Genomic DNA, 57,671 nt, shown 5'->3' on the forward strand with positions numbered 1-57,671 from the left:
AAACCATGACCTGCGCGCAGGCAAGGCCGATACCACTTGCGGCTCCGGTGATGAGCACGCGTTTGTTCTCAAGTCGCATGTTTTCTCCCGTCGGGTGTTCTCTCACAGCGATTATTCGCGATGTCCATGGAGGTCGGATAAAGCGGGGAGGAGGGCAGATGGGAACGCGGACGGAAAAGTCTGTGTTGACGGCCGCCGGGTTGCCATGGCAATCGCGCGAGCGCGTCGCCGCAAGACCAGCCGCGCGATCACGCTAAAGTGCCGAGTGCGGGTGTAGCTCAATGGTAGAGCAGCAGCTTCCCAAGCTGACGACGAGGGTTCGATTCCCTTCACCCGCTCCAGCAGGACTCCCCGGAAATGCCAGAGCGTTCTTTCGGGCGCCCGTCGAGGGCTTCAATAACATCATCGAAGCATAGCGGCCGTGCGATCTCCGATGTACGTATTGTTGAGGGGACCGGCCAGCCGGTGCGTATGATCAGGGAGGCAGGAAAGAAGGTGCGATGGAAGAACGAGTTCGTATCCTGAACACTGCCGAGCTGCCCGCGCAACTCGACACGATCGACCAGCCGATCCTGGATCGGCTTGCGGCGCGCCGGCAAGAGGCGGCTCTCACGCGGCGGCTGGTACTGGTGGCGGCGTTCGCCTCGCTCGGCGGCGGGATTCTGGCGAGCACGGCCATGCCGGAACCCGCCATCGCAGCCAGTTCGTTCAGCCCGCTGGTGCCGGACGGCCCGCTGGCATGTTGTGCATCGGCGGATTCGCGCGGATGACGTCCCTTCAACGCGTACTGGTCATCGGACTCGTTGCCTTCGTGTCGGCGGTGGCCGGCGTGTTCATCGGCCAGCTGATCGTCGACGAGCCGCGGGCGAGCGAAACCGAGCTTCACGCGCAGTTGCACGAACGGCTCGATCTGACGGCCGAGCAACAGGCGCGGCTCGAGCAAGTCGAAGCCGACTTTGCGGCGCGTCACCAGGCCCTCGAACAGGAAATGCGTGCGGCCAACGTGCTGCTTGCGAAGGCAATACAGGCCGAGCATGGCTATGGCCCCGAAGTCACCCTGGCGATCGACCATTCGCACCAGGTCATGGGCTCGCTGCAGAAGGAAACGCTGCAGCACCTCTTCGCCATGCGCGAGGTGCTCGGCCCCGAGCAGGCGGAAGTGTTCGACAGCATCGTGGTCAAGGCGCTGACCGCCGATGCGCGGTGAACCGCACCCTCGACCAGCTTAGCGATGGGGAACTTGCTGCGCGGGCGAAATCCCACGATCAGCTCGCCTATCGGGAGTTTCTCCGCCGCTACAAGGCGCCCGTCTTCCGGCTGATCCGCAGCACCGTCGGCAGCGAGACGGAAGCGCTCGATCTGACGCAGGAAACCTTCGTCGCGGCATTCCAGGCGATCGGTCGTTACGATGGGGTGCGACCGTTCCGCGTGTGGATTGCGCGGATCGCGCTCAACAAATGCCGCGACTGGGCGCGCCGCCGCAAGGTTCGCGCCTTCTTCGCCTCGGCCTTGCCGCTCGAAAGTGCGAACCACGTCGCAAGCGACACGCCTGCACCGGACCGGAGCGTGATCGAGGCGGACGAACTGTCGCGCGTCCGGACGGCGATCGCGGCGTTGCCCGTAAAGCTGCGCGAAGCGATCGTGTTGTGCGGCGTGGAGGAAATGTCGCAGCAGGAAGCCGCAAACGTGCTCGGCGTTACGGTGAAGACGGTCGAGACACGGCTATACCGCGCCCGCCAGCGGTTACGCGCAGTACTGGGTGGGAGCGAGTGAGACCCATCTCGGCTCACGTCAGGGCGGATGCGGCCGCTTTGAATCAAGCCTAACGCGAGCCGGAAATCGTCCCGAGGCCTCCGTCTGTTCGGGCGCGTGAGCGCCTCCCGATTAGCGCGCTCCGCATGGCAAGGCCCCAGATGCCTGCGGCCGGGCTTCGACGAGATACTTCCCAGTTCTTCGGACATAATATTTGGTGCGACGCCGGTCCGGCAAGCGCTGCCAGCCGGCCGCGCCGGGATGCGAGAAAAAATATTTCATCTCGGATGAGGGGGCTGCTCATTCGGTGCGTATCTCCAATGCCGATAGTATCAGCATTCAATCCATCTAAAACAATGTAATTAAACGAAATTTTCTGTTGACCTGTATATACAACTCGTGTTGTTTTGCGGGCCGACCGAGGAATCAGGAGGGGCTTGCGTGACCATGAGGACTTATTTGCTCGCAGGTGCGGCCGTGACGGCAGCCATTGCGCCCCCGGCGCTCGCCCAGGCCCAGCCGGAAAGCGAGTCCACCGCCGAAGACGCGGCCGCCGCCGAAATCGTAGTGACCGGGTCGCGTATCCGCAGGCAGGATCTGGCTGGCGTCGGTCCTGCCACGGTGGTTTCCGCGGAGCAGATCGAGAACACCGGCATCGTCAATATCGAAACCGTGCTCCAGCGTCTGCCGGCCAACGCAGGCTTCGCAGGCAACCAAACGGCGGCCTACTGGGCGGATAACGGCTGGGGTACGGCGCAAGTCAATCTGCGCGGACTGGGCATCAAGCGTACGCTGGTGCTGCTCAACGGGCGGCGACTGGTGGCGGGCGGTACCGGCGCCAATTCCTCGCCCGATCTCAACATGATCCCTGTCGCCGCTCTTCAGAGAACCGATGTCCTCAAGGACGGTGCGTCGGCCATCTATGGCGCCGATGCCATGGCCGGTGTCGTAAACCTGGTCACGCGCACCGACTACGAAGGCCTCGGGCTCAGCGCGCGCATGGGCATCAACGAGGAAGGCGACGGCTCGGATTTCACGGCCGACCTCATCTGGGGCATTCGCGGCGATCGCGGTGGCTTCATGGCGGCGGTGACCTACCAGAAGACCGATCCGGTCAACATGGCGAGCCGTGCGCCGTGCTCGCTGGCCGAAACTGTGCCCGGGCAACTCAGCTGCATCAACAGCTCCTCCACCATCGGCGGCCGGGCCGTTCTGCCTGACGGGAGCCAGATCAATTTCAACCAGGATCCGGGCGGCGACGGCGACTTCTTCGAGCCGTATGATCCGGCAAAACACAATATCAACTTCAACCGCTTCCTCAATGCGGTCAGCCCGGTCGAGCGTGTCAGCACCGCTTTCTTTGCCGATTATGATGTGACCGACGACGTCCAGGCATTCGGCGAGTTTCTCTACACGCTCCGCAAGTCGAACCAGATCGCCACCCCGGGCACGTTGCGCAATCTCGAGATTGCGGCAGGTCATCCGACCAATCCGACGGGGCAGGACATTGTCCTCGTCCGGCGCAATGTCGCCGAAGCCGGCCCGCGCCAGTTCTTTCAGGAAACCGACACCTGGCAGGGGACGCTAGGCCTGCGGGGCACGCTGGCGAACGACTGGGCATGGGAAATCGCCGGAAGCTTCGGGCGCAACACCGCGATCGACGGTGCTACCAATATCGCCAATCTCGAGCGGGTCGCGGCATCGCTCGACACCGCCGAATGCAGCGCGGCGCCGGGCGCGGCGATCCCGTGCGGTGATTACCTGGGGTATGGCGACCTGACGCCCGAGACGCTCGACTATATCCTGTTCACCATGCGCGACCACGGCGGTAACCAACTCGCCACCGCGACTGCCGACCTCACCGGAGACCTGTTCGATCTGCCAGCGGGGCCGGTCGCGTTCGCTGCGGGTGCGGTCTACCGCAAGGAGAAGGGCTGGCGGGATCCCGACCCGCTGACGGTCCTCGGCGTCGCGAACACCAACCAGCAGGACCCGATCTCGGGATCGAGCACGGCCAAGGAGGGCTATCTCGAACTGTCGGTGCCGCTGCTTGCCGGCCAACCTTTCTTTCAGTCGCTGACGGTCGATGGTGCGGCCCGCTATTCCGACTACGATCTGTTCGGCAGCGACTGGAACTACAAAGTCGCGCTCGACTGGGTGATAAGCGACAGCTTCCGCCTGCGGGGTACGTACGGCACGGGCTTCCGCGTGCCTAACGTGCCCGAGTTGTTCGGCGGCGTTTCCGAAGGCAACCTGACGACCACCGATCCATGTTCGAATTATTCGAGCAGCGGCAATGCGACACTCATCGCCAATTGCCAGGCATCGGGGGTGCCGGCCGGCTACGTCCAGCTCGGCTCCACCATCCTGACCACCGTTGGCGGGAACGAAGACCTGCAGCCGGAGAGCTCCACCAGCTGGACGATCGGTACGGTCGTCTCTCCGCGCGGGCTGGTCGACGGCCTTTCACTGACGGCGGACTGGTTCGATATCCGGATCAAGGATGCGATCCGAGCCATTCCGGGTTCGACCAAGCTCGCCGTCTGTTATGCCAGCAGCGGCCTGTCGCACCCGTTCTGCGATGACTTTACCCGCAGCACCCTGACGGGCGAGGTTACCTATCTGTCGGCGCAGCCGATCAATACCGGGCGCGAGGACATGAGCGGCCTCGACCTGGGCCTGGTCTACGCCCGGACCATCAGCGACATCGCCGTGTCGCTCGACGTCAACGTGACCTGGCTCAACGAGTATACCATCTATCCATTCCCGGGCGGCGCGCCGATCGTGTTCGATGGTCACATCGGCGGGGGCAACGGGGGCTTCCCCAAGTGGCGGGGCTATGGTGTGCTGACGCTGGAGAAGGATGGTGTCGCCGCTACATGGTCAAGTCAGTGGATCGGCAAGGCGACCGACTTCAATGCCGCGCCGGGCGATATCGGCTATCGCACGCCGAACGTATTCTATCATAATCTGCAGCTGGCATTCGAGGTCAACGAGAAGATGCGGTTCCAGCTGGGTGTCGACAATCTGTTCGATCGCAAGGCGCCCTTCATCCAGAGCTACACCGATGCGAACACGGATACGATGACTTACGACCTTCTGGGACGGCGGTTCTATGCCGGTGTCCGGACGACGTTCTGAGGGGACGCATGAAAGTCCGCTGGCCCCTCGTCGTACGGCGAACCCACAAGTGGCTCGCGCTGCTGGTCGGCGTCCAGGTCGTGATCTGGACGATGACCGGCTTTTACATGGTGGCTGTCCATATCAGTATCATCCACGGCGACCATCTGGTCCGCGCGCCGAAGGTCGCAGCGTTCGACCTGGATGATGTCGTGCCCGTTTCCCGCGTCCTCGCGGCCGCGCCCGGCACCTCGGAGGTGCGTCTGCAACGATTGTTCGGCGAGCCGGTGTGGCGCGCGCAGACAGCGGAAGGGCCGCGCCTGTTCGACGCTCGCACAGGCCGCCCGTTACCGCCCCTCGATGAGACGCAAATTCGCGCGCAGGCGCAGCGCATCTTCACCGGCGAGGCGCCCATCGTTTCGGCCCGTCTGCTCACCGAAATCCCCCCCGAGATAAAGGCCTACGAGCCGCCGCTGTGGCAAGTCGAGTTTGACGGCTGGAATCGCCCCACGCTCTATCTCTCGCCGACGACCGGAGAGTTGATGTCGCGCCGGCATCAGCTGTGGCGGATCTTCGATTTCGCATGGATGCTTCACATCATGGATTACGACGAGCGTACCGACGTCAATAATCCGCTGCTCCGCGTCGCGACCTGGACTGCGCTCGCCATGATCGCGACGGGTGCCTGGCTCCTGATCTGGGCATTCCCCCGGCGTCGCAGGAAGAAGAAAGCATGAAGCGCATCCGATTTTCGCCGCTGCTGTTCCGGCGCATTCACAAATGGATGGGCCTGATCCTGGGCATCCAGTTCGTCATCTGGGCGCTGAGCGGGTCGGTCATGGCTCTGCTGGATATGGAGAAGGTTGGTGGGCACTCGCCGAGTGCGGCCGATACTCCGGCGCTCGACGCAACCGGCTATGCCGCTGTCGCATCGCTCGCGAGTGGTGCCGACGTTACCGGCGTCACGTTGCGCAGCCTGGGTTCGCAGCCGATCTACGAACTGCATACCCCCGCGGGCGTGCGCTTGTTCGACGCGGCGACCGGTGCGCCCCTTGCCATCGACGCGGCTGCCGCGCGGCGCATCGCCGCACAAGCCAACGATGCGCCAGTCACCCGGGCACGGCTGCTGCCCGGGCCCAACCTCGAATCGCGCGACTTCGCCGGTCCCGTGTGGCGGATCGATTTCGCAGACGAGGAGAACAACAGCGCCTACGTTTCGGCGGAAACGGGGCGGTTCCTCATCATGCGCGGGGATACCTGGCGTACGTGGGACTTCTTCTGGATGCTCCACAACATGGACTATCTCAACCGGACGAGCTTCAACCACCCGCTCATCGTCTTCGTGGCGTTCGGGACGTTGTGGATTTCGGGAACCGGGTTCTACCTGCTGTTCAAGAGCTTCAGCCGGGCAGATTTCCGATGGCTGAGGCGCCGGCGCCGAGGCGCGAGGTCCTGATCCGGGGGTCTCTACGATCTCAGCAATGATCGTCGATCGCGAACGCGGCTGACAGCTCGAACCTGTTGCCGGGATGTGTCAGCCAGGCATGCGAAACGAGCCGGCCGCGGCTCCAGGTCCGCCGCGTCATTCGCAGCGCCGGCTCGCCTTCCGCGAGGGCGAGCAGCGCGCGCGTGCGCTCGTCCGGCATCATCGCCGAAACTCGGTGCTCGACACGTTCGAGCGGGGCGATCCGTGTCAGGTATTCGTTGGGCGTCGTTTGGGTGAAATCGCACTGGCCATAGTCGGGTGCGATCGAAGCGAGAACAAAGCGTTCCTCGAGCTGGATCGGCATGTCATCCTCGTAATGCACGATCACCGAATGGAAAAGCCGCGTGCCGAGTGCGACCTGGAGCAACGCGGCCGTTTCGGCGTCGGCGCGCTCCTCGTCGTTACCGACGACACGCGCGCGCCAGACATGGCCGCGTTCGCGCACCTCGTCGGCGATATTGCGGATTTCGATGAGCTGCCCGATCGGCGCGGGCTCGGCGATAAACGATCCCTTGCCGGCGTGGCGGACGATGATTCCTGCCGCCTGAAGCTCGCGGAGTGCGCGGTTGGCGGTCATTCGCGAGACGTTGAACTGCGCGACGAGCTCGGATTCCGATGGAATCCGATCGCCCGCCTTCAGATCACCCTTCTTCACCGCATCGCTGATGCTGCGCTTTATGACCTTATAGTGCGGGATCGCTTGCTTCGGCGCGTCGTCGTCGGGTGCATCGTGACGCTGCAATTTCATGAATCGTTTGATCTTTCCGCGCCGCCTGCACCCCACAGCGATCAGTTGACTATACAACCTCGAGGCAAACGTCGGCAATGGTCTTGCGGAAAATTCCTGCCGGCGCGGCAGTCCGGCATTCGCTGCGCCGATGCGGTACGAGTTGCCGATACCGCCGCCGCTCTTGATCGCCCCAAAAGCGGCTTGCGGCAAATCACGTTTGAGGGGGAAACGCCGCCCCCGCGTATGATTGGAAGGATATGAGTTCTTTCCACTTTTTTCCGGAGAATTACGAATGAGGATGATGCTTGCCGCGATCGCGATGACGGTCGCTTCTCCCGCACTTGCGCAGAACGCGGCTCCGGCCGATGCACACGCGCAGCATGGCACGGCCGCTCACGCACAGCACACCGGGCACGCGGGCCACCACATGGGCGGTTGCTGCGAAAAGGACGCAAAGGGCAAGATGGCCTGCTGCGAGAAGATGAAGGCCAACGGTAAGGAAATGACCTGCTGCGAAAAGCCGGCCGCTCAGGCACCGGCCGCCGATCCGCACGCTGGCCACGACATGAGCAAGCACTGAGTGTGTTCGGACCGGGAGGCGGACGGCCCTTCTCCCGGTTCGTTCGCCACACACGTTGAGGCTCCATAGGAGCCAGGGATCACGACCTATGAACCAGATCATCGACCGGAGATCGCTGCTGCGCGCAGGGGCAGTGGGGGGCGCCGGGTTGGCCTGCTCGAGCCTGTTTCCGGCCTGGGCGCAGACCGGCTCGCCAGGGCTTATACCGCAGATGCCGACCCTCTCCGGCGAGGACATCCGCCTGACGATTGGCCACAGCCCCTTCGCCGTGGGAGGGCGCACCGGTCACGCGATCACCGTGAACGGCGTGCTGCCGGCTCCGCTCATCCGGCTGCGCGAAGGGCAGAACGTCCGCATCCATGTCGAGAACACGCTCGATGAGGATACGTCGATCCACTGGCATGGCCTCATTCTGCCGTTTCACATGGACGGGGTGCCGGGCATCAGCTTCCCCGGGATCCTTCCCAAGACGACGTTCACTTACGAGTTTCCGATCGTCCAGAACGGCACCTACTGGTACCACAGCCATTCGGGATTGCAGGAGCAGAGCGGTCACTACGGGCCGCTCGTGATCGATCCCGCGGATGCCGATCCGGTCGCTTACGATCGCGAGCATGTGATCGTCCTGTCCGACTGGACGTTCCTGCATCCGCACGCCCTGTTCGGTAAGCTCAAGCAGCAGGGCGGCTATTTCAATCGCCAGCGGCAGACGTTCGGCGGGCTGATCGGCGGCGAGGAGGATCTCGCGCGCACGATGCCGCTCGAGGAACGAGTGATGTGGGGCGAGATGCGGATGGACCCCGCCGACATCGCGGACGTCACCGGCACCACCTACACCTTCCTCGTCAACGGTCATGGCCCTCGGGAGAACTGGACCGGCCTGTTCCGCCCCGGCGAACGGGTGCGGCTGCGGTTCATCAACGCATCGGCGATGACGATCTTCAACGTCCGCATTCCCGGACTGCCGATGACCGTGGTCGCGGCGGACGGTCAGAATGCCCGGCCGGTGGAGACCGACGAGTTCCAGATTTCGGTCGCCGAGACTTACGACGTGGTCGTTACGCCGACGGAGGACCGGGCGTTCACGCTGGTCGCGGAATCGATCGACCGCTCGGGCATGGGACGTGCGACGCTGGCGCCGCGCATGGGCATGCAGGCCCCGGTTCCGCCGCTCCGCCGCAAGCCGGTACTGGGCATGAAGGACATGGGCATGGGCGGAATGGACCATGGGGCGATGCCCGGCATGGACCACGGTTCGACCTCGATGAGCCACGGCATGCGCGACAAGTCGCTCGTACCGGACGATGTCGAGGTCGGCGTCGGCGTCGACATGATCGCGCCGATGCCGGTCGATCGTACGGGCGACCGGCCGCTGGGCCTCGAAGACGAGCCCCACCGCGTGCTCACCTATCACGATCTCGCACCGCTGACGCCTTTCCACGACAAGCGTCAGCCGACCCGCAGCGTCGACATCCATCTGACCGGCAACATGGAACGCTTCATGTGGTCGTTCGACGGCAAGAAGCTCAACGAAGGCGCCGAGCCGATCCGCTTCGCGCGCGACGAACGCGTCCGGGTCAACCTCATCAACAACAGCATGATGAGCCACCCGATCCACATTCACGGCCACTTTTTCGAGCTGGTGACCGGGATGCCGCACGGTCACCCGATCAAGCATACGGTGAACGTCATGCCGGGCGGCAAGGCGAGCTTCGATCTCACCGCAGACGCGCCCGGGGACTGGGCGTTCCACTGCCACCTCCTCTACCACATGCACGCGGGCATGATGAACGTGGTCAAGGTCCGGCCGATGGACGACGAAGGAGAGGCGGCGTGACCCGTTCGCGTCTTCTCGTGGCCGCTTCCCTGTTCGCGTTGACGAACCCTGCGGCAGCCCAGGAGGCGGGGCACGGGGCCCGGCATGCTCCGCCGCCGGCGCCCGCCGCCGCACCGGACAGCAGTTGCACCCCCGAGCATGCCGCCATGGGCCATTGCACGCTGCAAAGCACGCCGAGCGCCGATCCGCATGCCGGCCATGCCGAACCGGAAAACCAAGCTACGAGCAACGACCCGGGCTGCACGCCGGAGCACGCGGCGATGGGTCATTGCACGATGCCCCCGGCCGCCCCGACGCCTGACCCGCATGCCGGGCACGGAACACCCGGGCAACCGGCCGATCCCCACGCGGGTCATGCGATGCCGGGGATGGAGGCAACGGATGCGCCGCCTGTCGCGCCGCCGCCGCCTGAGGCGTTCTCCGGCCCGGAACACGCCGCCGCGACGATCTTCGATCCCGAGCTGTTCGAGCGAAAACGTCAGGCAAGACTGATCGCGGAGCATGGCGACTATGTCACCGGGATGTTTCTTGCCGACCAGCTCGAATACCGCGCCCGCGACGGGAGCGACGGATACGCGTGGGATGTCCAGGCCTGGTACGGCGGCGACTACGACAAGCTCTGGCTCAAGAGCGAAGGCGAAGGCGCGTTCGGCGAGAGCCCGGAGCAGGTCGAGGTGCAGGCGCTCTACAGCCGCGCGATCGATCCCTGGTTCAATCTCCAGGCGGGCATCCGTCACGACTTCCGGCCCGATCCGGAGCGAACCCACCTGGTGCTCGGCATCCAGGGTCTCGCCCCCTACTGGTTCGAAGTCGGCGGCTCGGTGTTCCTCTCGGACAAAGGCGAACTGGCCGCGCGTTTCGAGGCCGAGTACGACCAGCGCATCACGCAGAAGCTCGTCCTGCAACCGTCGGTGGAACTCGAGGTTTCCGCGCAGGACGTGCCGGAGCTCGGCGTCGGTTCCGGTCTTTCGGCGGCGGAGGCAGGTCTGCGCCTGCGCTACGAATTCGTGCCCGAGTTCGCACCCTACGTCGGCGTTCAATACGAACGGGCATTCGGCGACACCGCGGATTTCCGGCGCGCGGACGGAGAAGACGCGGGCGGCTGGAGCGTGCTTTTGGGTATCCGAAGCTGGTTCTAGCCGATCGGCACGTCAGTCGACGGGCGGATCCCGCCACCCGCCGCCGAGCGCCTTGAACAATGCCACCGCGGCCTGCGCACGCTCGCGCCGGGCATCGGTGGCAGCCCGTGCCTGGTTGAGCATCGCGCGGCGGCTTTGCGCCAGCATGAGGCGGTCCGTCTCGCCCGATGCCGCGCGCAGCCTTGCAAGCACCAGTGCGCTCTCCTGACGTTCCAGTGCGGCGGCCTGGGCGTTTGCCGCCGCCTGCGCAGTGGCGAAGCGATTGAGCGCCGTTTCGCTATCGGCGAGGGCGGTCAGTACCGCCTTCTCGTAAACCGCCGCGGCAGCTTCCGCCCGGGCATCGGTCGCGCGGATCCGGGCGCGGATCGTGCCGCCCGCGAAGATCGGCCAGGACACGCTGGGGCCCACCTGCAGCCGGGTCGCCCCGCCGGTAAAGAGGTCATCCACGCTCCGCGCCTGCTGACCGATGCTGCCGAGCAGGGAGAAGCGGGGGAACAGGTCTGCGGTCGCGATGCCGATGTCGGCGGTGGCGGCCGCGAGGCGGCGTTCGGCCGCGCGGACATCCGGCCGCCGGGTCAGCAGGTCCGAGCGAATGCCGGCGGCGATGACATCCGGACCTGGGGGCAGGGGGGCAGGCTGGGAAAGCAGCGGCGCCATGTCCTCCGGCCGGGCGCCGACGAGCACCGCGATGCGGTAGGCGGCTGCCGTCGCCTGCGCACGGGCGTTCCCGACCGCTGCCTGGCTCGCCTGCGCCGCCGCGGCCGCGCGGTCGAGCGCGTCGCGCGGGTCTTCGCCCGCCCCGACCCGCAGACGGGTCAGCCGTTCGGCCTCGGCGTCGGTCTCCGCGAGAGTCTGCAGCGTCGCAGCATCCGCCTGGGCGGCGCGCAGATCCAGATAGTTGCGCGCGACTTCGGCGGCGAGCGTCAGCATGACCTCGCGCCGCCCGGCGAGCGCAGCGTCCGCGCGGGCCTCTGCCGCCTCGACCTCGCGCGTGCGGCGGCCCCACAGGTCGATTTCCCAGCTTGCGTCGAAGCCGAGGTCGAACAGCGGGAAATCGCGCTCGAAGCCCGGGATCTGGCCGACCGGCAACTGACCTTCCTCGCTCAGGACGTTCTCGGTGGCCGAGCCGGTGGCGTTGACGGCGGGCAAGCGCCCGCCTGCCGCCGCGTCGCGGTTGGCGCGCGCTTCGGCGAGGCGCGCGGTTGCTTCGGAGAGGTCCGGGCCGCCAGCGAAGGCCCGCTCGATCAGCGTGGTGAGCTGCGGATCGCCGAACCGGCGCCACCATTCCAGATCGACTTCACCGGGAACGCCGCCCTCGACCCATTCGGGGGCGACTGCGGTCTGCGGCGGCGCGTAATCGGGGCCGACGGTGCAACCGGCGAGGAGAAGCGCGGCGAGAGGGAGAATACGAGCGGTCACGAGCATCACTCCATGCGGGCGCGGAACAGCCAGGCCGAGGCGGCCAGAGTCGCGCAGGCGATCACGACGAGCGGCCAGAGCTGTTCGAGCACCTGCGCAGCAGGCATCGCCTTGAGGAACAGGCCCTGGACGAGGATCAGGAAATAGCGCGCCGGGTCGGCGTAGGTGACGGTCTGGAGCCAGCCCGGCATGTTGTCGATCGGCGCCGCGTAGCCCGAGAGCAGGATCAGCGGCACGGTCGCGAGGAAGGAGCCGAGGAACGCCTGCTGCTGGGTCGCGGAGGCGGCCGACACCAGCATGCCGACGCCGATCAGCGCGAGCAGATAGACCGCCAGCGCGAGGAAGAAGAGCAGGTATGAGCCGGTGAATGGCACGCCGAACACCAGCGGCGCGATGATCAGATAGAGCGACCCGTTGAACATGCCGACCAGGAACGGCGGCACCATCTTGCCGATCAGAATCTCGTGAACGCGCAAGGGCGAGACCATGAGCTGGTCGAACGTTCCGAGCTCCCGTTCGCGCGCCACGCTCTGCGAGGTGATGGCGATACCCGCCACCGCGACGATGATCGCGACCAGGGAGGGGAGGGTGAACCAGATGTAGTCGAGGCCGGGATTGTACCAGTTGGTGACGACGGAGCCGGCCGTGCCCGCCTCCGCCACTCGGCGCGGCAGCAATTCGGCCCCGTAGCCGCCGGCGATGGCGCTGAGATAGCCCGACACGATCTGTGCCGCGTTCGAACGCCGCCCGTCCAGCACCACGCCGACCGTGGCCGGCTCGCCGCGCGTGACCCGGGCGTCAAAATCGGGGTCGAACACCAGCGCCGCGATCACCTCCTGCCCGTCGATCGCCTGCTCGAGCTCGTCGATGGAGGACAGGCGGCGGATATCCCGGAAGTTGGAGCTGCCCGCGACCCGCGTCATGAACTCCGCCGCATGGACCCCGCCGGAACGGTCAAGCACCCCCACATCGACGTTCTTCACGTCCAGGGTGGTCGCATAGGAGAAGATGAAGAGCTGCAACAGCGGCGGGACCACCAGCACGATGCGCGACTTCGGATCGCGCAGCAGCGCCCACATCTCCTTGACGATCATGGCGTACAGGCGGCGCATCAATCGAGGCTCCGCTTCGTCACCCGGAAGGAGAGGAAGAAGAACAGCGCCCCGAAGCCCAGCATCACCGCGATGTTGGGCAGGATCAGGCCCCACAGGTCGCCGGCCAGGAACACCGTCTGCAGGGGCGGGATCAGATAGCGCGCCGGCACCACGTAAGTCAGCGCCTGGATCGGCCAGGGCATCGAGGCGATCTCGTAGAGGAAGCCCGAAAGCAGGAACGTCGGCAGGAATGCGGTGAGCAGCGCGACCTGGCTGGCGACGAACTGGTTCTTGGTCGCTGCCGAGATGAACAGGCCGAGCCCCAGCGCAGGCATCAGGAACGCGGCCGCGATGGCGGCGAGCGCGAACGGCGATCCCCGGAACGGCACGCCGAACACGAACACTGCGATCAGCGTGCACAGCGTCATCGATCCGATGCCGAGCAGGAAGTAGGGCACGACTTTGCTGGCGATGAATTCCGCCATCCGCATCGGCGTCGCCATCATCGCTTCCATCGTCCCGCGTTCCCATTCGCGCGCGACGACGAGAGCGGTCAGCAAGGTGCCGATCATCGTCATGACGATGGCGATCGAGCCGGGAACGAGGAAATAGCGGCTCTGCAGGCCCGGATTGTACCAGTAGCGGGGCGACAGGGAGATCGGCGGCGCCGCCGCGCCCTGGCCCGTCTCCCCCGCCGTCCATGCCGCCCGCACGCCCTCGCCATAGGCGGCGGCGAAGTTGGCGGTGTTGGGCTGCGATCCGTCGGTGACGATCTGGATCGGCGGCGGCTTGCCCGCGACCATGCCTTCGCCGAAGCCCTGCGGAATGACGATGATGGCGCGCGCGGTCCCGTCGATCAGCGTATCGCGCACCTGGGCCACGCTGCGCGCCGGGATCACCTCGAAATAGTCCGAGTGGGCATAGGCGCTGGCCAGATCGAGCGCCTGCGCCGAACTGTCCTCCACCACCAGCGCGATCCGCGTGCGGGAGGAATCGAGCGACACCGCGTAGCCGAACAGGAACAGCAGGATCAGCGGCAGCAGGAAGGCGATCAGGAAAGTGGAGGGATCGCGCATGATCTGCGCGAATTCCTTGATCGACAGGGCGACCAGCCGGCGCCGGTCGAAGTTCGCGCTCATGCCGCCGCCTCCAGCTCGCGCGCCCGGTCGCTGTCCTCGATCAGGGCGATGAAGGCGTCCTCCATCGTCGGGTCCGCTGCGCCGGAAAGCTCCGCTGCCCTGGCCTTCAGCGCGTCGGGCGTGCCGCTGGCGATCTGCTCCGCGCGATAGATCAGCGTGACCTCGTCGCAGTATTCGGCCTCGTCCATGAAGTGCGTGGTGACGAGCACGGTCACGCCCTTTTCGACCAGACCGTTGATATGGGTCCAGAATTCGCGCCGCGTCACCGGGTCGACGCCCGAGGTCGGCTCGTCGAGGAACAGCACCGGCGGCTCGTGCAGCACCGCGCAGGCGAGCGCGAGGCGCTGCTTGAAGCCGAGGGGGAGCGTGCCGGCGTTGACGTTCATCCGCTCGCCGAGCTCGAAGATCTCGGCCATCGCCTCGATGGCGCGCGCGCCTTCCTGCCGGCCGAGGCCGTAGGCGCCGGCGAAGAAGTCGAGATTCTGCCGCACCGACAAGTCGCCGTAGAGCGAGAACTTCTGCGCCATATAGCCGAGTGATGCTCGCGCGTCGGCGGCCGCGCGGCGCAAGTCGTTTCCGGCCACGGCGCCGGTCCCCTCGCTGGGCGTCAGCAGGCCGCACAACATCTTGAAGGTGGTCGACTTGCCCGCGCCATTGGGACCGAGCAGACCGAAGATCTGCCCGCGCGGGATCGAGAAGTTCATGTCGCGCGCTGCGGTGAAGTCGCCGAAGCGGCGGGTCAGCCCGTGCGCCTCGATCATCGGCGCGTCGCTGGGCGGGATCTCGCGATAGCGTGCGGCGAGCGCGCTCGTGCCGCGCGGCCCGCCGCCCAGCCGTTCGATGAAGCCGTCCTCGAAGCGCGGGCCGGCCGGCTCGACCCGGGTGTTCGGCCCGGCGTCGAACATGGCGGCATCGGGAACCTCGCGGCCGTCGCGGATCAAAAGCCGCACGGAGCGTCCCTGGATGGTCCCGTCGATCACGTCCTCGCGGTCGAGCGCCTCGGTCAGGAACCGCCGCCGCCGGGCCTCGAACCCGCTCACCCGGATCACGCGGCCGGCGACCGGGCCGGTCAGGTCGCCCGGCGGCCCTTCGAACAGCAACTTGCCTTCGCTCAGCAGGTAGACGGTGTCGCACTTCTCGGCCTCGTCGAGATAGGCGGTCGACCACAGCACGCCGATGCCTTCGCCCGTAAGCTCGCCCACCATGGCCCAGAGCTCGCGGCGCGAGATCGGGTCCACCCCGACACCCGGCTCGTCGAGCAGGAGCAGCCTGGGCGTCTTCACCAGCGCGCAGGCAAGGCCGAGCTTCTGCTTCATGCCGCCCGAGAGCTTGCCGGCGAGGCGGGCCTGAAACCGCTTGAGGTCGGTGAAATCCAGCAGCCGCTCGAACACCGCTTGCCGCTCGCCGCGCGGCAGACCGCGCAGTTCGGCGTAGAGCGTCAGGTTCTCGGCGACCGTCAGATCCTCGTAGAGGCCGAAGCGCTGCGGCATGTAGCCGAGATCGTCGAGCGCGGCGCCGGGCGGCCCGCCGAGCACCGCGATCTCGCCCTCGTCGGCCTTCATCAGCCCGGCGAGGATGCGGATCAGTGTGGTCTTGCCCGCGCCGTCGGGGCCGAGCAGCCCCGTGATCCGGCCCGGCCCGACATCGATCGCCACGCCATCGAGCGCCGTCACGCCTTCGAAGCGCTTGGCCACCCCCTTCGCGCTGGCGACGGCGGCGCTCACCGGATCAGTCCTCCGCAGCGGGGGTGGTGGGGATGGTCACCGTCACCGGCTGGCCTTGTCGCAGCGCGTCGTCGGCGTCCTCGACATTGATGCGCAGGCGGTAGACGAGGTCGGTGCGCAGGTCCTCGGTCTCGACCGACTTGGGCGTGAACTCGCTGCGCGGCGAGACGTAGCCGATCGTGCCGCGATAGGCCTTCGGATTGCCGTCGGCCTTGATTGTCACGCGCATGCCCGGTCGCACCCGGCTGAGGTCCGGCTCGCCGACATAGGCGCGGACGCGCAAGGGCCGGTCGATCGACAGTGTGAGCACCGTCTCGCCCGGCTGGACGATCGCGCCGGGTTCGCGTGCGCGGGTGACGACGGTGCCGTCGACCGACGCGGTCAGGACCCCGTCCCCGCGGTCGACAGATGCGCTCTGGCGCGCCGCGCGGGCCGCGGCGACCTGGGCGCCAGCGGCGCGGATGTCCTCCGCGCGGGCGCCATCCTGTGCGAGCGAGAGCGCCTGGCGTGCCTCGGCCATCTGGGCCCGCGCCCGGTCGCGGGCGGCGACGGTCTGGGCCCACACGGCCGCGCTGATCGCGCCGGGCTCGACGAGCGGTTGGCGCCGCGCATAGTCGCGTTCGGCGTTGACGAGAGCGGCCTGCGCTGCGGCGAGCTGCGCGCGGGTCTGCGCGATTTCCTGCGGCCTGCTGCCGTTGGTCAGACGAGCCAGTTCGGCCTCGGCCCGGGCGACGTCGGCATCGGCGCGCGCGATCTGCGCATCGAGGCTCGCGGTGTCGAGCGCTGCGAGGCGCTGCCCGCGTTTGACCTTTGCCCCTTCCTCGACCGCGATGCTGTCGATCCGGCCGGGGACGCGGAAGGCCAGATCGACCTCGCGCACGTCGACGTTGCCGTAGAGCGTCAGCGTTTCGTCGCGGTCGCTTCCCAACAGGCCGAACCCGCGGGTTGCGACGGCGACGGCAACGAGGACGAGAAGCGCTGCAATGGCGATGAGGCGGCGGCGGTTCATATAGGTTCCTCCCGCAGGATGGCGAGCAGATTGCTGCGCAGACGGGCCCGCAGCAGGGCGGCGACCCCGTCATCGATCGTCTCCACGCCGATGACGCGGCAGACGGTGGCGCGGCCGGCGCGCAGGATCATCGTCTGGCCGAACATCACGATGGCAGTCGCGCGTGCCTCGCGTTCCGACAGATCGGGCCGGGCGAGGCGCAGCCACTCCACCACTTGTTCGGACATGCGGCGCATCACTCCGCCGTAGAGCCGCTCGAACGCCTCGGTCGGCTCCTGCTGTTCGCGCAAGATGAAACGGGCCCAGGGCGCCGATTCCGCACAGAGCATCATCAGGGCGAAGCTGTCGAAGAGGCCCAGCAGTGCGGCGATGGCGCCTTCGCGCGAACCGTCGGCCAGTTCGCGCATGCGTTCCACGGTGGGCGCCTGCATTTCCGCGATGCGCTGCGCGATATGGTCCGCGGCGGCCAGATAGAGTCCGTGCTTGCTGCCGAAGTGGTAGGTGATCGACGACATCGTGGTTCCGGCAGCCGCAGCGATCGCCCGGGTGCTCGCCCCTTCGAAGCCCTTGCGGCCGAACTGATCGATAGCGGCTTCGAGAATCGAGGGCATGGCCATGAGCCCTTTTCTAGTTCGTTCGAACGAACTAGAAAAGGGTGAACCAGCCCGGGAGATATTTTCAGGTTGCTTGAAGGAGCTACCGTGCCTGCGCTGCGCGGCGATACTGGCGCGGGGTCATGCCGAAGCGCTCGTGGAAACGGGCGCTGAAGTGCGAGGGGCTTGAGAAGCCCAGGCCGTAGGCGATCTCCGACAGCGATGCGCCCGAGGTGGCGATCCGGCGCGCGGCGAGATGAAGGCGGTAGACCCGCGCATAATCGGTGAAGTTCATCCCGAAGACCCGCTTGAAACGGCGGGAGAAATAGGCGGGTGACAGGTTGCACGAGGCGGCGGCGTTCTCGAGCGAGATCGCGGCGGAGGGATCCCGCCTGAGTTGCTCTACCGCGGGCAGTAGTCGCTCCACCTGCGCCGTGTCGCTGGTGGCGTCGCTTCCTGCAACCTCCGGAGCTGCGGCGATCTGGCAGAGCAAGAGCTCGACGATGCGCCCGATCAGCGGATCGAACGGGTCCGTGGCGGCCACGTCGATCAGCCAGTCGCCCAGAACGTCGATGCGGCGGCGCGCGGCAGCGTCCGGCATGGCGCAGAAGGGCCGGTTCAGCCGCGACAGCGACGGTTGGTGCGCGAGGCTCTCGACGATGTAGGGGTCGATCTGGATCAGCGCCCAGTCCTTCCGGCCCGGCGCCAGAGCGAAGTCGTGGTGGCGCATGGAAGGCGAGAAGGCCACCGCACCGTCGCTCAGCGGATGCCGCCGGCCATCGGCGATGAAGGCGCCCTCCACGCGGCCGAACAGCACCAGTTCGCTGACGTCGTGGAAATGGAGGAACTGCCCCGACGCGGGCGCATCGACCGCCGAGACGACGCGCTCGGCAATCACGCTCGCGCCGAGTGGCAGCTCGACCGGCTCGCAGATAGGGCGGAGAGTCATGAGGGCAACAGGGTGATAGTTTTTCCCGTTGTGTGCAAGGCCCTGCTGATGTTGACGTGATCCCGAGAGGATCAAATGCTCGACATCCAGCGCCGGCGGACGCCGTCATTCTATTTTCTGCTGACGCTTCCTGCCACCGCGATGGGCTTCGCCCTGTCGGTGCAGATCTCGGTGCTGAGCTGGATTCTCGCGACGCAATACGGCCTCGACATTCACGAGATCGGTCTCGTCTGGGCGGCGGGTCCGATGGCGGGCATCATCGGGCAGGTCGCCATCGGGCTGATCAGCGACCGGCTATGGATCTGGAACGGACGGCGGCGGTTCTTCATCATCGTCGGCGGGGTGCTGGCGGCGCTGATGATCCTGGCGCTTCCCGCGATGGGGCTGATTTCCACCGCGCTGGGGCTGGAGAGCGTGATGGGCGTGGCGATCGCCGTCGCGCTGGCGCTCGATCTCGCGGTCAACGTCGGCTTCAATCCGACGCGCTCGATCATTGCCGACGTGACCGAAGCCGGCGGCGAGCGCTCGCGCGGCTATAGCTGGATGCAGACGGTGTCGGGCAGTTTCAGTCTGCTCGCCTATGCGATCGGTGCTCTGCTCGGGAACATGGCGCTGATCTATTTCGCGGTGGGGCTCGTCCTGCTTTTCGCCGTCGTTCCCGCCCTGCTGATCGCGGAGCCGCGACCCGATGAGGCAACCGGCAGCCCGGCGGCGTCTGGCGACAAGGTGAGCTTTGCCGGCGTGATGCTGATGCTGTCGCCGCTTTGGGCGATCGCGATCTACGACGTCTACGCCATGGCCGTGCGTTTGGCGGGGACGACGCCTGCCGGTTACGGCGCGGAAATCGCCTGTGCGGCGGCGACGGCGCTGCTCATCGGACATGCGCTGCTGTCCCGGTCCGACGGGAGCACGGTGCCCGAGTTCCGCAAGGTCCTCGCCGCGCATTCGCTGAGCTGGATCGGCATCCAGTCGCTCTTCATCTATCTCGTGTCGTTCCTGCAGTACCGCATGCCTTCGCTCGATACGGATGGGCTGGGGCGGACGGCCGCGCTCGCCTTCCTTGCACTCAACGCCGTGGCGGCGCTGGCGCCTGCGCTGCTTCTCGCGCCGCTCGCCCGCAGGTACCGCCGTACGCACGTCCATGCCGGCGCACTGGCCTTGATGGCGGCGGCGTTCCTTGCGGCGTGGACGTTCGTGCGCGCCGAACCGCTGCTCTATGCGCTGATGGCCATCGCCGGCGTGGGCTGGGGCGCGATGGTGAGCATGCCCTTCGCGATCATGTCGGAGCGCGTCGACGGGCGCCGCATGGGCCTGTTCATGGGGCTGTTCAATCTGTCGGTCGTTCTGCCGCAGCTCGTCGCGAGCTTTGGCGTGGGCGCTTTCATGAGCCGGGTCGAGGACAAGGGAGCGCTATTCCTTGTTGGCGCGGTTGCGATCGGCCTCTCTGCGATCGCATGGCTGTTCCTTCGCCCGAGGCAGGCCGGGAACGAGGGAAGATCGACGCGGTTCGACAGCGGGGCGGCGCCGACCGGCGACATTCCCCTCTCCAGCCTCAAGGACAAATCCGCGATAGTTTATCCACCCAGCAGCAATAGTGTGACCGGCTGACGAGGCAAGACAGGCAGCTTATCATGACCGGCATGACAAGCGCCCCTTCCGCGGCGGCCCCGGCCGTCCTCTCGCCCGCCGAGCAGCTCGAGCAGAGCGGCTTCGTCCGTTTCACCGACGTGCTCGATCCCGTCACCATGGACACCTTGCTGCTGCGCGCCCACGCGACGCTGCTGCGCGAGAAGGAAGCGGCGCGCGAGGCGGTGAAGTCGAACGGTTCACTGATTCACTTGAGCGACAATCCTGAATATGCCGATGTTATCGGATCGCCGAAGATCGCCGAACTGCTCCGCGAAGTCGGCGCGACCGATCCGCGCTGGACCGGCGGCTTCCTTATTTCCAAGCCCGCCGGTGGCCCGCCGCTGTTCTGGCATCAGGACTGGTGGGGCTGGACCGAGCCGGAAAGCTACGATGTCCGCGCGCATCAGCTTTTCGTGATGATCTACCTGACCGATACGACGCCGGAGAACGGTTGCCTGCGCGTCATCCCCGGCACGCACCTGCGCGATCATCCGCTGCATCATCTGGAAGCGGCGCATTCCGAAGGCTTGCAGGGCTTCAAGAATCCGGACGCGGTCGATTACGCCGCGCATCCCGACGAGGTGGCGGTGCCGGTGAAGGCCGGCGACGTCCTGATCGGCGATTCCCGCCTCATCCACGGCGCCTATGCCAACCGCACGAACGACGAGCGGCCGCTGCTGACGCTCTGGTACATGCCGCACTGGAGCAGCATGTCACCCGGCATGCGCGCGCGGGGGATGGAGAACTACCTCCGCCGCGACGACATCCGCACGAGCGCCGCGCGGCCGCTCACCCCGCTCGACTGGACGCCGGTGTTGCGCCAGCGGGTCGAGGCGGTGCTGCCGACATACGAGGATTCCGAACCACCCGTGCCATGGCACCGCACGCCCGACACCAGCCGGTTGATCCCGGCATGAGCGGCCTGACACGCGCCTGGCCGCTCGCCGCCGCTGCCGCCCTGCTCGCGTCCTGCGCAAGCGTCCCCGCGCCTGCACCGCAAGCATCGGCTGCCCTCGCGCCGTCGGACGAGGCGTTCTACCACGTCTTCAACCGCAGCCTGCGCGACAGCGACGGCGACGGGCACGGCGACCTCCAGGGGATCATCGACAGCCTCGATTACCTGAAGGACCTTGGCGTCACGTCAATCCTGCTGACGCCACTCTATCCTTCGGCCTTCTATCACAACTATTTCGCGTCCGATTTCGAAGGCATCGATCCCGAATACGGCACGATGAAGGACTACCACCGCCTCGTGGCGGAGGTGCACAAGCGCGGCATGAAGATCTACCTGGATCAGGAGATCCAGTATGTCGCCTACGATCATCCCTGGTACACGCAGTCGCTCGGCAATCCGTCGTCGTCCTACAGCGATTTCCTCGTCTGGCACGGGCCGGGCAATACCAAGCCCGACGAAGGCCCGTTCGCGATCGTGGTGGCGAAGCACTGGCCGGATCTCGAGACCGGTATCACCACGCTCAACATGGAATCGCCCGAACTCAAGGCGTACTTCGACCGTTACTTCCTGAGCTGGGTCGATCCCAACGGCGACGGCGATTTCAGCGATGGCGTGGACGGTTTCCGGATCGACCACATGATGGACAACCTCGACGAGCGGGATATGCACACCAACCTGTTCGCCGAGTTCTGGCGGCCGCTGTTCGACAAGGTGCGGGCGGTCAATCCGCAAGTGACCTTCATCGCCGAACAGTCCGACTGGGGCTACGGCGACGATTTCCTGACCCGCGGCGACGCCGACTACGTGTTCGCCTTCCCGCTGCGCGAGGCGATCCGCAGTTTCGACAAGGCCAAGATCGTCGAGGCGATCCGCGGCACGGCCGATGCGACGCCCCAGGGCAAGCACCAGCTTATCTTCATCGAGAACCACGACATGAACCGGGTCGCGTCGGACGAGGGCATGACGCCCACACGCCTGCGCACAGCGGCGGCGCTCGGCGTCCTGCTGCAGGGCACGCCGCTGCTCTACTACGGCCAGGAACTCGGCATGCGCGGCGCGCAGGACATGAGCTTCGAGACCGACGAGAAGGATATCGGCATTCGCGAGGCCTTCGAATGGAAAGCCGAAGTCGAGGCTCCGATCCACGCCAACTGGTACCGCGATCCGGCCAAGAGCTATTGGACCGACAAGTACTCCAAGAGTCATGACGGCATCTCGGTCGAGGAGCAGGACGGCGATCCGGACTCGCTGCTCAACTTCTATCGCCGTCTGCTGGATCTGCGAGCAAAGCATCCGGCCTTGTCGCGCGGTTCGCTCGACGTTGTGGAAAGCGCACCGGAGCTGCTGGTGGTAGAGCGCAGGCTGGATGGCGAGCGGTTCCACCTCGTCGCCAATCTGTCGGATCGGACGGCCGACTACGAGGGGTCGGGACGGACGGATCTGCTCGGCGGGTCGGGACGGACGCTGACGCCCTACGGAGTCGCGCTCTTCAAGCTGAACTGACGTCCGGGCCCTCTTCCGCGCGGAAGAGGGTTCGCGCGCCGCTGCCTAAGCCGTGATTACTCGCGCCCGGCCCCCGGTCCGAGCAGGAAGGCCAGCGGCAGGTGCACGCGCTCGCGCCAGGCGCTTTCGTCGTGCGGGGCGCCGGGAAAGGACTCGGTCCTCCAGTTGCGCCCGCGCTCGTATCCGCCGGCTGCGACGACCTGGTCGATCCTGAGCTGGTACGGCTCGTAGAGCGCGTCGATCGTCGCAGAGCCGTAATCGAACCACAGGCGATGATTCTCCGGCGCGGGGAGGGCGGTGCGGAGCCAGTTCTCGAAAGTCGCGATGACCGCTTCCCGCTCGGCCGCCGGGCGCGGTTCGACAGGCCAGCTCAGGAACAGCGGCCAGTGCGTCGAGACCATCGCCGCGCCGCCGTAGATCTCGGGATATTCGCTGATCGCGTAGAGCGAGATCAGGCCGCCCATGCTCGATCCGGCGACGAAGGTGTCATCGCGGCCGGTGAGTGTGCGGAAGTTCGCGTCCACCCAGGGCTTTAGCTCCTCGACCAGGAACCGGAGATAGCGGTCCGAGACGGGCTTTCCCTTGTAGAGTTCGGCCAGCTCGTCCTCGTAAGGGGGCGGAAGCGCCGCGAAGACCTCGGCCGGCATGTATTCGAGAAGACGCCTGGGCGTGTTCCATACGCCGACGACGATCGCAGGCCGCGCCTCGCCGGTGGCCACGAGCGCCGCGAGCGCCTCGTCGACGCCCCATTCGCCCTTGTCGCCCACGATCGTCGGATCGAACAGGTTCTGCCCGTCGTGCATGTACAGCACGGGGTAGCGATCGCTCGCGCCATCGTACCCGTCGGGCAACCAGATGGTGACGCCGCGCGGTTCGACATGCGCGGATGGGAAGGCGTCGTAGCGGATCAGGCGGCCCGGCCCTTCGGCGGACGCAGCGGCGCCCGTCAGCAATAAGGCGCAGGCAATCAGCAAGCGAACGAGACTATTCGGCATTCGCCTCTCCCTTCGGCGGCAGCAGGAAGGCGAGGGGGATATGCACCCGTTCCCGCCAGGCGTCTTCGTTGTGCGGCTTGCCGGGGAACGTGCGGCCAAGCCAGTCGCCGCCGCGATGCCAGCCGCGTCGTTCCAGCACCTGCTCCACGCGGGCCTGATAGGCGGCATAGTTGCGCTCATCGAGCTCGCTGCCGGCATCGAGGTAGAGGCGGCGGCCGTCCGGCTCCGGCAACGACGCTTCCAGCCAGGCGAGAAAGGACGCGGCAACCGGCTTCACGTCGTCATAGAGTTCGTCGCCGTCCGCCGGCTTCATGGTCGGCCAGTGGGTTGAAACCGCGCCGGCCGCTCCGAAGACCTCGGGATATTCCGCGAGGGCGTAGAGCGAGACGATGGCGCCCATGCTGGAACCCATGATCGCCGTGTTTTCCGCATCCGGGGCCGTGTTGTAGTTGCGGTCGATGAAGGGCTTCAGCTCCTCGACGATGAACTTCAGATACTCGTCAGACAGCGGCGTGCCGTAGAGCGCCTCGACCCGCGCGCGGTAATGCTCGGGCAGGCGGTCGAACGCCTTGGCAGGCACGTACTCGGCAAGTCGCCTGGGCGTGTTCCAGATGCCGACCACGATCGTGCGCCGCATCCTGCCTTCGGCCATCAGGCGGGCGGCGGCCTCGTCGACGCCCCATTCCTTGTTGCCGAAGCCGGTCGCGGGATCGAACAGGTTCTGGCCGTCGTGCATGTAGAGCACGGCGTAGGGATCCCCTTGCGGATCGTAATCCGGCGGAAGCCAGACGCTGACATTGCGCAGCTCGACATGGCGCGAGGGGAAGTTCCGGTATTGATCGAGCCTGCCTGGCCCCCACGCCGCGGCTTGAGCGGAAGCGGGAAGGCAGCCCAGGACCGCGAGAATGAGGGCGAGAAGCGCCCTCACTTCGCGTCGGCGACGAAGCGGATCGCCTGTCCGCCGCCCGATGCGAGCCGCAGCGTCAGGACATCGCCTGCACCGACCTCGCGTTCCTCGATGACGATGTCGTGGCCGTTGGTCTTCCAGTCGGCGTCGGGGCCGTCGCGGTAGATCTGCGCGGTGTAGGTGCGGCCGGGTTCGAGGAAGTCGAGCTTGACCTGCAACTCGCGCGGCTCCTCGTTGGTGACGGCGCCGAGATACCAGTCCTCGCTGTTCCGGTCCTTGCGAGCGAAAGTGACGTAGTCGCCGATTTCGCCGTTGAGCACACGGCTGTCCGCCCAGTCGACCGGCACGTCCTCGATGAACTGGAACGCCGCCATGTGCTTCTCGTAATTCTCGGGCAGGTCGGCCGCCATCTGGATCGGGCTGTAGACGACCACGTAGAGCGCGAGTTGGCGGGCGATGGTCGACTGCAACTTCTGGCCGCGGCCCTGGAGGCTGAGGATGCCGGGGGTGTAGTCCATCGGCCCCGGCAGCATGCGGGTGAAGACCAGCTCGGGCACGTGCGCGGGGTCGTTCGGCGGGTCGCCCCAGGCGTTGTATTCCATGCCCCGTGCACCCTCGCGCGAAACCCAGTTGGGGTAAGTGCGGCGGAGGCCCGTATCCTTGATCGGCTCGTGCGGGTTGACCGCGATATGCCGCTCGGCGGCTTCCTTGACCACTTTCAGGTGGTGGTTCGACAGCAGTTGCCCGTCGTGCCACTCGAAGCGGATCTCGCCGTCCGGGCCGAGTGCCTGGATGCCGCCCGTATCGGCGACATAGCCGGTCTTCACCGAGTCGATGCCGAGCCGCGCGTAGAGGTCGAGCGCATCCTCGAGCTGGCTTTCGTAGTTGGCGACGTGGCCCGAGGTCTCGTGATGGCCGATCAGCCGGACACCCTTCTGGCGGGCGTAGGCGGCCAGCTCCTCGATATCGAAATCGGGATAGGGCTTGGTGAAGCTGAACACCGCGCCGTTGTTGTACCAGTCGCCGTCCCAGCCCTGGTTCCAGCCTTCCACGAGCACGCCGCGAAAGCCGTGCTCGGCAGCGAAGTCGATGTAGCGCTTGACGTTCGCGGTGTTGGCGCCGTGCTTGGGGCCCGAGCCCCAGGTCTCGGTCTCGAGATGCATGCCCCACCAGACGCCGACGTACTTGTAGGGCTCGACCCAGGAGACGTCGCCCAGCTTGTTCGGCTCGTTGAGGTTGAGGATCAGGTCGGATTCGGCGAGGCCGCCGGCCGTCTCGGAAATCTGGATCGTCCGCCATGGCGTGTGGAAGGGTGCGGCGCGGCTGACCTTCGCGCCCCTGGACGAGGGGGCGAGTTCGGCGCGGAAGCGGCGGTCTTCGACGCGCCGGAACCACATGGAGGAGTAGTCGACCAGCGCCGCCTCGTGGAACGAGACATGCAGCCCGTCCGCGGTGCGGATCGTGATCGGCGTATGCGCCTGCGTCACCTCGTTCAGGGGCGTCTCGTGGTAGAGATATTCGTAGCGGTTCCATTCGCCCGCCGGGATCCACCAGGCCGTGCCCGGGCTTGCGATCACGAATTCGGTCAGCTCCTCGGCGATATTGACGGTCCCGAGCGAGGCCTGCTCGGGGAATTCGTAGCGGAAGCCGACACCGTCGTCATAGACCCGGAAGACCACGTCCACGCTGCGCTGGGCGTGCGACCGCTCGGTCAGGCGGACGCGCAGCTCGTTGTAATGATTGCGGACGAAGCGGCGTTCGCCCCACGGCTGCTCCCAGGTCTCGTCGAAAGTGCGCGTCCAGGTGCCGACGAGCTTGAAGTAGCGGTCGAGCTTCTTGGCGTCGGTGAAGAGGAAGCCGAGCCGCGATGGCTCGATCACCGCGTCGCCGTCGCGCTCCACCGAGTAGGTGGCGTGGCCGGCCGGGTTGATGTCGATCTCCACGGTCAGCACCTCGCCCGGCGAACTGACTTCGGCCACGACCTCGGCATAGGCGGGCGCGGCAGAAAGGAAGGCGACGAGGGCAATCAGGCGTCCAAACATGGCTCGGCTCCCTGCAAAATCCGGGTTGCAAAATCCGCGCGACGCTGCGCAATTCGGCTTATGAAAATGTTTGTGGCAAAATTTGCATAATGGCCGGACGCAGCACGAGGCTGGAGGATATCGCCAAGCTGGCAGGGGTGTCGATCTCCACCGCCAGCCGGGCCCTCAACGACAGCCCTTCGGTCAATGCGCGCACCAAGCAGCTCATCTGGAAGCTGGCGCGCGAGCATGACTACCCGTTCCGCCGCTACATGCCGGCGGGTCCGATCGGCGCGAACGGCACGATCGCCATCATCATCCCGCGCCCGCAGGGGCGGGAGGGGCAGATCGACGATCCGTTCTTCCTCGAGCTCTTCGCAGGCGTCAGCGACGCCGCCCGTGCTCGCGGCTGCGACGTGCTGGTCAGCCATTTCACGCCGACCAGTTTCGACGATCTGTCGAAAGCGATGAATACCAGCCGTGCCGACGGTGCGGTGTTCCTCGGTCAGAGCACGCTCCACCACTCGCTGAACCGGCTGATGGAGCGGGACGGGCGCTTCGTCGTCTGGGGCGCCATGCTTCCGGACCAGCAGTACTGCTCCGTCGGCAGCGACAACCTGGTGGGCGGCCGCCGCGCCACGATGCACCTGATCCGTCTCGGCCGCCGGCGCATCGTCTTTCTCGGCGACAGCGAGGCGCCCGAAGTCACGCAGCGGCTGCGCGGTTATCTCGAGGCTCTCGACCAGGCCGGGCTGCCGCAGGACCGGGCGCTCATGGTGCCTGCCCATTTCACGGTCGAATCGTCCGAGGCGACCGTCGATGCCCTGATCAGCCGCGGGCTCGACTTCGATGGCATAGTCGCCGCGAGCGACCTGATCGCGCTGGGGGCGATACGCGCGCTCCAGCGGGCGGGACGCGACGTGCCCGGCGACGTGTCGGTCGTCGGTTACGACGACGTGCCGTTCGCCCGTTACAGCCGCCCGGCACTCACCACCGTGTCGCAGGACACCGCGCGCGCGGGCCGCCTGCTCGTGTCCAAACTGCTCGATTCGAGCAGCGTCGGCGACATGCGGTCGGAACGCATGCCGACCGATCTGATCGTGCGGGAATCCTGCGGCGGCTGACGCGCCGGTCATGCCACCCGCTGCGCGACCAGGCCGGAGAGCGGCGGCATCGCTCCATCGGCCTCGCCGCCCACGCGTTCGATGACATGCCAGCCGTCGGGCAGGGTCCATTGCACGGGCTCGTCGGCGAGGTTGAAGACGCAGAGTAGGCGCTCGTTGTCGTCGCCGCGCTCGAAGGCGAGCAAGGGACGCGGAACCGCGACCGGCCGGAAATCTCCCGTCTTCAGGGCGGTGTGGCGCTTGCGGAACGCCACCAGGCGGCGCGTGAGGTTGAGGACCGAGTCCGCCCGCGCTTCCTGCCGGTCTACCGCCAGGGCCATGTGCTCCGGGTCGACCGGAAGCCACGGCTCCACGGATGAAAAGCCTGCGTGCAGCGCGTCGCCGGTCCAGGGCATCGGAGTGCGGGCGCCATCGCGGCCCTGGCCGTTCGGCCAGTTGGCGATCGCTTCGGGATCCTGCAGCCGCTCGAAGGGCACTTCGGCCTGGGGCAGGCCCAGCTCCTCGCCCTGATAGAGGAACACGTTTCCCCGCAGGGTCAACAACAGCAGGAGCAGCAGGCGAGCAAGGGCATCGCGATCCCGTGCGGCGAGCCAGCGGGACACGCCGCGGGGGGCGTCGTGGTTGGAGAACGCCCAGCTCGGCCACCCCTCGCCATCTTCGCCCGGCCAGAGACCGATCGTTCGCTCGATCAGTTCGGGCGTCAGCGCCTTCTCGTAGAGGAAGTTGAAACCGTAGGCGCTGTTGAGCCGGTCGCCTCCTTGCGTGAACAGCTTCATCTCCCGGTCCGCCTGCTCGCCGCCCACTTCGGCCACCGTGAACAGGTCGGCGCCGTAACCGTCGATGACCTTGCGCAGCCGGGTCAGGAACTTCGGGATGCCGGGATGCGACTGGTTATGGAAATGATGCTGCCGGTCGAAGGGGCGCGCCCGCTCGGGCGCGTTCTTGACCGGCGGATTGTCGGTCAGCGCGGGGTCGTGCATCAGGAAGTTCAGCGCGTCGAGCCGGAACCCGTCGACCCCGCGATCCAGCCAGAAACGGGCCGTCTGAAGCAGGGCTGCCTGGACCTCGGGATTGTGCACGTTGAGGTCCGGCTGTGACGGCAGGAAGTTGTGCAGATAGTACTGCCCGCGCCGTTCGTCCCAGGTCCAGCTCGATCCGTGGAAGACCGACTGCCAGTTGTTGGGCGGCGAACCGTCCGCCTTCGCTTCGGCCCAGACGTACCAGTCCGCCTTGGGATTGTCGCGGCTGGACCGGCTCTCGGCGAACCAGGCATGCTGGTCCGAAGTATGGCAGTAGACCTGATCGACCAGCACCTTGAGCCCGAGCTCGTGAGCGCGGGCGAGCATCCGGTCGAAATCGGCGAGCGTCCCGAAGATCGGATCGACACCGCAATAGTCGGCGATGTCGTAGCCGAAATCCTTCATCGGCGAGGTGAAGAACGGCGAGAGCCAGATCGCGTCTATGCCGAGGGAGGCGATGTGCTCCAGCCGTTCGGTGATACCGGGCAGATCGCCGATCCCGTCGCCGTTCGAATCCGCGAAGCTGCGCGGGTAGATCTGGTAGACGACCGCGCCTTTCCACCATGGATTGGCCTCGGCCGTCGCGGGCGCCACGGCATCCAGAACCTGCTGCTGTCCGCCGATCATCGTGCGGCCTCCGACTTGCAGACGAGGTATTCGAGCGGCGCGAGCTCCACGCGGTAGCTGCCTGGCGCAGTCGCGGCCGCGGCGCACTGGCCGTGCAGCGAGGTCCAGGCGAGCGAGCCCGTGTCCACCTGCACCTGCGCGGTGATCGGCTTGGTGCTGGTGTTGAACACGGCCAGCGTCTCACCCGGCGTGCCGGGGATACGGCGGGAGAAGGCGAAAAGACCGGGCTCGTCGCCATAAGCGCGAACGATCTGATCGCCCGAACGCAGCGCCGGATCGGAGCCGCGCACTTTCGCCATGCCGGCTATGGCTTCGTAGAGCGGGTGACGCATGTCGAAATTCGCCTCGGCCGTCGTGGCATCGGTGCCGACGAGATCGTTGTCGTTGTAAGTCGCGACCCGGCTCGGGAACATGTCGGCACGCGCGTCCTGATCGCCGCCATCGCCGACGAAGCCCTGTTCGTCGCCATAATAGATCACCGGCACCCCGCGCGAGAAGAACATCATCGCGTGGCCGAGGATCACGCGCTTCAGCACTTCCTCGTCGCTGGCGCCGGGATGCGCCTCGCGCACGAAGCGCGCGAAACGGCCCATGTCGTGATTGCCGAGGAAAGTCGGCAGGCGCTTCGCCGCATCGACCCCGCCTTCATAGAGCGCGTCCGCCGCGAACAGCCGGGCGAGATTGGCGGTCGGCGCGCCTTTCGCCACCACGTCGGTCACGGTCCCTTGAAACGCGAAGTCGAGCACGCTGGGAAAGCCGTCGACCCGTGTGAAGCGGGCCAGCGCTCCGGGATCGCCGTCGTAGACTTCCCCGAAAATATGGAAGTTGGGAATGCCGCGTGCCTCCGCGCGCTCCAGCATAGCGGGTACGAAGGCCTGCCAGAATTCCGGGTTCACGTGCCGCGCGGTGTCGATGCGGAAGCCGTCGATGCCGAAATCGTCGATCCAGGTGCCGAAGATGTCGATGAAGCCCTGCACGACGCGCGGGTTTTCGGTGAAGAGATCGTCCAGCCCCGCGAAGTCGCCGAAGGTCGAACTTTCGCCGCTGAACGTCGTGTCGCCGCGGTTGTGGTAATAGATCGGGTCGTTGAGCCAGGCGGGGACCTTCACGTCCTCCTCGTCCGTGGGCACGTAGGGTGTGTAGGCGTAATCGGCGCTGGCGAGCCTGGCAAAATTCTCCGCCGTCTGGTCCTCGACGCCCGCGAAGCCCTGGTTGATCGGTTGGCCCTCGGCGTCGCCGCGCGTCGAATAGGGATAGTCCGCATGGCTGCGATAGGCGCAGTCGTTCTGCGGACATTCCCGGTACTTGATGACGTCGGCGGTGTGGTTGGTGATGATGTCGAGGTAGACCTTCATGCCCCGGGCATGGGCCGCGTCGACGAACCGCTTCATGTCCTCGCGCGTGCCGAAATGCGGGTCGACCTGCGTGAAATCGGTGATCCAGTAGCCGTGGTAGCCGGAGGATTCGTTGCCGGGTGAGCCCTGGACCGGCTTGTTCTTGTAGATCGGGCCGAGCCAGATGGCCGTCGCGCCGAGCGACTGGATGTAGTCCAGCCGCTCCGTCAGCCCGGCGAGATCGCCGCCGTGGTAGAAGCCCTTGTGAGCCGGGTCGAAACCGTGGTCGAGCCGTCCGCCGGCAATGCCGCCGCGGTCGTTCGTTTCATCGCCGTTTGCGAAGCGATCGGGCAGGACGAAGTAGACGACTTCCTCTTCGGGAGCGCGGTCGCGAAAAGGCTCGGCCGCCAGGGGTGACGCGGCGAGCGCCGCCAGTCCGGCGCTGAACATCAGCCTCTGAATCGACCCCATTTTTCGCCCTCTCCATCGTCCGTGCATGTTGCCTAAAGGGAACAACATCTCTCTTTTGCAAATGTTTGCAGAGCCGGGGCGGCGCGTCAAGCATCTCGTTGGGCGCTTCCGAAATTTTCATAAATAGATGATATTAAGTGAAAATTTCTTACTCGGCTTTCGCAGATATACGCCGTCATGCAGCACGCGGAAATTTTTGACTTGCGCCGATGTCACAAATTTGCACTAATTTGTGAAACCGGAACGCGCGCAAAAACGAGTGCGCGGTTCCGGATGTAAGAAAAGCCCGGCCGGAAGCGGGCATTGGAGACGAGGCAGCCCATTTCTCACCCTTGTGCGCCGGTTCGGCGCGGAGTGGCCGTCTGGAGGCAAAGACCGCGCGGGTGGGGTGCCCGGCCGGTATTGGAGGGGTAGGTAAAATGACGAATTTCATCGACATGCGGAAGCTGTTGCTGGGCGGCACGGCCATGTTCGCCTTGGCAGCCGGTGCCGCTCCGGCTTTCGCGCAGGATCAAGCTGCCGCCGAGCAGCAGGGCGAGCAGGCCGACGAGCAGGCCGCAGGTGATGTCATCGTCGTCTCCGGCTATCGGGCCGCGCTGGCCGAATCGATCGAGACCAAGCGCGAGATGGACGTCATCGTCGAATCGATCTCCGCGGAGGACATCGGCAAGCTCCCCGACAACAGCATCGCCGAGGCCATCGCCCGCCTTCCGGGCCTCACCGCGCAGCGCATCGACGGCCGCGCTCAGGCGATCAGCATTCGCGGCCTTGCGCCGGACTTCTCGACCACACTGCTCAACGGGCGGGAACAGGTCACGACCGGAGACAACCGCGGCATCGAATTCGATCAGTACCCGTCCGAGCTGATCGGGCGCGTCGACGTCTACAAGACCCCCCATTCCGGCCTGATCGGACAGGGCCTGTCGGGCACGGTCGACCTGCGCACCATCCGCCCGCTCGAATACGGGCGGCGAGCGCTCAGCGTCAGCGCGCGGGGCGAGAAGGTTTCGCTGGGTGAGCTGAATTCCGGCTCCACCGACACCGGCTATCGCGTCAGCGGGACCTATATCGACCAATTCGCCAACGATACGATCGGCGTCATGCTTGGCGCCGCCCACATGGTCTCGCCGAGCCAGATCGAGCGTTACAACAGCTGGGGCTATCCGACCGTCAGCGACGGCGGTCCGCTCGTCATCGGGGGCTCCAAGCCCTACGTGCAATCGAACGAGCTCACCCGCACGGGCGTGATCGGCTCGATCGAATTCCAGCCGAGCAGCAACTTCAACACGCGCATCGATGCGTACTACTCGAAGTTCAAGGACGATCAGATCCTGCGCGGGATCGAGCTTCCGCTCCTCTGGGGCGGCCTCGCGCTGCAGCCGGGCTATACGGTCGAGGACGGTCTGGTCACCCAAGGCACCTTCGCCGGCGCCAAAGGCATCGTCCGCAACGATGCGAACAGGCGCGACTCCGATCTCTACTCGCTCGGCTGGAGCGCGGAATACGAAACCGGCCGGTGGACACTGGTCGGAGACGTCAGCTACTCGCGCGTCGACCGCAAGGACACGATCGTGGAAAGCTACGCCGGCACGTCGCGCGGTGCCGGTAGCGGTCCGTACGACACGATCGGCTTCACCTTCGACCCCGAGGGCTTCTACCGGTTCGATACGGATCTCGACTACAGCGATCCCGGCCTGATCCAGCTCACCAGCCCGCAAGGCTGGGGCGCCGACATCGTTCCCGGCGGCCAGGACGGCTACCTCAACATGCCGAGCATCAAGGACGAGATCACCGCCTTCCGCGGCAGCGCCAATTACGCACTCGGCGGCGGCATCGACAGCATCGAGGTCGGCGCCAACTTCACGATGCGCTCCAAGAGCTACACGCCCGACGAGTTCTTCCTGAGCCTTGCGGCCAACGTCGCCGATCCGGATCACAACACCAGCGTTCCCATCCCGCAGGATGCGCTGCTCGATCCGACCGAGCTCGCCTATCTCGGCATTCCGGGAATGGTCGCCTACGACCCGATCAAGCTGATCGACAGCGGCATCTACGACCTGATCCGCAACACCAACAACGACGTCGGCGTCAAAGGCTGGTCGGTCAACGAGGACGTGCTGACGGGCTGGGTGAAGGCGAACATCGACCAGCCGGTCGGCGATAACGGCTCGCTTACCGGCAATATCGGGCTGCAGGTCGTCTACACCGACCAGAGCTCGGAAGGTTTCGCGAACGGCAACATCGCGGTGAACGAAGGCTCGAAGTACACCGAGCTCCTGCCGAGCATGAACCTCTCGTTCCGCTTCGACGATTCGAACGTGCTCCGCTTCGGCCTCGCCCGTACCCTCGCGCGGCCGCGGATGGAGCAGATGAAGGCCTCGTTCAACTTCGGCACGAACGACGCGTTCTACAACTCGACCGACCCGACCAACTCTTTCTTCAGCGGCGGCGGCGGCAACCCCAATGTGCGGCCGTGGATCGCGGATTCGGTCGACGTCTCGTACGAGCACTATTTCAGCCCCGAGGCCTATGTCGCCGTGGCGGGCTTCTACAAGTACCTCGAAACCTACATCTACAACCAGAACATCCTCTACGACTTCACCGGCTTCGACTACACGCCGCCGCCGGGCGAAGGGCCGGAGCCGGGCACGTTCCTCGGCCGCGTGAACGCGCCGGCCAACGGATCGGGCGGCACCATCTATGGCCTCGAGCTTTCGGGGACCCTGCCGTTCAATCTGTTCACCGGGGCTCTCGACGGCTTCGGGGTGGTGGGCAGCTATTCCTATACGGAAAGCAGCATCCAGCCTGATCCGAACAACCCGTCGCAGCCGCTGCCGGGCCTGTCGAAGCACGTGGCCAACGGAACGGTCTACTTCGAGAAGAGCGGCTTCTCCGCCCGCGCCAGCGTGCGGCACCGCTCCAAGTTCCTGGCGGAAGTGGTCGGTTTCGGCGTGTCGCGTGTGAACCGCACGGCCAAGGGCGAGACGATCGTCGATGCCCAGATCGGCTACGAATTCCAGGACGGGCCGCTGGAGGGTCTCGGCATTCTGCTGCAGGGCCAGAACCTGACGGACGAACCGTTCATCACCTATGAGAACGGCGACCTGCGCCGGGTGATCGACTATCAACGCTACGGCCGCCGCTATCTGCTCGGCCTGAGCTACAAGTTCTGACCGTGGCCTTCGCTGCGATCTGAAGCGACTATCGGAAAGGGCGGTGCGAGAGCGCCGCTCTTTTCCTATGGATTGTCCGATCCGGAATGCCGGGCGGTTTTGAGGAGGCAAGGATGGACAAGCCGAAGCTCGGCTTCTGGCAGCTCTGGAATATCTCGTTCGGCTTCTTCGGAATCCAGATCGGCTTTGCGCTGCAGGGCGCCAACGTCAGCCGGATATTCCAGACCCTCGGCGCCTCGATCGACGACCTGCCGATCCTGTGGATCGCGGGGCCGGTCACCGGCCTCCTCGTCCAGCCCGTGGTCGGCTATCTCAGCGACCGCACCTGGACCCGGCTCGGCCGCCGCCGGCCTTATTTCCTCGCGGGGGCGATCCTCAGTACGGTCGCCCTGTTCTGGTTCCCGCATGCCGGCATGTTGTGGATGGCGGCGGGCCTTCTGTGGCTGCTCGATGCGTCGATCAATATCTCGATGGAGCCGTTCCGGGCCTTTGTGGGGGACATGCTCGGGAGAGCCCAGCGCACCGCCGGTTATGCCTTCCAGACCGTGTTCATCGGCGCCGGCGCGGTCGTCGCCTCGGTCGCGCCGATCGTCATCACGCAGTATCTTGGCGTGGCCAACACGGCGCCCGAAGGAGTGATCCCGCCCTCGGTCCGCTACGCTTTCTACGCCGGCGGCGCGGCCCTTTTCCTCGCCGTCCTCTGGACCGTGGTTTCGACCAGGGAATATTCGCCCGACGAACTGGAGCGTCAGGGCGGCTACCAGCGCATCAGCGGCCCCGTGGGCCATGACGATCTCACCGTGCCGAAGGGCGGCGTCTGGTGGCTGCTCGCGGGCGTTCTGGTTTTCGGACTGGTGGCCTGGTTCGACCTCGACAATCCGCTTTACATTCTCGGCGGCGGCCTCGCCGCGTTCGGCCTCGCGCAGATCGTCAGCGCTGCCCGGGTCAGGCGCCGCGCGAGGGTGGGGGCGCTGTCGGAGATACTGAGCGATCTTCACTCGATGTCGCCGGTGATGAAGCGGCTTGCGCTGGTCCAGTTCTTCTCCTGGTTCGCTCTCTTCATCATGTGGATCTACGCGACGCCCGTGGTGACGCAGCACCAGTTCGGCGCGCCCGACCCGACCAGCCAGGCTTACAACGACGGGGCCGACTGGGTGGGTGTGCTGTTCGCGGTCTACAACGGCGTTGCCGCCCTCTACGCGTTCGTGCTGCCCTGGATCGCCGCGCGCATCGGACGGCCGGCGACGCACATGGTGAACCTCGCCGCCGGCGCGGCGGGCTATCTCTCGTTCCTGTTCATCAGCGATCCGGAGCTGCTGATCGTCTCGATGATCGGCGTCGGGATCGCCTGGGCATCGATCCTGACCATGCCCTACGCGATCCTGTGCGACGCGCTGCCGCAGAACAAGCTCGGCATCTACATGGGGCTGTTCAACATCTTCATCGTGCTGCCGCAGCTCCTCGTCTCGACCGTCATGGGCAGCGTATCGAGCACGTTCTTTCCCGGAGCACCCGTCTGGTCGATGTCGATCGCCGCCGCGTTCATGCTGGCCGCGGCTGTCGTTGCCGCCGGTCTGCCGCGGCAGACGGAACCGCACGACGGTGTGTCGGCGTAGCCGCAGCAGCCAAGTTCGGCCGGTGACAGTTTTCCGCCGCCATCGCGACAGGGTGCACGACTGACGGCCGCAACCGCACCGGCTAGTCTTCGCCCCATGTCGACACCGCCACCGCCTTCGCCGCGCACGGCCCTCGCTGCGATTGCGGACGGGGCGGGCGCATTCGTGATCGAACCGGTCGAAGTTCGCGCGCCAGCGGCGGGCGAGGTGCGGGTGCGGCTGAAGGCGGCGGGCGTTTGCCATACCGATCATGCGTCGCTGCATTGGCCCGGCCCGCTGGTCATGGGTCACGAAGGCGCGGGCGTGATCGAGGCGGTGGGCGAGGCCGTGACCGAAATCGCGGTCGGCCAGCCGGTCCTGCTCAACTGGGCGATCCCCTGCGGGCGCTGCGCGCAATGCGCCCGCGGCAACGCGCCGCTCTGCGAACGGACGCTGGCGCGCGACGCGTCGCTGGGAACGAGTGCCGCCGGCCCCCGCCACACCCTCTGGAACGGGCGGGCGATCGAACGCTCGTTCAACCTCGGCACCTTTGCCGAATACACGCTCGTCCGGCCCGAAGCGCTGACCCCGCTACCGTCGGATCTGCCGCTGGCGCAGGCCTGCATTCTCGGCTGCGGCGTGATGACGGGCGTGGGATCGGCGATCAACATTGCCGAAGTGCAGCCGGGCGAGAGCGTCGCCGTGATCGGCTGCGGCGGCGTCGGTCTCAGCGTTATCCAGGGCGCGCGCCTGGCCGGCGCCGGGCGGATCATCGCGGTCGATCTCCATCAGGCGAAACTCGACCGCGCGATGGAACTCGGCGCCACCGACTGCATCGCCGCCTCGCGCGACGATGCCGACCATCGAGCGCTGATCGAGGCGGTGCTCGCCCTGACCGGAGGACGCGGTGCCGACCATGCTTTCGAGGCGACCGGGCAGGCCGCCCTTTCGTTCCTGCCGCTGCGCCTGGCCCGCGATGGCGGCAACGCGCTGCAGCTCAGCGGTTCGCACGGAGAGGTCACGGTTCCCATGCCGTGGTTCCAGTGGAACAAGCGCTATCTCACGCCGCTCTACGGAGGTTGCATTCCGGACCGCGATTTCCCGCGGTTGATCGACTGGGCACTGTCCGGAGCGCTAGAGCTCGCATCGATGGTCGATGCCACCTATCGCCTAGACGAGCTGGGAGCGGCGCTGGACGATATGCTCGCCGGCCGAACCACGAAGGGAGTCGTGCTGTTTGACTGAGCGGCCGGTTTTTCGAACGATCGAGTGTTCCGATCCCGCCCTGACGGAGCCGGGCCTCACCTTCACGACCGTCTCCAGTCCGGCGCTCGGGCATCGCGCGGACGTCACCTTCTACGCGCCGCCCGGCTCGGAGGACGCAGCGGATCTGCCGATCGTCCTCCTGCTCCACGGCGTCTACGGCTCGCACTGGGCATGGGCGTTCAAGGGCGCGGCGCATCGCACCCTGGCGGAGCTGGTCGCCGCCGGGGACGTGCCGCCGATGGTGCTCGCCATGCCTTCCGACGGCCTGTGGCGCGACGGATCGGGCTATGTCCCGCACCGCGGCCGGGATTTCGAGCACTGGATAGTGGACGAGGTTCCGCTGGTCGCCCGACTGGCGGTGCCCGCCTGCGGCGAAAACTCGCCGCTGCTGATCGCAGGGCTCAGCATGGGCGGCTTCGCGGCGCTTCGCCTTCTCGGTAAGTATCCCGATCGCTTCCGCGCCGCGTCGGCGCATTCCGCGATCACCGAGGTCAGCCAGCTCGACGCTCTCGTAACGCCCGGATCGCGCCGGGACTGGAGCACGGCCGCGGCGGACACCAGCGTTCTCGCCGCCCTTCGCAGCGCGTCGGCACCGCTGCCGCCATTCCGCTTCGACTGCGGGCGGGACGACGATCTCCTCGCTGCCAATCGCGCCCTGCACGAGGCGCTGGATGTTGCCGGCATCGCGCACGACTACGCCGAGCACGAAGGCGGCCACGACTGGCCCTACTGGCGCCGCCATCTGGCGGACACGCTGCTGTTCTTCGGCGAGGTGCTTCGCGGGTCGAAAGCCTGACGCGGCAGGCGCTCGTCACCGTCGTTTCGGCGAGACACCGACCCCAGCGCTCAGAAACCATTGCCGATCCGCGCGCTTGCGGCGCTGAACGATCTTCTCGTGCAGTTCGAACATGCCGGGCAGCGGGTCGGTACCCGGATGCGCACCGTGATCGAAGCGCATGTAGGCCTCCCCGTCGCCGTAACGGGCCACACCGGTCCGTGATCGCTTCGCGGGGTTCCGGTGGCGGCGAAGGAAATCCAGTAATCCATCATGGTCTGCGACAATGCCTCGTCCGCTGGCTCGGTTGGAACCAGCCAGTTGGGCGGCAGATTCTCGCGCCGGAGCCGTCCGAACACGAAGGGCAACTCGCCGGCGTGGAATGCGCACAAGTCTCGCGCGCGCGCTGCGGGATAGCAGTGATCGAAGACGAAGAAGTAGGCGTTCTGCCCCGCCGCCGTCTGTTTGCGGACGATGCGTTCTGTCGCCCAGCCGTAAATCCCGTCGCGGGCGGTCGCCAGCATCGACCGGTCTATCCGGTCTGATGGATAGAGCTTGAGGAACGCCGCCGCGAGATCGCCGTGCACCGCATTCGCCGCGCTCTCGTAGGCCTCGGCGCTTGCCGGGGCAGGCGGCAGGAGCGCGCGTTGAGCCCGCACCTCGCCGCTGTTGATCCCGGCGAGGATCGGCACTTTCGCCTGCGTCCCCCGATCGAAGGCATCGATGATCTGCATGGGCAGCACCTCGCCGTCGATAGTGCCTTGCGGAGAGAAACCCGCCTGCGTCGCGCGGTCGACGAGTTGCTGAGCATCCATCGCGCGGGCAGCCGGAAGATCGCGCAGGCCCAGGTCGTCGAGTAGTCGCTCACCGGTCGTCTCGGCCGAAGGCATGCCGAACGCGGTTTCCGCCAACGCTGGGAACGCCCGTGCATTGGCGCTCTGCACGATGGCCTTGTCGAACAGGCCGCCGGCGAGGGGCGAGACGAGCAAGTAGCTCACGCTGAGTGCGCCGGCGGACTCACCCATCACCGTGACGTTGTCGGGGTCGCCGCCGAAGGCCGCGACGTTCGCTTGGACCCAGCGGAGAGCGGCGATCTGATCGAGCAGACCGTAGTTGCCCGACACACCAGCGGAAGATTCGGCGTTGAGGGCGGGATGGGCCATCCACCCCAGCGCGCCGAGCCGGTAGTTGAGCGACACGAACACCGCGCCGCGCCGGGCGAAATTCGCGCCATTGTACATCGGTGAGGCGCTGCTGCCAATGCGCAGCGAACCGCCGTGAATCCAGACGATCACGGGAGCCTTTTGCGCTCTCTCGGGCGCCCAGACGTTGAGCGTCAGGCAGTCTTCGGAGGTTCGGGGGAAGGCCTCGTAGTAGAGGCTGGAGGACGGCAGCGCCGGCTGCGTGCATGCCGGACCAAACTCCGCAGCGCTGCGTATTCCGCTCCAGCTCGGAGCAGGGCCGGGCGGCTTCCATCGCCGTGTGCCCACCGGCGGCGCTGCATACGGAATGCCGCGATAGACTACGAGTGCGCCCTCGAGCGTGCCGGCAAGGCTCCCCTGTTCGATCGCCACTTGCGGCGCGCCGGTTTCGTTCGACCCCGCAAACCCGCTCGCAGGGAGCAGGGCGAGCAACAGCGCCAGCAGCAGACGATGCGCCTTCATCGCACCGCAGCGGCCAGCAGGTCGCGGAAGGCCAGCGCCGTCTGCGCCACGGCGTCGGCCGAGACGCATCGTTCGTCATCCTCCGCCACATGGTGATAGCGGTGGACGCCGAATACGCCGGCGACCGGGCCATAGCCCGCCGCAACGATGTTCGAGAGTTCGCCCGCGGTGATCTGATTGGTCGAGTAAGGCGCTTCGAGCCCCGCAAGGCCGGCGAACTGCTTCCGAGCCGGAGCGACGAGCTCGGGGCTGACTGCGAGGAAGCGCTGCGAATCCGTGCCTGGGAGCGGCTTGCTCGTCCCGACCGTGTCGTGCCAGTCGCGCGCAGCCAGATTGGCGCCGAGGTGCAGCCAGAACGCGGTCTCCTTCGGGCGCGGCGCGACGCGGTGGATCAGCTCTTCCGCCCCGAGGAAGAGGTATTCGTGGCCGCTGTTGCAGACGAAGGCGAGATCGTGGTGCGGAAGGGCCCTGGCCGCCCAGCGCGCGATGTGCAGCCAGGTCGCGATCCCGCCGCCGCGCTCGCCAGCGCAGGTGAACCAGCCCGAGCGGGGAGTCGATACCACCATCCACTTCCCGCGGCCGCGATCGAGCCGTCCGACGAGGTTGAATGCCTCGCGCCGTCCCCCTCGGCCTGTGAGCGTCAGGCGTGCCGCGCGCCCCTCCGCGGCGGCGGCGAAGAACGGCGCAGCCTCTTCAGGAGCGAGCAGAGCAACGGGGCCGTCATAAAGAGGCTTCCGCCCGTCGGTGTTGAGCGCGATCACTTTGCCGGTCGGACCATTGGTGACGATCACGCAGGCCGCCGCACCACCAGCAAAGGCCGCGTCGACCGGCGTCTTGACCCCCGGCCAGTTCATCGCCGACCAGCGGCCGAAGGGCAGATCGACCAGTGCGATCGCCCCTTCTAGCGGCCGCGCCGCGCGGCCCGCGGCATCGACCCTGACGAGGGGTCCCGAGAGCCCTTCGGCGGGCGTGGTGCGCGCGATCGGCTGGGGCCACACCGTTGTGCGGGCATCACCGGCCGTCAGATCGGCCGCTTCCGCCTCGAACCAGGGAACCGAGAATGTCTGCCGCTGCGTTGCGAAGCCGCTGGCGGCCAGTTCCCGCTCCAGCCATTCGCCGCAGGCGATGTCGCCGGCCCCGCCGGACTGCTTGTTGCCGAAACCGATATAGCGCGCGAGATCGTCCGTCACGGTCGCAGTGGGCGTACCGTCCGGCCTCGCAAGCGCAGGCGCTGCGGCGAGCAGTGGTGCCGCGCCCGAAGCGGCGAGAAACGCGCGGCGGGTGGCGGGCAAGCTAGTCATCGATGTCCCGGCGGAAGGTCTCGGGCAGGAACAGGATGCCGATCACGGCGGTCATGGCGCACACCAGCACCGGGTACCACAGCCCGTAGTAGATATCGCCGGTGGCGGCGACCATCGCGAAGGCGGTGGTAGGCAGGAAGCCGCCGAACCATCCGTTGCCGATGTGATAAGGGAGCGACATCGACGTGTAGCGGACGCGGCTGGGGAACAACTCGACCAGCATCGCGGCGAGTGGGGCATAGGCTGCGGTCACCATCAGCATGATCGCGAGGATGATCGCGACCACGAGCGGACGGTTGACCTTGGCCGGGTCGGCCTCGCGCGGATAGCCGGCCGCAAGCAGTTCGGCGCCGATGCGCTGCTCGAAGGTTCCGATCGCGGTCTTCAAGTCTGCGCCTGCCAACGTATCAGGATCGGGAGCAGCAACCACCGTATCACCGATGCGGACCTGTGCGGTCGCGCCGGCCGATGCCTCGACATTGTCGTAGTTGATGCCGTTCTTCGCCAGATAGGCCTTGGCTATGTCGCAGCTGGTCTTGTCGAAAGTGTTGTTGCCGACCGGATCGAACTGGAACGAGCACTTGTCTTCGTGCGCCACGACGGTCACCGGCGCATTACGTACGGCGTCGGCGAGATCGGGATTTGCCGCGTGAGTCAGCGCCTTGAACAGCGGGAAGAACGTCAGCACCGCGAGCACGCAGGCGGTCATGATGATCTTCTTGCGCCCGATCTTGTCGCTCAACCAGCCGAAGAAGACGAAGGTAGGCGTTGCCAGGATCAGCGCGATGACCAGCAGTACGTTGGAGGTCGCCGGATCGACGTCGGCGATCCGCTCGAGGTAGAACAGCGTGTAGAACTGGCCCGTATAGCCGATCACCCCCTGCCCGGCGGCTGCGCCGAACAGCGCGAGGAGCACGTACTTGAGGTTACCCCAGCGCGCGAAGGCCTCAGTCAGCGGGGCTTTGGAAGTCTTCCCCTCGTCCTTCATCTTCTGGAACACCGGGCTCTCGGCGAGTTGCAGGCGGATCCACAGCGAGATCGCGAGCAGGAAGATCGACAGCAGGAACGGGATGCGCCAGCCCCAGTCGGCAAAGGCGTCCTCGCCCATCAGCGCGCGCAGGCCGATCACCAGCAGGAGCGCGGCGAACAGGCCGATCGTCGCCGTGGTCTGGATGAAGCTGGTGAAGAACCCGCGTTTCCCTTTCGGCGCGTGCTCGGCAACGTATGTTGCCGCGCCGCCGTACTCGCCGCCCACGGCGAGGCCCTGAAGCAGCCGAAGGAAGACGAGGAGAACCGGCGCCGCGACGCCGATCGCGGCGTAGCTGGGCAGCAGGCCGACCGTGAAGGTCGAGAGGCCCATGAGCACCATGGTGACGAGGAAGGTATTCTTGCGCCCGACGAGGTCGCCGATCCGCCCGAACACGATCGAACCGAGCGGGCGGATCGCGAAGCCCGCGGCGAAGGCGGCGAGCGCGAGGATGAAGGCGGTCGTCTGATTGACGCCGGAGAAGAACTGCGCCGAGATATAGCTCGCGAGCAGGCCGTAGAGGTAGAAGTCGAACCACTCGAACATCGTGCCGAGCGAGGATGCGACGATGACCTTCACCTCGCTCTGCTTGATGTCCCGTCCCGCCGCGGCGGACGTGCCCTGCGCACTCATACGATCCTCTCCTCCGTCCAGTGCCTGGCGGGTGTCGCCCGCTCTTCCGGCAATCCGTCTGCCGCGGGGTGCGCCGAGCGGCCCCGCAGCGGTTCTTCTAGTGCGCCGCGACGGCCTTGCCGCCGCACCCCGCGCTGGCGATCTCGCGCTCTGCCTGGGTAAAGCCATAGGCCGGCACGATCTCTCCGGCGCGGTCGGCGATGCGATCCCATTCGGCTGAAACGCGCGCCGCTGCGCCGTCTACAGCGCCGACGTGGACCCCCGCCGTGAGGGTGACATTCGCCGCAGCGAAGTGACCCGCGCCCGCGCACAGTATTGCGCGGGTCGGGGCGTCGTCGCCCACGAGATGGATAAGGCCGGGGCTCACCAGGGCCGGATCGAGGCAGGCGAGCGCGTCTTCCGACAGAACTCCGCCGGTCATCTGCGTCGCAGCCGTCGGCGCGAGGCAGTTGACCCGAATGCCGTATTTCTCGCCCTCGATCGCGAGAGTCTGCATCAGTCCGACCAGCGCCATCTTGGCCGCGCCGTAGTTGGCTTGGCCGAAGTTGCCGTAAAGCCCGGATGAGGACGTGGTCATGACGATCCGGCCGTGCTTTTGCGCCCGCATCGTTTCCCATGCCGCTTTGGTGCAGATCGCGGCGCCCATCAGGTGAACGTCCACCACCAGGCGGAAATCGTCGAGCTCCATCTTGGCGAAGCTGCGGTCGCGCAGGATGCCGGCGTTATTGACCAGAATATCGATGCGGCCCCAGCGGTCGAGCGTGCCCGTCATCATTGCCGCGACCGCGGCCTCGTCCGTCACCGAGCCGGCGAACGCGACGGCTTCGCCACCCGCGTCGCGAATTTCCTGGGCCACGGCATCGGCAGTCTCGCGGCCGAGATCGTTGACGACGACTTTCGCGCCGTGACGGGCGAGTTCGAGCGCATGGCAGCGGCCGAGCCCGCCGCCCGATCCGGTGACGATGGCGACGCGGCCCTGCAACTTTGCTCCGGTGGTCAACGCGTTCTCCTCCCCCTCTTGTTAACTCTCTCGCGAGTTAATAACGCGGTCGTGCTTCCGTTGGAAGTCTTTTTGCGCCTCTGCGTCAGTCCGCGGCGCGGTCCTTGTTCTTCGGCGTGCAGATCGCGTTGAAGCCCGCGGCCATGAATGTCGCCATGCGCTCCTTGACGGCCACGAAGTCCTCCGAGTTGCAGAGCCCGCCCGAAAGCTTGTCGATGCGTCCGGTGCGCGCGAGCGTCAGCATCAGCGCGCCGGTCACGAAGTGATAGCCCCAGAACACGTCGACCTTGTCGGCCTCGGGCAGCGCCCGGTTGATGATATCGATCAGCCGCAGCACGACCGGATCGAAGTGCTCGTCCATCATCTCCGCGCCCCATTGCGGGGTGTTGGCGACTTGCGAGGCGAGGGCGCCGTAGTTGCGCCAGCCTTCGCCGCCGTTGATGTAGAGATCGAGGTCGGTGTCGAGGAAGGTGTGCAGCGCGCCTTCGACCGTCAGGTTGCCGGCGTTTGCGCGCTCGTAATCGTCGAGCGCCTTCATCCGGCGCTCGTTGGTTACCGCCGCCCGGCGCGAGAAGACGGCGTCGAACAGCTTCTGCTTGTCGTCGAAGTAATAGTTGAGCAGCGTGTGATGCACGCCGACGCGCTTGGCGACGTCCTTCAGCGTGACGCCGTAGAGCCCGTGGCGCGAGAAGAGGTATTCGGCCGCATCGAGGATCTGCTCGGTCGTTTCCGCCCTGCGCTCCGCCTTGGATTGCGGTTTGCTTCGCGGTTTCCTGGCTGCCGGCAAGTTTGCGCCCCCTTCAGGTTTGGCCGCGCGCGCGGCCGCAAGATCGACGTGGTCGGTCATGCCCTGCTATATTCGGTTCTCAAGCGCAACTTGTCGATCTTGCCGGTGGCCGCGAGCGGCATCCGCGGCAGGCGGACCACTTCGTCGGGGATCCACCAATTGGCGACCTGTCCTCGCAAGGGCGAGACGAGCTCCTCGTCGCTCAGACTTGCATCTTCGCGCAGTTCGACCAGGAGCAGCGGTCGCTCGCCCCATTTGGGATCGCTTCGCCCGATCACCGCGGCGAGCGCCACGTCGGGCAAGGCGGCGACTAGCGCTTCGATCTCCGCAGGATTGATCCACTCGCCGCCCGACTTGATCAGATCCTTCGACCGGCCGGTGATCTGGAGATTGCCGCCCTCGTCGATCGCCGCGAGATCGCCGGTGCAGAACCAGCCGTTCCGTGTCGCAGGCTCGCTCTCGCCGAAGTAACGCTCGACCACGGAAGGCCCGCGCACCCACAGGTGCCCTTCGGTGCCGCGCTGTTCCGCCAGGGGCTCGCCGGTGTGATCGGTCAGCAGGAGGTCCATGCCCTGCGCGGGCTTTCCCGATAGCGCGGGGTTGCGTTCCGGAGCGCGGGGAGTGGTGGCGGTGCCCAGTGGCGAGATCTCGGTCATGCCCCAGGTCGTCTGCACCTCGATGCCGCGCGCCTCGATCCGCGCCATCAGCGCGGGGGGCATGGGCGCGCCGCCAACCATTACCCGTTTGAGTGAGGACACCTCGGCGCCTGTCTCATCCAGATGATCGAACAGGCCGAGCCACACGGTGGGTACGCCGACCGCGATCGTCACGCCTTCGTCGGCGATCAGTCGCGCTAGGCTCGCCCCGTCGGCATGCCGCCCGGGCAGGACCAGCTTGGCACCGGTGGCCGGCGCGGCGAAGGGCAGGCCCCAGGCGCTGGCATGGAACATCGGCACCACGGGCATGACCACATCGTGCGAGGTGATCCCGGCGACGTCCGCCTGCAACTGCCGCAGCGTGTGGAGATAGTTGCCGCGATGGGTATAGGTTACCCCCTTTGGCGCGCCTGTCGTGCCCGAGGTGAAGCACAGACCACACGGCGCGCTCTCGTCGAACCCGCCCCAGACCACATCCTCGTGCGCGGCCTCGAGCGCATCTTCGAGCCGGCGCCCGAGGTCTTCGGCCCCGCCATCGATCACGAGCACCTGGCGCAGGCTCGGCGCGCGCTGCACGATATCGCGGGCGAGGGGGGCGAGATCGGCGCTGGCGATCAGGATCGCCGCTTCCGACTGCCCGACCATCCACGCAAGCTGCTCTGCCGTGAGGCGCGGATTGAGCGTGTGGCAGACGGCGCCCATGCCCATGATCGCATACCAGCTTTCGAGATGGGCCTGCGTGTTCCAGGCGAGCGTTGCGATCCGGTCGCCCCGCTGCGCGCCGAGCTGCGCAAGCACGGTCGAGACGCGTTTGGCACGGCGCCTGAGATCCGCGTAGCCGATCCGGCGCGTCGAACCGTCGTCGAGTGCGGTCACGACCTTCGTTGCCGGATGCCATTTCGCAGCGTGGTCGAGAAACTTGTCGAGGGTAAGGGCGAAATCCTGCATCGCGCCGTCGATCATCGGCATTGCGGCGCCTTTGCGGGCAGCGGCGGAGAGATCACACCTACGTTCCAGTTCCATTGCTGATCGCCCGCGGCCCTACGGCGGCAGACGGTTTCCTCGTAAAGGTCGTAGCGATCGCCCAGCACGTCGTTCACGACGAACGGCTTGCCGTCGAACACCATGTAGGCCTCGCCGGTGCCGAACGCGGGCCAGTCCGGCTGGCCCTCCGCGCGCGGAACACCGCTGCGCGCGAAGGAGGTCCAGTACTGGACCATCGCATCGGACAGCGCGCGCTGCTCCTGCGTGCGCGGAATGCGCGGCCAGTTGTCGGTGGTCTCCCAGATCGTGCCGAACATGAAGGGTATCTCGGAGGCGTGGAAGGCATGGAGCCCCGCTTCGTCGGCGGCCGGGTAGCCGTGATCGAACAGGTAGAGGTAGGCGGGGGCTCCGATCGCCGCCTGCTTCCGGCCGATCCGCTCGGCTGTCCAGCCATAGAGCGCGTCGCGCGTCGCGGCGAGCATGCTCTCGTCGATCGTATCGGAGGGATAGATCGCCAGGAAGCGGTCGGCGAGCTCGCCATAGGCCGCGCGCACTTTCGCCTCGTATTCCCCGGCGTCGGCCGGCGCCGGCGGCAGCAGGCGGCGCAGCGACCGGATCTCGCCGCTGTTGAAGCCTGCGAGCACCGGCACCGGCGCCTGCTCGCCGCGGTCGAAGGCCTCGGCGATCTGATGCGGGATGATCTTGCCATCGACCGTGCCCCAGGTCGGGTATCCCGCAGCGGTCGCCTTCGCGACGAGTTCGCGGGGGCCGAGGGCGCGCAGATCCGCAAGATCGTCTGCGTCGAGCTTCTCCCCCAGCCAGACACCGAGCGATTCCGCCGAAGGATGGCCGTTCTGCGCCTCCTTCAGCGCGGGCGTGGAGATCATGTACGAGCTCTGCATGATCGCCTTGTCGAACAGCCCGCGTGCCAGCGGCGAGGTCATCAGGTACATGACGCTGAGCGCGCCCGCGGATTCGCCCGCGATCGTCACATTGTCGGGATCGCCGCCGAAGGCCGCGATGTTGCGTTCGATCCAGCGCAGCGCTTCGATTTGGTCGAGGAAGCCGTAGTTGCCCGAGATGTCCTGCGCGGACTCGGCGCTGAGCTCCGGATGCGCGAGGAATCCGAGCACGCCCAGGCGGTAGTTGAGCGAAACGACGACCGTGCCCTCTTCGGCCAGGTGTGCACCATCGTACATGCCGAAGCTGCTTGCCCCGGCAACCAGCGCGCCGCCGTGGATCCAGACCAGAACCGGTGCGTTCGTCGCGCCCTCCGGCGCCCAGACGTTGAGGGTGAGGCAATCTTCGCTCATCTCGCCGAGTTCTTCGGCGTAGATGTTGTTGGCCGCCCCGCGCTCTTCGGGCTGGAAGCAGGGTGGGCCGAAAGCCTCTGCGTCCAGCACGCCTTGCCAGGGCGCCTTGGCAACGGGCGGCTGCCAGCGCCGCTCGCCCACCGGAGCTTCGGCGTAGGGTATGCCGCGGAAGACCGTGATTCCGTCCTCTTGCACGCCGCGAACGTTGCCGGCCTGAGCCCTGATCACTGATGCTTCCTTGGCATGAGCGGATACGGCGAGCATGCCTGCCAATCCTGCCAGCAGGCCAGCCGTGCGAACCAGCGCCGATCTCGTCCGGATGCGACCCGCGATCATGGCTTCACCTCTCTTCTGTTCCTCGTGCACGATCAGAAGTCGATGCCGAGACGAACACCCACCGTGCGCGGCCGCAGTCTCGCGTACCGTGCGTCGAGGAAGGCCTCGGGGTGGACGTAGGTGATCGCGTTGTTGTCGAACACGTTCTCGACATAGGCGGTCAGCGAAACCTGGCCCAGATCGACGCCGGCGACGAAGTTGGCCACGGTGTAAGCGTCGGTGAAATCGTACGTCGGATTGATAACATCGGGCTGGCCGGCAACGTTCGGGAACAGCCCGGGGAACTTGCCGACATGCGCGACATTCCCTGATACGAACGCGTCGGCATTTGCGCCCAGCGCGAAGTCGTAGCGGACGGTGGCCGAACCCTGAAAGTGCGGCGAGGCGAGCTGGATGCCTTCCTCGGCGCCGGACATCGCGGCTTCGGCGGGGGTCAGTTCGGTCACTTCGGAATCGTTGAAGGAGCCGTTTAGTGAGAGGCTGAGGCCACGCACCGGGCGTGCGGCAAGTTCGAATTCGATGCCTTTGCTCACCGCCGCGCCGATGTTGGTCGCGAACTGGACCTGGTCCGACAAGCGGTTGGCTTGCACCTGTATGTCGCGCCAGTCGATGTAATAGAGCGCGATGGCGGCCGTCAGCTTGCCGTCCAGCCAATTGCCCTTGAGCCCGACTTCGTAGTTCGTGAGGCTGTCCGAATCCGCGCCATCAGGGATAATGATGTCATTCTCATCAGCAACGCTCCCCAAACCTGCGCGGGCATTCACGACGGGCGAGCGGAAGCCGGTAGCGACCGTGGCGTAGGCGGTCAGCGATTCCGACGGCTTGTACGATGCGCTGGCCTTGTAGGAGATTTTGTCCGCCGTGACCTTTCGGCCCACTGCCGGATCGACCTCGGTGATTGTTAGCGGCAGGTTGCTGAAACCGCCGAGCGCCAGCGCCAGGTAGTTGCTGTTGTAGCCCCAGTCCTCAGTAAACGACTGCACTTCGGTGGTCGTGTAGCGGAGCCCGCCCGTCAGCCAGAAATTGTCGGAAAAGCGGTAGGTCAGCTCGCCGAACCCGGCCATCTCCGTCTGGTTGGTATGTGCGCCAAAGCGCTGGTAATACTCGTCGTCGAGCCCCGTCAGGCCGCGTTCCTCGAGGAATTCGATCGACGAGCGGTAGTTGTAGTCTACGTCGCGCCGCTTGTCGTAGAAGAAGCCGCCGACGATCCAGTCGAACCGGCCTCCGCCAGCCGAGGCGAGGCGCACTTCCTGTACGAAGATGTCGTCGTAGGCCAGGGCGTCGAGCGCGAACGGAGTCGTCTGCGCAAACGTGCCGGCGAGATCGACGATGAAGGTCTGATCGAACGTGGAAAGCGTCGACGAGCTCGTGAGGTTCGCGAAGCCGAGGTCGTAATCGAGTGTGAAGTTGTAGCTCGTCAGCTTAGCGTGAAACAGGTCCGGCCGCTCGCTGAGACGCACGAACTCGCCGCGATCCGGGTTTACCAGGCCGGAATCGCGCGGCTTGCTGTTCTCGTGCATGACCATCGCGCGCATCGAGAGTCGGTCGGTCGGATCCCATTGCAGCATGGCGCGTCCGCCGGCCGATTCCAGCGTGTTCGCGTTGTCCCGTCCGGTGCCGATGTTGTCGACCCAGCCGTCTTCGTGCCGGTAGAAACCGACCGCGCGGAAGGCGAGCTTGTCCTCGACCAGTGGGACGTTGATCATTCCGTTGTAGCGCTTGCGGAACGAGTCCTTGCCGGTGAGGCCGTAGTCGACCAGCAGCTTGCCTTCGAACTGGCTGGCATCGGGGCTCTTGGTCAGGATCCGTACGGCGCCGGCGAGTGAGTTGGAGCCGAACAGCGTACCCTGGGGGCCGCGCAGGAATTCGACTCGCTCGACATCGAACAAGGTGGGGTCGAGAATGGTCGAGTTGCCGTTGGCTGAGATCGGCAGCTCGTCGATGTAGATCGCGACGGTGCCTTGCAGGTTCGCGCCGTAACCGTTGGTGGCGATGCCGCGCGCCGTGAAGTTGTTGAAGTTGGCGGTCGGCTTGTTAACGACGACGCCCGGCGTCTCGCGCGCGAGCCCTTCGTAGCCGACGATGCCCTTCGCCGTCAGCTCCTCCTGCTGATAGGCGGTGACACTGAGCGGCACGTCCTGCAGGCTCTGCTCGCGCCGGGTAGCCGTGACGATGATGACGCCGCTGTCGGTGTCCTCTTCGGCAGCCGGCGCCGCCGCTTCCTGTTCCGCATTGTCCTGTGCAAACGCCGCGCTAGGTAAACTCGCAACCGCAACCGCCGATGCGGAAGCCAACAGCCATCCCTTCATCATCTCTCTCCCATCCAGTCGCACCCTTCAAGAGGTGCTTGTGTGGCGCGCAAACTATCCTCGAATAATCGGATGTCAATATTCACTATCGTGAGTGTGAATAAAAATCCGACGCCAGTTTGAGTGGGAGGGGCGTCGGTTGTTGCGAGAAATTCTTTGCAATTGCCGGACTGCTCCGCGATCGCGCGCCGCGATGGCTGATGAGGTCGCCTCCCCCTGCCGCAATATTTGCCGCGTCTCTGCGGCAGGCGACTTATGCGAGGGCTGTGGGCGAACGCTTGAAGAGATCGGCCGCTGGGCGGCGGCAGGCGACGCGGAGAAGCGGCAGATCGTTGCTGCCGCGCGCGAGCGGCTTACGGAGTTGGCTGGCTCTCGGCCCGGCGAGGGCGGAAAGTGATATCGAGCGGGGTCAGGCGCCCGTCTTTGCGCACGCGGATGCGGACGATGCCCTGCAGCTTGGGATCGGCAAGCTGACGCTGAAGCGCCGCAGCGCGCTCCTGCGAGACATAGAGGCGGCCGCTCGCCAGTCCGCCTTCGGGGTCGTTCCATCCGCCGTCCGCGCGGACGGGATGATCGCAGCGCTCGCCTTCGGGCAGATATACGCGCGCGAGGTCGGGAGCCTGCCCCTCCAGACATAACACCGGCTCGCCTGTAAGGTCGGCCGATCCGCGTTCGAGACCCGGCCAGTCGTAGGTGTAGATCACGTAATGGCCGCGCAGCAGATCGCGCGGGTCGTAGCCGCCGATCGGGACGAGCCATTCTGTGCCCTGCTGTGCCGCTCGGTGCGTGGTAGCCCAGCTTGCGGCGAGGCCGATAAGCGGGAGCGCCAGGGTCAGCGCCAGAGTGAGGCGGCGATTCATGGCGTGCCCTCATCAGGCGGCGCGAGCCGGCGCGAAATGCGCACCGCAATCCACGCCACCGCGAGGATCAGCAGCCCGGCAACGATCAGCCCCGCACCGCTCGTCAGCAGATCGCTTGCAAGTTCGAAGCTGAGGATCACCAGACGCACCGCGATCACGGCGACGGCGAGCTGAAAGATCCGCCGCCACCCCGCATGGAGCGCCGCAAGCGCGACGCCGATCCACAACGCCATGAACAGGATTGCGCCGCCCAGCATGCTCCCGTCGACGAGATGGGCGGCGACCAGTACGAGCGCTGCGCCGCCGATCACGCACCCTGCGGCAAGTCCCGAGGCACTGCGTCGGGCCGCGAGCACCAGGCCGGCTGCACCGAGGCCGATGGCGGCCTGCACGACCTGCGTCGCGAGTGCGAGGAAGCGCTCGGTGTCGCCGTCGAAGTCGTCGAGCCCGCTCGCGGCCGCGATCAGCGAGGCGCCGCCCAGCGCATAGGCGAAGCCGAGCTGTTCGAGGCGGCGCCAGAAGCCGGTCCGCGTGCTGCGCCCGCGCATCCAGGCGCCCAGCGGTGCGAGCAACACGGGCAGCGCGGTCGCGAGGCCCACGACGAGCGCGGGACGTTCGCCACGATCGAAACCGAACAGTGGCCGCATCGGGTCCGAAAAATCCCAGCAGGCGTAGGCGAGCAGGACAGTGAGCAGTGCGGCAGTAAGCCAGCTCGATCCGCGCAGCAGAATCACCGGTGCGAACAGCGCGAGCCACAGCGCTAGCGGCTGCCACAGCGGCGAACTCGTCTGGTAGACTTGGCCAAGGTGTCCGAAAAACGTAAGCCCGAGCACCGCGAACACGAAGAGTAGCGCCTCATGCCCCCAGGGCCGGTGCGACAGCAGCTCCTCGCCCCGCCACCAGAGTGCGGCGGCAAGCACAGTCAGGAGCATGAAATGGACCGCGAGCCGCACCGTTCCGGGTATCGCTTCCCAGTTGGCGGCCACGACCGAGACGAGCCCGAGCCCGATCGCCAGTGCGCCGATCCCAACCACGGCCCACAGCGCAAGAGGGCGGGAATGCTCCGCTTCGTAAGCGCGGATCGACGCCGTCGTTCCGGCATCGATCAGCCCGGCCTCCTGCCAGGCGGCGAGTTTGCGTTCGATCATTCGCAAGCGACGCTACTTCCCGCTCAGATGTCGGGCAAGCGTTGTTCGGCGAAGCCCCAGCCCGCCAGCGCCTTCGATTGTGCCCGTTTGTGGAGCGCCTTGGCATCGGAGATCGAGAACGGCTGCGCATTCGCGAAGTCGTCCAGCTCCTTCCAGGAGATCGGCACGGCCACGGGCGCGCCTTCCCGCGCGCGGGCGGAATAGGGGACGACCGCCGTGCTCCCTCGCTGGTTGCGCAGGTAGTCGATGAAGATCTTCCCCTTGCGCTTGGCCTTGCTCATCGTGGCGACGAAGCGCTCGGGTTCGGCCATGCTCAGCGCCTCGGCGAAGCGCTGGGAGAAGTCCTTGTGCTCCTCCCACGAATGGCCGGGAGTGAGGGGGACTACGACGTGTACGCCCTTGCCGCCCGAAAGCATGGCGAAGCTGGTGAGGCCGAGGTCGGCGAGCTTCTTGCGAATGTCCTTCGCGGCCTGCTTGACGTCGCCGAAATCGAGCCCTTCGTCCGGGTCGAGATCGAACACCATCCGGTCGGGTTCCTCCACCTCCGTGCTGCGGGCGCCCCAGCCGTGGAACTCGATTGTGCCCATCTGAACGCAGGCGAGCAGGCCCGCGGCATCCTCGACATAGAGATAGTCTTCGGTCCCGCCCTTCTTCTCCGCGATCGGGACATGATGGACGTGCTCCCCGAACGAGCCGGAATCGTGCTTCTGGAAAAAGCACTTGCGCGCCCGCCCCTGGGGACAGCGCACCAGGCTGACCGGGCGAAACGCGGCGAAGGGAAGCATCAGCGGCGCGATGCTGGCATAGTAGTCGGCGAGATCGCCCTTGGTCTGCCCGCTGTCGGGGAAGATTACGCGGCTGCGGTTGGATATCTTCACCGCGCCCGCCACTTCTTCCTGCGGAGCCTCATCCGGCTCTTCCGGGGACACGTCCTCGGCGGGCTTGTCGCTTCTGAGGCCGATGAAGCTCGCGTGGCGCACGTTTCCCTCGGCGGTGAACTCGGCGAAGGCGATCTCCGCGACCAGTTTGGGCGCAAGCCAGGTGACCCCGCGCGCGGACACCCTGTCGACCTCGGCGGGCGCCTTCGTTCGTTCCAGTCGTGCCATTTTCTGTGCCAGATCGGCCAGTACGTCCTGATTAAAGCCGGTGCCGACATTGCCCTTGTAGACGAGCTCGCCGTTCTCGTGCTGCGCCAGCAGGAGCGACGAAAACGGCCGCGCCTTGGCGCTCGATTTCTTCCACCCGATGATCACGAATTCCTGCCGCAACGTGCACTTGATCTTGACCCAGTTTCGCGTGCGTGTGCCGCGATAAGGCGAGTCGACCGCCTTCGAGATTATCCCCTCCTGCTTCGCCTGGCACATGGCGCGGTAGAGCTTTTCGCCCGCGCCGATCACGTGGTCGGCGACGTGGATCGGCGGCTCGGCGCTCCTGAGCAACGCCTCCAGCCGTTCCTTGCGCTCGATATTCGGGAGCTTGGCGAGGTTCTCTCCATCGACTTCCAGCAGATCGAACGCATGGAAGGTGAGTGCGTCGTCTCGACCTTGCGAGCCGTGCCCCCGCTTGAGAACCTTCTGGAGCGCCGAGAAATCGGGATTGCCGTCTTTCCCGTACGCGACGATCTCCCCGTCGATCAGGCACGATGGCAGGTCGAGCGCCGCGAACTTCGCGACCAGCGGGGCGAACTTGTCGCTCCAGTCCTTGCCGCTGCGGGTATAGACGCGCACGTCCTCCCCCGCTGCGGCGATGAGCGCGCGGTAGCCGTCGAACTTGATCTCGTGCATCCAGCCGTTGCCCGTAGGTACGGCATCGACCAGCGTGGCGAGCTGGGGCGGGCGGAACTTCGGCGGCTTGCCGGAGACGGCCTTGCGCTTCGGCTTGGCCTTGCGGGCATTGTGCTTCGCCGCCTTTTCCATCTCGCTGGCGAAGGCCACGCCCTTCTTGCCTTTGAGCGAGTGTTCGCCTTTCACGTCGGCGGCAATCTCCGCCATCGAACGGCCGGTGAGAACGCTGGTCAGCTCGCGCTCCACCAGCGGGTCGCCTTCCTCGGCATATTCGTCGGCCACTTTGCGCAGCAACCAGTTCTCGCGCTTCTCGCCGGGCCGCTTCTTCATCCGCACCAGCAGCCACTCGCCGTTCATGCGCTCGCCGCGCAGCGTGAAGTGGAGATGGCCCTTGTCGATGTCCTTCCAGCTCTTGCCCTCGACCGGGGCCCAGGTACCGCGGTCCCACAGCATCACCGTGCCGCCCCCGTATTCGCCCTTGGGGATCGTGCCTTCGAATTCGGCGTAGGACATCGGATGATCCTCGGTCCGGACCGCGAGGCGCTTGATCTCGGGGTCGGGCGAGGGACCTTTGGTCACGGCCCAAGACTTGAGCACGCCGTCGGCCTCGAGCCGGAAGTCCCAGTGGAGGCGAGTGGCATCGTGCTTCTGGACGATGAAGCGATTGCCCCCGTCGCTGCTGGCACGCTTCCCGGCGGGCTCCGCCGTGCGGGCGAAGTCGCGCTTGCGGTTGTATTCGGCGAGCGGGTCACGCTTCGCCATCGCGCGGCTCCCTCTCCTTGCCGAGCACGCGGCCGCTTTCCTTGTCCTCGACCAGCCGTAGCAGCGTGAGAAGCACGAGGCTGACGATCGCGGCGACCACCACTAGCGGCCACTGCGCAGCGCCGCAGGCGATGCCGATGACCGCCGCGACCCACAAGTGGGCGGCCGTGGTGAGGTTATGAACCTGCCCTCTGCTGAATACGATCAGACCGGCCCCGAGAATGCCCACAAAGGAACCGGTAGCCTCGAATATGCGCAACGGATCCATCCGGTCGCCGTCGAGCTGAGCGTAGAGCGCGATGATCGAAACCGTCATCGCGGCCGCCGCGAAGCAGATCAGCGCGTGGGTGCGCATGCCGGCTTCGTGCCCGCGCAACTCGCGGTCGAGACCGAGCAGAACGCCGAGGATCGCCGCGGCGCCTAGGCGCGAGAGCAGATCCCAATCCATCCAGTGGATCAGAACGGGGTCGTTGAGCTCCATCAGGCGCGCTTCCTCGCCCTGGAGCCGGCCGACTTCTTCGCCGGAGCTTTCTTCGCGGGGGTCTTCTTCGCCGGCTTGTCGTCCTTCACCGACTTCTTGAGCGCGGCCATCAGGTCGATCACGTTCGACTTGCCGGACGGCGCCGGTTCCTCGACGTCCTCCAGGATCTTCTTACCCTTCGCCTTGGCCTTCTTGTCGATCAGCTTGCGGATCGCATCGACGTAGCGGTCGCGGAACTCGCCGGCGTCGAAGGGCGCGCTCTTCTGGTCGATCAATGCGCCGGCGAGGTCGAGCATTTCCTTGTCGGGCTTGGTGTCGGGAATGTCCTTGAAGTAGGTCTGCGCGCGGCGAACCTCGTCCTCGTAGCGCAGCGTCTCGAGCACGATGCCCTTGCCGCACGGCTTGAGGCTGACGAGCGTCTCGCGCCCGCGCACCGACAATTGCCCGATCGCCACTTTTCCCTTCTGTCGGAGGGCTTCGCGCAGGACCACGAAGGCCTCCTCCGCCAGCTCGTCCTGCGGGACGACGAAGTAGGGCTTCTCGAAGTAGAACACGTCGATCTCGTGCGCATCGACGAACTGGACGAGCTCCAGCGTCTTGCGGCTCTCGATCCGCACCGCCTCGATCTCGTCCTCCTCGAGCAGGACATAGTTCCCTTTCGAGATCTCGTAGCCCTTGACGATGTCGTCGCGGTCGACCGGGCCGAGGCCCTGCACGACTTTCTCGTACTTGATCGGCTTGCCGCTCGGTTCGTGAATCTGGCGGAAGGATATCGAAGCGCCGCTCTTGGTCGCGGCGTAGACTTCTACGGGTATCGAGACCAGCGCCAGTCTGATCTGCCCCTGCCAATAGGCGCGTGCCGCCATCGTTCTTGTCCCCTTTCGCGCCGATTCAGCGCTTGGCGAAGGGATTCGTTTCCGGGCACGCGAAAAGGGCGCCGCCTCGGGAGAGACGACGCCCTTGTATTGGCTGGCGGAACCGCAGTTTACTGGAGTTCGTCGCCGGTCATCGCGGTGTACTGCGTCGCGGCCTCGAGGTTCCGGGCCATGGCATCCTCGGGCGAGGGAACCAGGCCGATCTTCGCGAGCGGTCCGTCCCTGCCCCAGCTGTCGGTCCACTCGGCGATAAATTCCTTCAGGCCGGGGATCGCGTCGAGGTGCGCCTTCTTGACGTAGATGTAGAGCGGGCGCGCACCCGGATATTCGAAGCTGGAGATGTTCTCGTACGTCGGCTCGACCCCGTTCATCGGCAGGCCCTGGACCTTGCCGGCGTTCTCTTCGAGGTAGGAGTAGCCGAACACGCCGACCGCCTTGGGATTGTTGCCGATCTTCTGGACGATCAGGTTGTCCTGCTCGCCCTGATCGACATAGGCGCCGTCGGAACGGACTTCGGTGCAGATCTGCGCGTGGCGGTCTTCGTCGGTATCCTTGAGCTGCTCCATCGCCGGGTTGGCGTCGCAGCCCACTTCGAGCACGAGCTCCTTGAGCGCGTCGCGCGTGCCCGAGGTGGAGGGCGGACCGTAGACCAGGATCGGCTCGGCTGGCAGCGACGGGTCGACATCGGCCCAGGTCTTCGCCGTCTGCTCCTCGCCATAGGGCCGGGCGGCGATCGCCTTGTACACGATCTCGGGCGTCAGATTCATCATGATCCCGCCCTGCGCGGAGGCGAAGGCGATCCCGTCGAGGCCGACCTGAAGCTCGATCACGTCTTCGACGCCGTTCGCCTGGCAGGTCTCGAACTCGCTCTTCTTCATGCGGCGCGAAGCGTTCGCGATGTCCGGCGTGTTGGGGCCGACGCCTTCGCAGAACAGCGCGATGCCACCGCCGGTGCCGGTCGATTCGATCAGCGGCGACTTGAAGTCGGGGTTCGAGCGGGCGAAGTTTTCCGCAACCACCTTGGCGAACGGATAGACCGTCGACGAGCCGACGGCGCGGATCGAATCGCGGGTGCCGCCGGCGCCCGGTGCGTCGCAGGCGGACAGCGAAAGCGCCGCAGCGGCGGCAAGGCATAGAGAGATCGTGGTACGCATGGTCTTACCCCTCGGGTTTCAGAATCGCATCGCCGATATGGGCGATCTGTGACAAGTGCATGACAAGCGAGGCTGGGCCTCTCAGAAATCGATCTGCGCGCGCACGCCGAAGGCATCGACGCCGTAGGACGTGTCGCCGCCCGCGGCAGGGATGACTGCATCGTCATACTGCATGCGGCCGTAGTTCACCATGAAGCGCGTATAGTCGGTCGGCGTCCAGACGAGCGAGACGGCATAACCGTTCTGCGTTCCGCCGACGATTCCCGCATCGGTGAGGTCGAGATAGTCGTAGCGCAGGTTCACCTGCACCGCGCCGAAGCCGCCCTCTCCAACCGGATTGGCAGGTTTCACCCGGTCGAACGTGCCGCCCTTGTAGCCGCGGGTGTCCCCTTCGGTGAGGAACATGCCGACTTCGGCATAGCCGCCGAAGAACGTCGGGTCCGCCAGCGCGCCGGGGCGGTCCGCCTTCTGCCAGAAGCCCTCGGCCGCCGCGTGGAACGGGCCTGCGATCGCGGCGGTCTCCAGCCCCAGCCCGAGCTCGCTCGCCGCATCGAACGTATCGGTGTCGATGAAGCGATCGTCGGTGAAATGGAGGAATGGCCGCTGGCGGTAGCGCAGCGTCGACCCCGCTT

The 57,671-nt window shown here is 66.2% G+C and carries 47 protein-coding genes and 1 tRNA gene (2 of these 48 running past the window's edge); 19 read left to right on the forward strand and 29 right to left on the reverse strand.

Going from position 1 to position 57,671, the window contains the following annotated elements; translation table 11 throughout:
- Positions 1-79 carry the beginning of an SDR family NAD(P)-dependent oxidoreductase gene (locus JNO53_RS06615; RefSeq protein ID WP_203108877.1) on the reverse strand. It extends 677 nt beyond the left edge of the window, so the window shows 79 of its 756 coding nt (coding positions 1-79); its start codon is at positions 77-79; its stop codon lies beyond the left edge, outside the window.
- 188 nt (positions 80-267) lie between these two features.
- Between JNO53_RS06615 and JNO53_RS06620 the strand changes: the two genes are divergently transcribed.
- The 7 genes from JNO53_RS06620 to JNO53_RS06650 all read left to right on the forward strand — a co-directional run bounded on the left by JNO53_RS06620 (position 268) and on the right by JNO53_RS06650 (position 6,328).
- A tRNA-Gly gene (locus tag JNO53_RS06620) sits at positions 268-341 on the forward strand.
- Between the two features lie 159 nt (positions 342-500).
- Positions 501-770: a hypothetical protein gene (locus JNO53_RS06625; protein ID WP_203108879.1), complete on the forward strand. Its 270-nt coding sequence runs from the start codon at positions 501-503 to the stop codon at positions 768-770.
- Positions 767-1,207: a periplasmic heavy metal sensor gene (locus JNO53_RS06630; protein WP_203108881.1), complete on the forward strand. Its 441-nt coding sequence runs from the start codon at positions 767-769 to the stop codon at positions 1,205-1,207. Before JNO53_RS06625 ends, JNO53_RS06630 begins: the two co-directional genes overlap by 4 nt.
- Positions 1,204-1,773 carry a sigma-70 family RNA polymerase sigma factor gene (locus tag JNO53_RS06635; RefSeq protein WP_203108883.1) on the forward strand — a complete coding sequence of 190 codons (570 nt, stop codon included), beginning with the start codon at positions 1,204-1,206 and terminating at the stop codon, positions 1,771-1,773. Before JNO53_RS06630 ends, JNO53_RS06635 begins: the two co-directional genes overlap by 4 nt.
- Positions 1,774-2,193: 420 nt before the next feature.
- A complete protein-coding gene (locus JNO53_RS06640) occupies positions 2,194-4,893 on the forward strand; it encodes a TonB-dependent receptor domain-containing protein (protein WP_203108885.1) in 2,700 nt (899 codons plus the stop codon).
- A gap of 8 nt (positions 4,894-4,901) precedes the next feature.
- The gene (locus JNO53_RS06645) at positions 4,902-5,609 is read left to right on the forward strand and encodes a PepSY domain-containing protein (protein ID WP_203108887.1); all 708 of its coding nucleotides are present in this window, start codon (positions 4,902-4,904) and stop codon (positions 5,607-5,609) included.
- The gene (locus tag JNO53_RS06650) at positions 5,606-6,328 is read left to right on the forward strand and encodes a PepSY domain-containing protein (protein WP_203108889.1); all 723 of its coding nucleotides are present in this window, start codon (positions 5,606-5,608) and stop codon (positions 6,326-6,328) included. Before JNO53_RS06645 ends, JNO53_RS06650 begins: the two co-directional genes overlap by 4 nt.
- Before the next feature lie 19 nt (positions 6,329-6,347).
- On the opposite strand, the gene hutC is transcribed toward JNO53_RS06650, so the two are convergent.
- Positions 6,348-7,106, reverse strand: a complete 759-nt coding sequence (hutC, locus tag JNO53_RS06655; RefSeq protein ID WP_203108891.1) for a histidine utilization repressor — start codon at positions 7,104-7,106, stop codon at positions 6,348-6,350.
- A gap of 280 nt (positions 7,107-7,386) precedes the next feature.
- Here hutC and JNO53_RS06660 point away from each other — a divergent pair, with 280 nt between their 5' ends.
- The 3 genes from JNO53_RS06660 (at position 7,387) to JNO53_RS06670 (ending at position 10,644) form a co-directional block, all read left to right on the forward strand.
- Entirely contained in the window at positions 7,387-7,668 is a 282-nt protein-coding gene (locus JNO53_RS06660; protein ID WP_203108893.1) for a hypothetical protein, read from the forward strand.
- Between the two features lie 88 nt (positions 7,669-7,756).
- Complete coding sequence (locus tag JNO53_RS06665; RefSeq protein WP_203108895.1) at positions 7,757-9,505, forward strand: copper resistance system multicopper oxidase; 1,749 nt, start codon at positions 7,757-7,759, stop codon at positions 9,503-9,505.
- Positions 9,502-10,644, forward strand: coding sequence for a copper resistance protein B (locus JNO53_RS06670; protein ID WP_338015313.1), 1,143 nt, complete (start codon positions 9,502-9,504; stop codon positions 10,642-10,644). The genes JNO53_RS06665 and JNO53_RS06670 overlap by 4 nt, the downstream gene beginning before the upstream one ends.
- A 12-nt stretch (positions 10,645-10,656) precedes the next feature.
- Here JNO53_RS06670 and JNO53_RS06675 read toward each other — a convergent pair whose 3' ends face one another.
- The 7 genes from JNO53_RS06675 to JNO53_RS06705 form a co-directional block, all read right to left on the reverse strand.
- The gene (locus tag JNO53_RS06675; RefSeq protein ID WP_443111161.1) at positions 10,657-12,063 is read right to left on the reverse strand and encodes an efflux transporter outer membrane subunit; all 1,407 of its coding nucleotides are present in this window, start codon (positions 12,061-12,063) and stop codon (positions 10,657-10,659) included.
- Positions 12,064-12,068: 5 nt separating this feature from the next.
- Positions 12,069-13,175, reverse strand: a complete 1,107-nt coding sequence (locus JNO53_RS06680; RefSeq protein WP_203108899.1) for an ABC transporter permease — start codon at positions 13,173-13,175, stop codon at positions 12,069-12,071.
- Positions 13,175-14,296: an ABC transporter permease gene (locus JNO53_RS06685; protein ID WP_203108901.1), complete on the reverse strand. Its 1,122-nt coding sequence runs from the start codon at positions 14,294-14,296 to the stop codon at positions 13,175-13,177. The genes JNO53_RS06680 and JNO53_RS06685 overlap by 1 nt, the downstream gene beginning before the upstream one ends.
- Complete coding sequence (locus JNO53_RS06690; RefSeq protein ID WP_203108903.1) at positions 14,293-16,020, reverse strand: ATP-binding cassette domain-containing protein; 1,728 nt, start codon at positions 16,018-16,020, stop codon at positions 14,293-14,295. Before JNO53_RS06690 ends, JNO53_RS06685 begins: the two co-directional genes overlap by 4 nt.
- A gap of 4 nt (positions 16,021-16,024) precedes the next feature.
- On the reverse strand, positions 16,025-17,029 hold the full coding sequence (locus JNO53_RS06695) for an HlyD family efflux transporter periplasmic adaptor subunit (protein ID WP_203108905.1): 1,005 nt from the start codon (positions 17,027-17,029) through the stop codon (positions 16,025-16,027).
- A complete protein-coding gene (locus JNO53_RS06700; protein WP_203108907.1) occupies positions 17,026-17,646 on the reverse strand; it encodes a CerR family C-terminal domain-containing protein in 621 nt (206 codons plus the stop codon). Before JNO53_RS06700 ends, JNO53_RS06695 begins: the two co-directional genes overlap by 4 nt.
- A gap of 79 nt (positions 17,647-17,725) precedes the next feature.
- The gene (locus JNO53_RS06705) at positions 17,726-18,571 is read right to left on the reverse strand and encodes a helix-turn-helix transcriptional regulator (protein WP_203108909.1); all 846 of its coding nucleotides are present in this window, start codon (positions 18,569-18,571) and stop codon (positions 17,726-17,728) included.
- Between the two features lie 75 nt (positions 18,572-18,646).
- Here JNO53_RS06705 and JNO53_RS06710 point away from each other — a divergent pair, with 75 nt between their 5' ends.
- Genes JNO53_RS06710 through JNO53_RS06720 form a run of 3 tightly spaced genes read left to right on the forward strand, consistent with a single transcriptional unit; the run spans position 18,647 to position 22,658 of the window.
- Positions 18,647-20,179, forward strand: a complete 1,533-nt coding sequence (locus tag JNO53_RS06710; protein ID WP_203108911.1) for an MFS transporter — start codon at positions 18,647-18,649, stop codon at positions 20,177-20,179.
- Between the two features lie 23 nt (positions 20,180-20,202).
- Positions 20,203-21,117 (forward strand): phytanoyl-CoA dioxygenase family protein, encoded by a 915-nt coding sequence (locus JNO53_RS06715; RefSeq protein ID WP_203108913.1) that lies wholly within the window; start codon positions 20,203-20,205, stop codon positions 21,115-21,117.
- Complete coding sequence (locus tag JNO53_RS06720; protein ID WP_203108915.1) at positions 21,114-22,658, forward strand: alpha-amylase family glycosyl hydrolase; 1,545 nt, start codon at positions 21,114-21,116, stop codon at positions 22,656-22,658. The genes JNO53_RS06715 and JNO53_RS06720 overlap by 4 nt, the downstream gene beginning before the upstream one ends.
- Before the next feature lie 56 nt (positions 22,659-22,714).
- Here the strand turns inward: JNO53_RS06720 and JNO53_RS06725 are convergent, their stop codons facing one another.
- Genes JNO53_RS06725 through JNO53_RS06735 form a run of 3 tightly spaced genes read right to left on the reverse strand, consistent with a single transcriptional unit; the run spans position 22,715 to position 26,602 of the window.
- The gene (locus JNO53_RS06725; protein ID WP_203108917.1) at positions 22,715-23,653 is read right to left on the reverse strand and encodes an alpha/beta hydrolase; all 939 of its coding nucleotides are present in this window, start codon (positions 23,651-23,653) and stop codon (positions 22,715-22,717) included.
- The gene (locus JNO53_RS06730; protein ID WP_203108919.1) at positions 23,643-24,581 is read right to left on the reverse strand and encodes an alpha/beta hydrolase-fold protein; all 939 of its coding nucleotides are present in this window, start codon (positions 24,579-24,581) and stop codon (positions 23,643-23,645) included. Before JNO53_RS06730 ends, JNO53_RS06725 begins: the two co-directional genes overlap by 11 nt.
- Complete coding sequence (locus JNO53_RS06735; RefSeq protein ID WP_203108921.1) at positions 24,578-26,602, reverse strand: glycoside hydrolase family 97 protein; 2,025 nt, start codon at positions 26,600-26,602, stop codon at positions 24,578-24,580. The genes JNO53_RS06730 and JNO53_RS06735 overlap by 4 nt, the downstream gene beginning before the upstream one ends.
- A gap of 89 nt (positions 26,603-26,691) precedes the next feature.
- Here JNO53_RS06735 and JNO53_RS06740 point away from each other — a divergent pair, with 89 nt between their 5' ends.
- Positions 26,692-27,705, forward strand: a complete 1,014-nt coding sequence (locus JNO53_RS06740) for a LacI family DNA-binding transcriptional regulator (RefSeq protein WP_203108923.1) — start codon at positions 26,692-26,694, stop codon at positions 27,703-27,705.
- A gap of 8 nt (positions 27,706-27,713) precedes the next feature.
- On the opposite strand, the gene JNO53_RS06745 is transcribed toward JNO53_RS06740, so the two are convergent.
- Both JNO53_RS06745 and JNO53_RS06750 read right to left on the reverse strand, forming a co-directional pair.
- Positions 27,714-29,351, reverse strand: coding sequence for an alpha-glucosidase family protein (locus JNO53_RS06745; protein ID WP_203108925.1), 1,638 nt, complete (start codon positions 29,349-29,351; stop codon positions 27,714-27,716).
- Positions 29,348-31,156 carry an alpha-amylase family glycosyl hydrolase gene (locus tag JNO53_RS06750; RefSeq protein ID WP_238401674.1) on the reverse strand — a complete coding sequence of 603 codons (1,809 nt, stop codon included), beginning with the start codon at positions 31,154-31,156 and terminating at the stop codon, positions 29,348-29,350. Before JNO53_RS06750 ends, JNO53_RS06745 begins: the two co-directional genes overlap by 4 nt.
- A 419-nt stretch (positions 31,157-31,575) precedes the next feature.
- Here JNO53_RS06750 and JNO53_RS06755 point away from each other — a divergent pair, with 419 nt between their 5' ends.
- The 4 genes from JNO53_RS06755 to JNO53_RS06770 all read left to right on the forward strand — a co-directional run bounded on the left by JNO53_RS06755 (position 31,576) and on the right by JNO53_RS06770 (position 37,986).
- Positions 31,576-34,329, forward strand: coding sequence for a TonB-dependent receptor (locus tag JNO53_RS06755; RefSeq protein ID WP_238401675.1), 2,754 nt, complete (start codon positions 31,576-31,578; stop codon positions 34,327-34,329).
- Positions 34,330-34,442: 113 nt separating this feature from the next.
- Positions 34,443-35,945 carry an MFS transporter gene (locus JNO53_RS06760; RefSeq protein WP_203108927.1) on the forward strand — a complete coding sequence of 501 codons (1,503 nt, stop codon included), beginning with the start codon at positions 34,443-34,445 and terminating at the stop codon, positions 35,943-35,945.
- Positions 35,946-36,041: 96 nt separating this feature from the next.
- Positions 36,042-37,169 (forward strand): alcohol dehydrogenase catalytic domain-containing protein, encoded by a 1,128-nt coding sequence (locus JNO53_RS06765; protein WP_203108929.1) that lies wholly within the window; start codon positions 36,042-36,044, stop codon positions 37,167-37,169.
- Positions 37,162-37,986, forward strand: coding sequence for an alpha/beta hydrolase (locus JNO53_RS06770; protein ID WP_203108931.1), 825 nt, complete (start codon positions 37,162-37,164; stop codon positions 37,984-37,986). Before JNO53_RS06765 ends, JNO53_RS06770 begins: the two co-directional genes overlap by 8 nt.
- 50 nt (positions 37,987-38,036) lie before the next feature.
- Here the strand turns inward: JNO53_RS06770 and JNO53_RS06775 are convergent, their stop codons facing one another.
- The 8 genes from JNO53_RS06775 to JNO53_RS06810 all read right to left on the reverse strand — a co-directional run bounded on the left by JNO53_RS06775 (position 38,037) and on the right by JNO53_RS06810 (position 49,960).
- On the reverse strand, positions 38,037-39,629 hold the full coding sequence (locus JNO53_RS06775; RefSeq protein WP_203108933.1) for a carboxylesterase/lipase family protein: 1,593 nt from the start codon (positions 39,627-39,629) through the stop codon (positions 38,037-38,039).
- Positions 39,626-40,930, reverse strand: a complete 1,305-nt coding sequence (locus tag JNO53_RS06780; RefSeq protein ID WP_203108935.1) for a PA domain-containing protein — start codon at positions 40,928-40,930, stop codon at positions 39,626-39,628. The genes JNO53_RS06775 and JNO53_RS06780 overlap by 4 nt, the downstream gene beginning before the upstream one ends.
- Positions 40,923-42,590, reverse strand: a complete 1,668-nt coding sequence (locus JNO53_RS06785) for an MFS transporter (protein ID WP_203108937.1) — start codon at positions 42,588-42,590, stop codon at positions 40,923-40,925. Before JNO53_RS06785 ends, JNO53_RS06780 begins: the two co-directional genes overlap by 8 nt.
- Before the next feature lie 97 nt (positions 42,591-42,687).
- Complete coding sequence (locus tag JNO53_RS06790) at positions 42,688-43,590, reverse strand: SDR family NAD(P)-dependent oxidoreductase (RefSeq protein WP_203108939.1); 903 nt, start codon at positions 43,588-43,590, stop codon at positions 42,688-42,690.
- A gap of 85 nt (positions 43,591-43,675) precedes the next feature.
- On the reverse strand, positions 43,676-44,437 hold the full coding sequence (locus JNO53_RS06795; protein WP_203108941.1) for a TetR/AcrR family transcriptional regulator: 762 nt from the start codon (positions 44,435-44,437) through the stop codon (positions 43,676-43,678).
- The gene (locus JNO53_RS06800) at positions 44,434-45,996 is read right to left on the reverse strand and encodes a long-chain-fatty-acid--CoA ligase (RefSeq protein WP_203109071.1); all 1,563 of its coding nucleotides are present in this window, start codon (positions 45,994-45,996) and stop codon (positions 44,434-44,436) included. Before JNO53_RS06800 ends, JNO53_RS06795 begins: the two co-directional genes overlap by 4 nt.
- On the reverse strand, positions 45,993-47,666 hold the full coding sequence (locus JNO53_RS06805; protein WP_203108943.1) for a carboxylesterase/lipase family protein: 1,674 nt from the start codon (positions 47,664-47,666) through the stop codon (positions 45,993-45,995). Before JNO53_RS06805 ends, JNO53_RS06800 begins: the two co-directional genes overlap by 4 nt.
- Positions 47,667-47,698: 32 nt before the next feature.
- Positions 47,699-49,960: a TonB-dependent receptor gene (locus JNO53_RS06810; protein WP_238401676.1), complete on the reverse strand. Its 2,262-nt coding sequence runs from the start codon at positions 49,958-49,960 to the stop codon at positions 47,699-47,701.
- A gap of 208 nt (positions 49,961-50,168) precedes the next feature.
- Between JNO53_RS06810 and JNO53_RS06815 the strand changes: the two genes are divergently transcribed.
- Positions 50,169-50,372 (forward strand): DUF1289 domain-containing protein, encoded by a 204-nt coding sequence (locus tag JNO53_RS06815; protein WP_203108946.1) that lies wholly within the window; start codon positions 50,169-50,171, stop codon positions 50,370-50,372.
- Here the strand turns inward: JNO53_RS06815 and JNO53_RS06820 are convergent.
- The 7 genes from JNO53_RS06820 to JNO53_RS06850 all read right to left on the reverse strand — a co-directional run.
- Complete coding sequence (locus JNO53_RS06820) at positions 50,329-50,835, reverse strand: GDYXXLXY domain-containing protein (protein ID WP_203108948.1); 507 nt, start codon at positions 50,833-50,835, stop codon at positions 50,329-50,331. The two genes, JNO53_RS06815 and JNO53_RS06820, sit on opposite strands and share 44 nt — an antisense overlap.
- Entirely contained in the window at positions 50,832-51,983 is a 1,152-nt protein-coding gene (locus JNO53_RS06825) for a DUF2157 domain-containing protein (RefSeq protein WP_203108950.1), read from the reverse strand. The genes JNO53_RS06820 and JNO53_RS06825 overlap by 4 nt, the downstream gene beginning before the upstream one ends.
- A 23-nt stretch (positions 51,984-52,006) precedes the next feature.
- Positions 52,007-54,529, reverse strand: a complete 2,523-nt coding sequence (gene ligD, locus JNO53_RS06830) for a DNA ligase D (RefSeq protein WP_203108952.1) — start codon at positions 54,527-54,529, stop codon at positions 52,007-52,009.
- Positions 54,516-55,010 carry an MgtC/SapB family protein gene (locus JNO53_RS06835; RefSeq protein WP_203108954.1) on the reverse strand — a complete coding sequence of 165 codons (495 nt, stop codon included), beginning with the start codon at positions 55,008-55,010 and terminating at the stop codon, positions 54,516-54,518. Before JNO53_RS06835 ends, ligD begins: the two co-directional genes overlap by 14 nt.
- Positions 55,010-55,876: a non-homologous end joining protein Ku gene (gene ku, locus JNO53_RS06840; RefSeq protein WP_203108956.1), complete on the reverse strand. Its 867-nt coding sequence runs from the start codon at positions 55,874-55,876 to the stop codon at positions 55,010-55,012. The genes JNO53_RS06835 and ku overlap by 1 nt, the downstream gene beginning before the upstream one ends.
- A gap of 119 nt (positions 55,877-55,995) precedes the next feature.
- The gene (locus JNO53_RS06845) at positions 55,996-57,039 is read right to left on the reverse strand and encodes a substrate-binding domain-containing protein (protein ID WP_203108958.1); all 1,044 of its coding nucleotides are present in this window, start codon (positions 57,037-57,039) and stop codon (positions 55,996-55,998) included.
- 81 nt (positions 57,040-57,120) lie between these two features.
- Positions 57,121-57,671, reverse strand: the 3' end of a protein-coding gene (locus tag JNO53_RS06850; protein WP_203108960.1) for an OprO/OprP family phosphate-selective porin. The gene runs 802 nt beyond the window's last position; only the last 551 of its 1,353 coding nucleotides appear in the window; its start codon lies beyond the right edge, outside the window; it ends in the stop codon at positions 57,121-57,123.

The sequence above is a fragment of the Altererythrobacter sp. C41 genome, from assembly GCF_016803135.1.
Taxonomy (GTDB): Bacteria; Pseudomonadota; Alphaproteobacteria; order Sphingomonadales; family Sphingomonadaceae; genus Pelagerythrobacter.

Coding starts and splice junctions, on each gene's coding strand:
- JNO53_RS06625 (WP_203108879.1), top strand. CDS start 501: ATGGAAGAACGAGTTCGTATCCTGAACACTGCCGAGCTGCCCGCGCAA.
- JNO53_RS06630 (WP_203108881.1), top strand. CDS start 767: ATGACGTCCCTTCAACGCGTACTGGTCATCGGACTCGTTGCCTTCGTG.
- JNO53_RS06645 (WP_203108887.1), top strand. CDS start 4,902: ATGAAAGTCCGCTGGCCCCTCGTCGTACGGCGAACCCACAAGTGGCTC.
- JNO53_RS06650 (WP_203108889.1), top strand. CDS start 5,606: ATGAAGCGCATCCGATTTTCGCCGCTGCTGTTCCGGCGCATTCACAAA.
- hutC (WP_203108891.1), bottom strand. CDS start 7,106: ATGAAATTGCAGCGTCACGATGCACCCGACGACGACGCGCCGAAGCAA.
- JNO53_RS06660 (WP_203108893.1), top strand. CDS start 7,387: ATGATGCTTGCCGCGATCGCGATGACGGTCGCTTCTCCCGCACTTGCG.
- JNO53_RS06665 (WP_203108895.1), top strand. CDS start 7,757: ATGAACCAGATCATCGACCGGAGATCGCTGCTGCGCGCAGGGGCAGTG.
- JNO53_RS06680 (WP_203108899.1), bottom strand. CDS start 13,175: ATGCGCCGCCTGTACGCCATGATCGTCAAGGAGATGTGGGCGCTGCTG.
- JNO53_RS06685 (WP_203108901.1), bottom strand. CDS start 14,296: ATGAGCGCGAACTTCGACCGGCGCCGGCTGGTCGCCCTGTCGATCAAG.
- JNO53_RS06695 (WP_203108905.1), bottom strand. CDS start 17,029: ATGAACCGCCGCCGCCTCATCGCCATTGCAGCGCTTCTCGTCCTCGTT.
- JNO53_RS06700 (WP_203108907.1), bottom strand. CDS start 17,646: ATGGCCATGCCCTCGATTCTCGAAGCCGCTATCGATCAGTTCGGCCGC.
- JNO53_RS06705 (WP_203108909.1), bottom strand. CDS start 18,571: ATGACTCTCCGCCCTATCTGCGAGCCGGTCGAGCTGCCACTCGGCGCG.
- JNO53_RS06710 (WP_203108911.1), top strand. CDS start 18,647: ATGCTCGACATCCAGCGCCGGCGGACGCCGTCATTCTATTTTCTGCTG.
- JNO53_RS06715 (WP_203108913.1), top strand. CDS start 20,203: ATGACCGGCATGACAAGCGCCCCTTCCGCGGCGGCCCCGGCCGTCCTC.
- JNO53_RS06720 (WP_203108915.1), top strand. CDS start 21,114: ATGAGCGGCCTGACACGCGCCTGGCCGCTCGCCGCCGCTGCCGCCCTG.
- JNO53_RS06725 (WP_203108917.1), bottom strand. CDS start 23,653: ATGCCGAATAGTCTCGTTCGCTTGCTGATTGCCTGCGCCTTATTGCTG.
- JNO53_RS06735 (WP_203108921.1), bottom strand. CDS start 26,602: ATGTTTGGACGCCTGATTGCCCTCGTCGCCTTCCTTTCTGCCGCGCCC.
- JNO53_RS06740 (WP_203108923.1), top strand. CDS start 26,692: ATGGCCGGACGCAGCACGAGGCTGGAGGATATCGCCAAGCTGGCAGGG.
- JNO53_RS06745 (WP_203108925.1), bottom strand. CDS start 29,351: ATGATCGGCGGACAGCAGCAGGTTCTGGATGCCGTGGCGCCCGCGACG.
- JNO53_RS06750 (WP_238401674.1), bottom strand. CDS start 31,156: ATGGGGTCGATTCAGAGGCTGATGTTCAGCGCCGGACTGGCGGCGCTC.
- JNO53_RS06755 (WP_238401675.1), top strand. CDS start 31,576: ATGACGAATTTCATCGACATGCGGAAGCTGTTGCTGGGCGGCACGGCC.
- JNO53_RS06760 (WP_203108927.1), top strand. CDS start 34,443: ATGGACAAGCCGAAGCTCGGCTTCTGGCAGCTCTGGAATATCTCGTTC.
- JNO53_RS06765 (WP_203108929.1), top strand. CDS start 36,042: ATGTCGACACCGCCACCGCCTTCGCCGCGCACGGCCCTCGCTGCGATT.
- JNO53_RS06775 (WP_203108933.1), bottom strand. CDS start 39,629: ATGAAGGCGCATCGTCTGCTGCTGGCGCTGTTGCTCGCCCTGCTCCCT.
- JNO53_RS06780 (WP_203108935.1), bottom strand. CDS start 40,930: ATGACTAGCTTGCCCGCCACCCGCCGCGCGTTTCTCGCCGCTTCGGGC.
- JNO53_RS06785 (WP_203108937.1), bottom strand. CDS start 42,590: ATGAGTGCGCAGGGCACGTCCGCCGCGGCGGGACGGGACATCAAGCAG.
- JNO53_RS06795 (WP_203108941.1), bottom strand. CDS start 44,437: ATGACCGACCACGTCGATCTTGCGGCCGCGCGCGCGGCCAAACCTGAA.
- JNO53_RS06800 (WP_203109071.1), bottom strand. CDS start 45,996: ATGATCGACGGCGCGATGCAGGATTTCGCCCTTACCCTCGACAAGTTT.
- JNO53_RS06805 (WP_203108943.1), bottom strand. CDS start 47,666: ATGATCGCGGGTCGCATCCGGACGAGATCGGCGCTGGTTCGCACGGCT.
- JNO53_RS06815 (WP_203108946.1), top strand. CDS start 50,169: ATGGCTGATGAGGTCGCCTCCCCCTGCCGCAATATTTGCCGCGTCTCT.
- JNO53_RS06820 (WP_203108948.1), bottom strand. CDS start 50,835: ATGAATCGCCGCCTCACTCTGGCGCTGACCCTGGCGCTCCCGCTTATC.
- JNO53_RS06825 (WP_203108950.1), bottom strand. CDS start 51,983: ATGATCGAACGCAAACTCGCCGCCTGGCAGGAGGCCGGGCTGATCGAT.
- ligD (WP_203108952.1), bottom strand. CDS start 54,529: ATGGCGAAGCGTGACCCGCTCGCCGAATACAACCGCAAGCGCGACTTC.
- JNO53_RS06835 (WP_203108954.1), bottom strand. CDS start 55,010: ATGGAGCTCAACGACCCCGTTCTGATCCACTGGATGGATTGGGATCTG.
- ku (WP_203108956.1), bottom strand. CDS start 55,876: ATGGCGGCACGCGCCTATTGGCAGGGGCAGATCAGACTGGCGCTGGTC.
- JNO53_RS06845 (WP_203108958.1), bottom strand. CDS start 57,039: ATGCGTACCACGATCTCTCTATGCCTTGCCGCCGCTGCGGCGCTTTCG.